This window comes from Paracoccus methylarcula (assembly GCF_003007735.2).
Taxonomy (GTDB): domain Bacteria; phylum Pseudomonadota; class Alphaproteobacteria; order Rhodobacterales; family Rhodobacteraceae; genus Paracoccus; species Paracoccus methylarcula.
Genome location: NZ_PXNQ02000001.1, coordinates 516688 through 573307, shown reverse-complemented (window position 1 = coordinate 573307; position 56620 = coordinate 516688). Strand labels below are relative to the sequence as shown.

Below are 56620 nucleotides of genomic sequence, written 5' to 3'. Positions count from 1 at the left end.
ATATTCCGGCTGGTTCAGGCGGTGGTGGCCGTCTGCATGCTGGTGCCCCGCGCGGTGGTCCGCGACATGTATGACGGCGCACAGGCGGCCTCGATGATCGGCTATGTCACCATGGGGATGGCCGTCGTCCCGATGATCGCCCCGATCATCGGCGGGCTGCTGGACGAAGCCTATGGCTGGCGCGCGAATTTCGCCATGATGGGGCTCTTGGGCCTGGCCGTCGGCATCGCCGCATGGCGCGACCTGGGCGAAACCGTGCGCGATGGCGGGCTGCCGCTGCGGCAGCAGGTCCAGAACTATCCCGTCCTCGCGCGATCTGTCCGCTTCTGGGGTTACTGCCTTGCGGCGACGCTCTCTTCGGGCTGTTTCTTCGCCTATCTGGGCGGTGCGCCCTTCGTCGGCGAACATGTCTTCGGTCTCACCCCCGCAGAGGTCGGCTATTTCTTTGCCGCCCCCTCGGTCGGCTACCTGACCGGCAACTTCCTTTCGGGCCGCTTCACGGCAAGGTTCGGGCTGAACCGGATGATCCTGACCGGGTGCTGCATCTGTTTCGCCTCGCTCGCGTTTTCATTGGCGGTGCTCCTGTCCGGGATCGTGGACCCTTTCATATTCTTCGGCGCCATCGCGGGCATGGGGCTGGGCAACGGCCTGGTCATGCCGAATGCCAATGCCGGGATGATGAGCGTCAGGCCGGAACTCGCCGGCACCGCGAGCGGGCTTGGCGGCGCACTGGCAATCGCCGGAGGCGCCCTGCTTTCGGCGCTGGCGGGGGCGCTCCTGCAACCCGGCTCGGGAGCCATCCCGCTCCTTGTCATCATGAACCTGTCGGCCGCCGGGGCGCTGGCCGCGATCCTGTGGGTCCTGCGGCGCGAGGCTCAACTGGCCAGGACGGCTCAAATGGAGTCCTGTTGACGTTTTCTTAACTTTCCCGATGTAAAAGCGGCGCCATGTCTTCTGTTTCGCCCCTCCGGCGCGCGCATCCATGGCTTCCACCGATCGCCGCCCCTTCCATGCCCCTTGCAGCGAATGCTTTGCAAAGGCTAGAGCCTGCTTTGCAAAACAAGGGGGCGATAATGGCAACCCAAAAGATCTATGCCGGAACAGCATTGCGGGAAACCCGCGCCCGGGCGGGGCTTACGCAACGGCGATTCGCCGAGACCCTGGGGGTTTCGCTCCCCTACCTGTCGCAGATGGAGAACAATCACCGGCCGATTTCGGCAGGCGTGCTGCTGCGGCTGGCGCAGGAATTCGGCGTCGATCTGACCACGCTGGCGGCCGGCGATGCCGAACGCATGGTCATCGACATGCAGGAGGCGCTGGCCGATCCGCTTTTCGACACCACCCCGCCGCTGGCCGATCTGCGTCTCGCCGCGACCAATGCGCCGATCCTGGCCCGCGCCTTCCTGGACCTGTATCGCGCCCATCGCCAGGGGCAGGAACGGCTGGCCGCGCTGGACGAGGCCATCGGCGCCGCGGGTCAGAACGCCATCGTCACGCCTTGGGAAGAGGTGCGGGACTTCTTTCACTATTGCGACAATTACATCGATGCCGTCGACCGCGCAGCCGAACGTTTCGCCTGTCCCGACGGTGAACGCGGCGATCCGTGGCGGCTTGCCGTCGAGGCGCTGGCTGGCCGCGATATCCGCGTCTCGCTGGTCGAGATGCCCGCGAATTCGGTCTTTCGGCGTGAAGGGTCCGAATTGCTGGTCAACGCGGCCGCAGAGGCGCCGACACGCGTCTTCCAGCTGCTGCATCTGGTGGCACTGGAGACCCGCACCGACCTGCTGGAGGCGACGCTTGACCTGGCGCGTTTCCGCACCCCCGTCGCGCGCGAGATCGCGCGCGTGGGCATGGCCAACTACTTTGCCGGGGCGGCGCTGATGCCCTATCGCGCCTTTTTGGGTGCCGCGCAGGAAGAACGCCACGATCTTGAGCGTCTCTCGCATCTGTTCGGCGCCTCTCTGGAGCAGGTGGCGCATCGGCTTTCGACCCTGCAGCGTCCCGGCGCCAAGGGCGTGCCGTTCTTCTTCGTCCGCGTCGATCAGGCCGGCACGATCACCAAGCGCCACTCGGCCACCCGGCTGCAATTCGCCCGATTCGGCGGAGCCTGCCCGCTTTGGAACGTCCACCAGGCTTTCGAGCAACCGGGCCGTTTCCTGCGACAATTGGCTGAAACCCCGGACGGGGTGCGATACCTACTGCTGTCGCGCGACGTGTCGAAACATGCGGGCGCCTTCAATGCCCCGGTCCGCCGATTCGCCATTGGACTGGGATGCGAAATCGCCCATGCGGAAGGCATGGTCTATGCCGATGGCCTGGACCTGAGCAAACCGCCCGCCTTCGAACCCATTGGAATTTCCTGCCGAATCTGCCCCCGGCCCGATTGTCACCAGCGCTCTGTGCCCCCGATCGATCGGCCACTCAACATTCCACTCAACCGCAACGGTCCACTGCCATATGAGATCTCGTAACAATCCAGTAAGCCGCTCCGGCATTTCGGCGGTTTTTCGCCAGTCAAGGCGCATTATTGCCTATATCGGGCATGAAGGCGTCAGCAATGTTGCCTTAAGGGCACAGGGCATTATTACCCCATGGGAAACGGAATCACAGCATCTCGGCCATAACAGGGATGCGACGTCGAGGGACATACATTGTCAAAGCGCCTTATAAGCAGCCTGAACTCTTCCCTGGAACGCTGGCTGCCCGAAAAACGCCTGTTTCTGCGCTCCGACGATGCGACCCGATTCCTGCGGCTGCGACCTCTGACCCAGTTGATGGGACTCGGTGGCGGGGCCCTGATCTTCGGCTGGACCCTGGTCGCAAGTTCCATTCTGGTCATCGACGCCGTCAGCTCGGGTTCCTCCGATGAGCAGATGGGCCGGACCCAGACCGCGTTCGAAGAGCGGCTGGAACAGCTTTCCGCCGAACGCGATGCCCGGGCCGCAGAGGCCGTGGCGGCGCAGAACCGCTTTGCCGTCGCGCTCGAACAGGTTTCCGAGATGCAGTCGCAATTGCTGGAATCCGAGGAACAACGGCGTGAGCTGGAAACCGGTCTCAAGGTCGTCCAGTCCAACCTGCGCGACGCCATCAGCGAGCGCAACAGCGCGAAAGAGCAGGTTCAGGTCGCGAATGGCGATGAGGTGAACGATCAGGAGCGCAGCGGAGAGATCTCTGTTGCGCTGGACATCCTGTCCGGCGAATTGCGCAACACCGCCGATGCCCGGAGCGAGGCGCAACGCCGGGCCGACGAAGCCCAGCTTGCGGCAGAGCAGCTACGCGTCGAGCGCGACCAGATCGTTGCACAAAACGATGCGATCCTGACCCAACTGGAAGATGCGGTGACCATTTCGGTTGAGCCGCTGGACAAGGTCTTCCGCTCGGTCGGAATGGATCCGGAGGAAGTGCTGAGCACGATCCGCAAGGGTTATTCCGGGCAAGGGGGACCGCTGAACCCGATTTCCTACTCGACCAGCGGCAACGCCTCGTTGAGCAAGGGCGAGACCAAGGCGAAACAGGTCGTCGTCACGTTGGACGAGATGAACACCTACCGTATCGCCATCGAGAAGCTTCCCCTGGCAATGCCGGTCAAATCCTCGTTCCGCTACACCTCGGGCTTCGGGCGCCGTTGGGGCCGAATGCATGAGGGCGTCGACATGGCCGGCCCCTCGGGCACCCCGGTCTACGCGACCGGCGACGGGGTGGTTTCCTTTGCCGGACGGCAAAGCGGCTATGGCAACCTGATCAAGGTCACCCATGAGCTCGGCACCGAAACCCGCTACGCGCATCTGTCCAGAATTCGCGTGAAGCAGGGGCAAAGAGTGTCGCAAGGCGAGTTGATCGGTGATATGGGAAATACCGGGCGCTCGACCGGGCCACATCTTCACTATGAGGTACATATGAACGGCCGGGCCGTAGATCCGATGCGTTTTATCAAGGCAGCAAGCAATGTTTTCTAAAACTCGTGTGACCGAAAATACCCCCCCGCAAACCCCTGCCGCGCCGCAGCAAGCCGAGACGGCAGGAAACACGCCGCCCAAGCCGGAGCGTTCGGGCGAAAACGCCCCCGTCGCGCCCCGGCAACGGACGACTCCCTCGGTGCTGTCGGCCGATCTGACCGTCGTTGGCAATATCAGGACCGAGGGCGATATCCAGATCGAGGGCAATATCGAAGGCGATGTCCGCGCCCATCAACTGACCATCGGCGATTCGGCCGTGATCAAGGGCGAGATCGTCGGCGATGACGTCATCGTCAATGGCCGTGTCGTCGGCCGTGTCCGGGGCCTGCGCGTCCGCCTGTCTGCCAGTGCGCGCGTCGAAGGCGACATCATCCACAAGACGATCGCCATCGAATCCGGCGCTCACTTCGAGGGCTCGGTTCAGCGGCAGGACGATCCGCTTGCGAATGGCGGCGGAACGAAGAAGCTGGCGCCGCCCGCAGGCGCATGATCCTCTGATCAGCCCTGCCCGGCGACCACGGCAGGCTGACGACGACAGGGGCCCGCCTTTGGCGGGCCTTGCCATTTCCGGCCCCGTCACGGATTTCCGTAATCTGCGCCGCTTGCAGCCATCGGCATCGATGCATTCGCCAACCGGGTCCGCCAAGGCTCGGACGGGTTGCGGACGAACCAGGGCGGATCATGGGGAGAATGTCATCATTCCGGGATGGGCAGCACCCTGCCCGGCTCCATCGCTTATACTGTATCAAGACAAGCGAAGCCCATCACCGATGTCGAAACCGCAGCCGATGTTGCGCTGATCATGGCCCGCCTGCCCGGGGACGTGAGTGCCCAGCTCATCACGATCATGGCCACGAACATGCCCTATATCGGGCGTGGCCGAGCCCGCTGCGTGATCAGCCCAGCTTGCCCGTCAACGCGATCCGCACATCCGGGGTGACGAATTTCGACACGTCGCCGCCAAGCCGGGCGATTTCCTTGACCAGTTTCGAGGCAATGGCCTGCCGGCGCGCATCGGCCATCAGGAACACGGTCTCGATGCTGGCATCCAGCGCCCGGTTCATGCCAACCATCTGGAATTCATATTCGAAATCGGCCACGGCACGCAGCCCTCGCACGATGACCGTCGCGCCGACATCGCGGGCGCAATCGATCAGCAGGTTCTCGAACGGATGGACGAGGATCTCGCCCCCGGTCTTGGCCGCGATCGGGGCGCATTCCGCCTGCACCATCGCGACCCGCTCCTCCAGATCGAAAAGCGGCCCCTTGTCACGGTTGATCGCCACCCCGATCACCAGCCGGTCGACCAGCGCCATGGCGCGCTGGATGATATCGGTATGTCCCAGGGTGATCGGATCGAAGGTCCCGGGATAGAGGCCAATGCGCATGGTCAGACATCCTTATGCGTTTCGCGCCCCTAGGAAAACCCGATCTCCTCGCGATCTGCAAGGTTTCGGCGGAAATTCGGGTCGTTCAGCTGCCCATGATCATGCCGGTCAGCGCGTCCTTTTCGTCGGCCAGTTCCTTCAGCCGCCCGCTCACCGCGTCCCCGATCGAGATCACGCCCAGCATGTTCCCGTCACCATCCACGACCGGCAGGTGGCGAAAACGCCCCTGCGTCATCCGTTCGAGGATGGTCAAGGCATCCTCTCCGGTGGTGCAGGTCTGAACGGATGTCGTCATGACATCGCGGATGGTCACGCCCAGAGCCTCGGTGCCCTTTTCGCCAAGCTGGCGGACGATATCGCGCTCCGACAGGATCCCTTCGGGCTTGCGCCCATCCGAGGATACGACGATCGCACCGATGCGCCGCTCGGCCAGCAGCCTTGCCGCATCCTGCAAGGTGGCATCCGGCTTGATCGTGATGATGGTAGCGGCTTCGACCCCCGGCTTGCCGGACAGGCCCTTCATCGACAGCAGTTGATTGACAAGCATGGATATTCCTCCGTCCGGGTCATCACCTTCATCATTTTCCCACAACGGCCCCGCGTCAAGCCCGTCCTGTCATGCGGGCGAATTATGGCCCTTTGGTCTGATACAGCCCCTCCAGCCGTGCGACCTCCTGCCGGATCCCCTGGGCCAGTTCCTCGGCCAGCAGGGTCAGTCGCCGCGACGCCCGGTCATCGGCATGGCGCAGCAACCAGAAACTGCGGGTGAGCGAGATCAGATCGGGCAGCACCTTCCGGACACCGGGCGCGAAGGGGATGGCGAAATCATGCACGATCCCCAGCCCCGCCGCCGCCCGGATCGCCTGCATCTGGACCGAGACGGAATTCGAAGTGATCGCCGCAGTCTCGACCCCGGTCTCCGACAGGTAATCCAGCTCGCGGTCAAAGATCATGTCGGGGATATATCCGATCATCCGGTGACCATGCAGATCGGCCAATCCGGAGATCGGCGGATGCGCATGCAGGTAATCCTCATGCGCGGCCAGATGCAGGTGATATTCGGTCAACCGCTGCACCGTCAGCCGTCCCGTGTCCGGTGGCGAGACGGCAATGGCCATATCGGCCTCGCGTTTCGACAGGTTGACCACGCGGGGCAGCGCGACGATCTGGATTTCCAGCCCCGGATGCGCCTCGCACATCCGCCGCGCCACCTGCGGCAGCAGGTAATTCGCGCAACCATCCGGCGCCCCGATCCGCAATTGCCCGCTGATCCCCGTCTCGCGCCTTGTCGCCTCGCCCGCCGCCACCGCCGCCTTTTCCGCCGCCTCGGCGGGCGCGACCAGCCGCCCGCCTTCGGCGGTCAGCACATATCCCTGCGGGGTCTTGGCGAACAGTGTCGCGCCCACGGCCTGCTCGAGCCGGGCAACCCGGCGGCCCACGGTCGAGGCGTCCAGCCCCAGCCTCCGCCCTGCCCCCGACAGGCTCTCCATCCGCGCCACGGCCAGAAAGATGCGTAAATCATCCCAATCCATCGCCCCACCTTTGCGAATTTGCAAAACGCTTTTGTTACCCTGCCTCTTTCACGGGTATTTCCGCAAGGCTATGCTGGTCCCAACAAGCTCAGGAGGATGCGATGAAAGAGATTCACCACTGGATCGACGGCAAAGAGGTCAAGGGCACGTCCGGCCGGTTTGCCGATGTCTTCAACCCCGCCACGGGCGAGGTGCAGGCCAGGCTGTCGCTGGCCACCAGGGCGGAACTGGATGCCGCAGTGGACAGTGCCGCCAGAGCGCAGGTGAAATGGGGCGGCACCAACCCGCAACGCCGCGCCCGGGTGATGATGAAATTCGTCGACCTGCTGAACCGCGACATGGACAAGCTGGCCGAGGCGCTGTCATCCGAGCATGGCAAGACCTTTCCCGACGCCAAGGGCGATGTGCAGCGCGGGCTGGAAGTGATCGAGTTCTGCATCGGCGCGCCGCATCTGCTGAAAGGCGATTATACCGATAGCGCCGGGACCGGCATCGACATGTATTCGATGCGCCAGCCCCTGGGAGTCGTGGCGGGCATCACGCCGTTCAACTTCCCTGCCATGATCCCGCTGTGGAAAATGGGTCCGGCGCTGGCTGCCGGCAACGCGATGATCCTGAAGCCCTCCGAGCGCGATCCTTCGGTGCCGCTGATGCTGGCGCAGCTGCTGCAAGAGGCGGGGCTGCCCGATGGCGTGCTGCAGGTCGTCAATGGCGACAAGGAAAGCGTCGATGCGATCCTCGACAACCCGGTGATCCAGGCGGTCGGCTTCGTCGGCTCGACCCCCATCGCGCAATATATCTATGAGCGCGCGGCGGCGACCGGCAAGCGGGCGCAATGTTTCGGCGGCGCCAAGAACCACATGATCATCATGCCCGACGCCGATCTGGACCAGGCCGCCGATGCGCTGGTGGGCGCGGGCTATGGCGCGGCGGGGGAACGCTGCATGGCGATCTCGGTCGCGGTGCCGGTGGGCGAAAAGACCGCCGACGCGCTGATCGAGAAACTGGTGCCGCGTATCGAGAAACTGAAGGTCGGCCCCTGGACGGCTGGCGACGATGTCGATTACGGCCCGGTCGTGACCCGTGCGGCAAAGGAGAACATCCATCGCCTCGTCCAATCCGGCATCGACCAGGGCGCAGAACTGGTCGTCGATGGCCGCGACTTCAGCCTGCAGGGCTACGAGGACGGTTTCTTCGTCGGCCCGCATCTCTTCGACCGCGTGACCCCCGAGATGGACATCTACAGGACCGAGATCTTCGGCCCGGTCCTCTCCACCGTCCGCGCGGGCAGCTATGAAGAGGCGATCGGCCTTGCGATGAACCACGAATATGGCAATGGCACGGCGATCTTCACCCGCGACGGCGATGCCGCCCGCGACTTCGCCAACCGGATCAATATCGGCATGGTCGGCATCAACGTGCCCATCCCGGTGCCGCTGGCTATCACACCTTTGGCGGCTGGAAGAAATCCGGCTTCGGCGACCTGAACCAGCATGGCCCCGACGCCTTCCGCTTCTATACCCGCACCAAGACGGTCACGGCCCGCTGGCCCTCGGGGATCAAGGAAGGCGGCGAGTTCAACTTCAAGGCCATGGACTGAGCCCAGCCAGCCCGCGTCATGGAAAGGCCCGCAATCGCGGGCCTTTTTCCGTCACGTTTCCCATGTCACCATGAATGCAAAGCATCTTGCCCTCGGGCAAACGGGCATATCCCTTCTTCTTTGGGCAAATACCTCGGGGGGCATGGGGGGCTGGCCCCCCACCGTCGCGGGACGCAATCACACCGACAGGATGGCGGGACCGTCTGGCGTATCGATACGGCGGATGGTGATACCGAAGGCGCGATGGATCGCCTTGTCGCGCAGCACCTCATCGGGATTGCCATCGGCCAGCACCCGCCCCTCGGCCAGCAGCACCAACCGGCTGCAGAACCGCGCCGCCAGCCCAAGATCGTGGATCGAGACAAGAAGCCCGTGACCTTCGCCGGCCAGTTCCCGGAACAGCCGCAGACAGGCCAGTTGCTGCGCCGGATCCAGCCCCGCGACGGGTTCATCTGCGATCAGGAGCGGGGTTTCCTGCGCCAAAGCCCGGGCGATCAGGGCGCGGGCCTGCTCTCCGCCCGACAGGCGCAGGGCGGTGCGGTGGCGGAAGGGCTCTAGCCCCATGCGGGCGATGGCGGCCTCGATGGCCTGGCGATCCCCGGTGCCGCGCCCACCGCCGGGCCAGGGGATGCGCCCCAGGGCGATCAGGTCCTCGACGCTGACCGGCCAGGCGATCTCGCGCGATTGCGGCAGATAAGCGGCCTGGCGGGCGCGGTCATTCGGCGTCATCGCGGCGAGGCTGGACATTCCCTCGAAGGGGATCAGCCCAAGCGCCGCCTCCATCAAGGTCGATTTTCCCGCGCCGTTGGGGCCGATCAGCCCGACCAGTTCCCCCTTGGCGACAGACAGATCCAGCTTGTCGAGAACCGGGCGCCCACGGCGCGTGACGGACAGGTTGCGCAGTTCCAGCAGCATCACATCCGCCCCCCGCTGCGCGTCTTCCAGATCAGGTGCAGGAATAGCGGCGCCCCGACGATCGCGGTCAGCACGCCCAGCTTGAGATCGCGCCCGGGCAGGATCAGCCGCACCGCGATATCGGCCGCCAACACCAGCGCCGCGCCCCCCAGGGCCGAAGCCGGCACCAACGCCGAGGGCCGCGCACCCACCCAGGGCCGCAGGATATGCGGCACCACCAATCCGACGAACCCGATGACTCCGGCCACCGCGGTCGCCGGTCCGACGATCAGCGCCACCCCCACGACCAGCCGCCAGCGCAGGGTGGCGGGCGAGACGCCCATTGCCGCCGCCGCGCTCTCTCCCAATGTCAGCGCATCCAGATCGCGGCAGGTGCCCTGGATCAGCATCGCCCCCAATGCCATCGGCGGCAGGGCGAGCCCGACATGCAGCATCGAGCGGTCGGCAAGCGATCCCATCAACCAGAAGACAATCTCATTCGCGGCATAGGGATTCGGCGACAGGTTGAGAACCAGCGCGGTCCCGGCATTGGCCAGTGCGGAAATCGCGATCCCCGCGAGGATCAGCGTGACCGAGCCTCCGCGCGGCCCCGCCAGCGCGACCAGCAGCGCCGCCCCCATGGCCGCCCCGATCAGCGCCGAGAATGGCAACGCCAGGGCAGAGCCCAGCGACAGCCCGGTCTGGATCGCAAGGACCGCCCCAAGGGCAGCCATGCAGGAGACGCCGATCAGCCCCGGCTCGGCCAGCGGATTGCGCAGATATCCCTGCATCGCCGCTCCGGTCAGCCCCAGCCCGGCACCAACGGCCAGCCCCAGAAGCGCGCGCGGCAGGCGAATTTCACGCATGACGATGGGCATCGGCCCCTCGCCGCCGAGGACCAGCGCCCGCAGACCATCGAACAGGCCGAACCCTGCCGGGCCGGTCAGGAGGGACATCGCGAACAGCACCGCCACCAGCATCGTCAGCATGGCGAAAAGCGCCCTCATTGCAGCGCCTCGATCGCCCGCAGGATGAAGGGCGTGCCGCAGACCCAATCGCGGTCGGCAACCTCGGCGGTCTCGGGGGTAAGCTTCTTCAGCGCCGGATGGTCGAGTATCGCCTCGGAGCGCGATTGCCCGGGCCATTTCGCGCCGGTGATCAGCCGGTCGGGCTGCGCCATGACCACCAGTTCCAGCGGCAGTCCGGCTGTCATGGCGATGCCGTAATCTCCGGCGATATTCTCGTAGCCCGCCGCATCCAGGATCGTTCCGGCCAGGGTATTGCGCCCCGAGGTCATGCCATTCGCATAATAAAGCGCCGCACGTCCCCGGCGGCGATCGCGGCCGAGGCTTGCCAATCCGCGATCGAACTCGGCGATCAGGTCAGCCGCCGCCTCTTCGCGCCCCAGCAGGCCCCCCATGCGGGTGATCTCTTGCCGAATTGCCGCGATGCTTTCGGCGGGGGGCAGGATCTCGACCCGGATGCCCAACCGCCGCAGCATCTGCACCGCCGGTCCCGAGGTGAACTGCCCGGCGATGACCAGATCGGGCCGCAGCAGATAGATCTCTTCTGCCCGCCCGTGATTGACCGGGTAACCGGCGGCGGTTTCGGCCATGGCGGAGATGCGCGGATCCTGCGCCAGATCGCTGACCGAGATCAACTGACCATCGCCCGCCAGCAGCATGGCAAGCTGATCGGCGCAGAGATTCATCGACACCACCCTTTGCGGAGCGGCGGCAAGCGGGGTGGCGACGGCGAGCGACAGCGCAGCCAGCCAGCCCAAAATATGCCTAGAAGGACGCACGGATCCCCGCATAGACGGACCGGTCCGGGGTGCCGTAGCCCTCATCAATCTGGTATTGCTCATTGAAGATGTTTTCCACGCGCAGATAGGCCTCGGCCCTGTCCTGCAGAGGATGGCTCAACAATAAATCAACCGTGGTGAAATCATCCTTGTCCCCTGGCCGGTCGGCGACATGTTGCAATAGGATAGCTGCCGTGGTGCCTGTCGTGAAGCTCGTCTCGAGCCCGAGACTCAGGTTATGGACCGGAACCTCGGCCCATTCCGAAGAAATGTCATTATCGGTATAGGTATAAGCGGCCGTCAACGCGTGGTCCACGCCGAACGCATAACGACCGTCAAGCTCCACCCCCTTGCGGCGGGCCTTTCCTTGGACTTGCGCGTAGCCGTCATCGTCCCAACTCGGCGTATCCCGATCATCCCAGCCTATCAGGTGATCCGCCTCCATCCAGAATGCCGTTACCCTCAGATAGTTGTCATTCTCCCAACGTTTCTCGACGCCGATCTCTGCGGTTCGGCTTTGTTCGCGTTCCAGGCCGGTATCACCAAAGGGGCCAAACAATTCATAGAGCGATGGTGCGCGAAAACCATTCCCAATGGCCGCACGAAACAACAAGTCATCAGCTACACGGTAAACGGCAGCGACGCGGCCTGACGTGAAACCTCCAAAGCGGGAATGATCATCGCGACGCATTGATGCGCTGACATCAACGCGATCACCAAGTGACGCGGTGATTTCGGCAAATACGCCCGACAGCCGGGTATTACCGTTACCCTTCGCTTTCTCCTTCTCGGTATCGGCTCCGAAAATCACGCGCGCATCTGACTCACCCAGATTCGCGGCCCCCTGCCATGACAATTTCGTGCGAGTGCCGATGAAAGACTCCCCCCAGCCATTGGACCAATTCGTCCTGTCCATATGATAGCGGGTCAACGCCAATTCATGATCCACCGCACCAGTCGAGAAGGTCACAAAACTCCGCAAACCGTAAGACTCGCGTTCGTTGTAATCATCGCCGGGGGTGCCTTGAACATCCCCGACAAAATCGTCGAATTCGCCCTCGCTTCTTTCCCAGAAACCATTGATGCCCACGGTTGCGCCGTTCTGCATCTCATGCGCGGTATAAAAGCTTAGCCTTGTGGCATCGAAACCGTCTTTCTCGAAATTGCCGTCATTCTCGTCTGCGGCAGAAAATCCGTCGCTGTGGATACGGCTGGCAGAGAAAGCCAGATCGGTGCCATCCTGTCTGAACGTCACCCCATAATTGGCCAGAACCGTGTTGTAGCTGCCCGCCTCGATAGCAAATCGATGCTGAACCCCAACTTCGGTCGGACGCAGCGATTGCAGGCTGAGAACTCCTGCAATCGCACGCGAACCATAAAGAGCCGATTGCGCACCACGCAAAAGCTCTACCCGTCCAATGCCCGCGCCAGTCATCCCGCCGATATCGAAATATGGCTGTCCCGCTGCCGGATCGGAAATGTCTATCCCGTCCATGACGACAGGCAGATATTGCGCGGGCGCACCCCGCAACTGCAATGAGCCGGTGGTTCCAAGCGGCCCCTTTTGATGAAAGGATATTCCCGGTAGACGACTTAGGCTCTGCGCAATGGGCTGAGCCGCACGGGCTTTCATCCCTTCATCGGTCAATATTGAAACCGAACTTCCCGACCGGCTGAGTTCGGTTTCCTCGCGGTTGGCCGTCAGGGTGATTTCAGGCAGGACGATGATCTCCTGCGCCACGGCTGGCAAGGCCGTGGCGGTTGCGGCGAGGATGGCGAGTTGTCGCATCGGATATATTCCTTCCGGGCACCCGTGGGGTGCGGGATTCGGTCTGTCCGGAAGGACCTTCCTTGCGGACGGTGAATGCCACCACGACGGAAGAACCGTTTCGCGCATGCCCCTCGCATGCACTCAGGGTGATCGCTTCGGCAGGTCTCCTGACTTTGCGGGTCCTGGCTTGGCCGGGCCTTCCCATCCGCGCATCAGGCAAGACAGTGGCATTCTCCGGCCTCGCTCGCCGCTCACAGTTGCGGGGGCAGTCACGGATTCACACCGCGTTCCCTTTTCACCGGGTGGTTTTCCCGGAACCGAGGCAGGCCAGAATTAATCCATCAGTCCGCGCCGGGCAAGTGATATTCCCCAAAGACCCATCGGATATCATGAGATGATGGACAAGCGGCCATGCAAGACCCGATCATCCGCAAAGTCACGCTGAATCATCTAAACAATTGAGTCTAACGGTTTCCGGCATTACCTTGGGCTGCTATGGTTCAGGGATAGTTTGGAAACCAGTACGCATGAACACGAAAAACATACCTCGTTCTGCCCGCCTCACGAGATCATCGCTTTCGGAACGCGCGGCCACCTCGCTGCGCAAGCTGATCCTGCGCAACGCCCTGCCGCCGGGCAGCCCGGTTACCGAGCGCGAGATCTCCGAGCAGCTCGGCATCTCGCGCACCCCTGCGCGCGAGGCGATCCGGACATTGATTGGCGAGGGCCTGATCGTCGTCAGCGATACCGGGCGGCTGTCGATCGCCAACCCGGATCTGGAGGCGGTCGTCAATCTCGTACAGGTGTTGCGTGTTCTGGAAGGGCTGGGAAGCGAACTGGCCGCGCAGAATGCCAGCGATGCCGAATTGAACGCTATCGAACAAAGCCATCTGAAGATGGCCGAGGCCGTCGCCGATTCCAGCGATTTCAAATATTTCGATGCCAATATCGCCTTTCACCGCGCCATCGTCGCCGCCAGCCATAATCCGGCGCTGGTGCAGGCGCATAAATTCATCGACGACCAATTGTACCAGGCCCGCTTCCGCTCGTCGCGCAAACAGGGCCGGCGGGAAATCGCGATCGAGGAACATGACCGGATCACCAGGGCCCTGCGCGCACGGGACGGGGAAGAGGCGCGGCTCGCCATGACCGATCACCACGCGTCGACGATCCGCAATCTCCGCGCCATAGAAGAAGAGTCGAAATCCGAGAACTGACGCCGCGCCCGGGGCCGGGCAGCGGCGGCGGTTCAGTTCCCGCGCCAGATCTTTCGATAGGCTTCGCGATAACCATTCTCCGGATCGAAACGATTCTCGGGTCCGCCATCGCGGTCCAGGTTCCCGGTCGTGACGATATGCAGCGGAGAGGTGTAGCCCGACCATTCCTCGCCCGCCAGGGCGCGGTTCATCTCGTCCACGAGTTGCCAGCCCTGAAGGTTCAGCGGCTCGGCCACGGTCACGGCCTGGAACCGTGCGTTGCGGATGCGCTGATATGCCGCCTCGGAGCCGTCCCCGGCCGCCACATTCCTGGGCGCTGCATCCCCGGCGATTCCGGCCGCTTCCAGCGAAGGCCCCATGAAATCGAAGTAAAGATCGTTGATGGCAAGTGAATGGGTCCAGCGTGCACCGTGACGCTGAAGCAGCGTCGTGGTCAGTTGCGGCATGCGGGTCGAGGTCTCGTCCAGCGGCGTATCCACATATTCCAGCACCTCGCCGCCCAGTTCCTCGATCGTCTCCTTCATCCAATCGGCCTTGTCGATGGCGATCTGATAGGTCGAGTCGGTGAAGATCACCACGGCTGGCTCTTCCCCCGCGTCGATATGGGCCCAATAGGCCGCAGCGCGCGCGACATCCCGCGCATCGGTGGTGATATTGGCGAAAATGCCGTGCTCATCACCGGGACCGTTCTCCGAGAGCGAATGCCATGTCACCATCGGAATACCGGCGTCGCGCAACCGCTCCATGCCGGTCTGCTGCTCGGCCGGATTGTAACCGAGAATGATCACCCCGTCCGGTTTCAGCGCGAGCGCCTGCCCGAATGATGAACTGCGCCCCGAGACGGTGCCGCCGCCCTCGATGGTGGTCACCTCCCACCCGATGGCCCCGGCGGCCTCTTCGACACCATTTGCCGCGCCCAGGACCCCGCCATTGGTCATATCCGCCGCCAGCATGACGATGGTCTTGCCGCCGACCGCTTCGGGACCCTCGGTCGGGCCGGTCCATTCGCTGACCGGTGACGTGTATCTATCGATGAACGCCTTGGCTTCATCGGCGGTTTGCGCCTGTGCAGGCATCCCCAGCCCCGAACCAAGTACCAGGCATGTGACAAGATACTTCATTCAACCTCCTTTATCCGTACGGGTCGATGTGACCGGCTTGTTCCCCGTTCCGCGCCTTCGCCGAGCATAGCCCGCGATCCCGATCGCGGTCAGCAGGGTCATGCCGTTGAACATCGGTTCGACCCAGAACGAGCCGCCAAATTGCTGAATGCCCGAGATCCCGACGGCCAGGATCGCGACGCCGATCATCGTGCCCCAGACATTCACCCGCCCCGGCCTGATCGTCGTCGAACCGAGAAAGGCCCCGACCAATGCGGGCAGCAGGTATTCCAGCCCGACACTGGCCTGACCGATGCGCAGCTTTGCGGCCAGCAGGATGCCGGCAAAGCCGGACAGGATGCCCGAAATGACGAAAGCGGCAATCGTATAGCGCGCGACCGGAATACCGTTGAGCATCGCGGCGCGGGGATTGGCGCCGATGGCGTAGAGAAAACGCCCGGTCGGCGTGTATTCCAGCATGATCCACAGCAACACGGCCAGGATCAGCACGTAATAGGTGGTGACGGGCAATCCGAAGACGAATGTCGCATTGATCGCGTGGAATGCGGGCGAGAGTTCCGCCACGATCTGCCGCCCCCCGGTATGCCACAGAGCCACCGCGTAGAGCACGGTTCCCGTTCCGAGCGTGGCGATGAAACTGTCGATCCTGGCGATCTCGATCAGGACACCATTGAGCAGGCCGACCAACCCGCCCATGATCACCACCAGCAGGCATGCCGCCGGCCAGGGCAGCCCGGCCTCTTGCAGGCTGATGACCAGGATATGCCACAGCACGATGCCATAGCCCACGGTCAGGTCGAGCTTGCCGGTCACCATGGGGATCATCGCCGCCAGGGAAAGAATGGCGATGATCGATTTGTCCGCCAGGATCGAGCGCAGGTTGAGCATGGTCGGAAAGGTCTGCGGCAAGAGCAGGCTGAACAGCAGGATAAGCAGCACGGTCAGGATCGGAAGGCCGTAGACCGGCAATCGGCTCATCAGCCTCGCCCGGGCCGGGAGCCGCGCCAGTTCGGGACGGGTCGGTTCCAATGCGTCGGATTTCAGAGACTGCATCTTCACGCTCCTCGCGTCACGGGTTGGCGGGCGGATGCGGCGGCGATCAGCGCCTCGACGGTCAGGGTCTTTCCCGCGATCTCATCGACGATCCGACCACCGGAAAAAACCAACACTCTATGACAGATAGCGGCGATTTCCTCGAAATCACCCGAAACGATCAGAATGCCGCTCCCCTTGGCTGCGGTTTCGTTCAGCAGATCGTGGATGCCTACCCTCGCTCCGATATCGACTCCGACGGTCGGATCCTCGCATAGCAGCAGGCGACGGCCGCTTTCCAGCCAACGCCCCAATGCCAGTTTCTGCTGGTTGCCCCCCGACAATGCCTCGACCGGGAATTCCGGGTCATTGGGGGTCAGCGCGACACGCCCGCCAACGATCCGGGCCTTGGCAGCTTCATCGGATCTTGTCATGGGTCTCCACCAGTTTCGCCCATGGATTTGGGGATTTAGAAAAATATTCTCAGATATGTTCAACCCCGGCGCGATGGCCTCCCTCAGGCGATCACGGGCGATCAGGCCGATGCCCGCCTCGATCGCATGGCCCGGATGGGAATGATCGAGCCTGATGCCGTCAATCGTGATCTCGCCCGAGCAAGGCTCCGCTCCAAAGATCGCCCGCGCCACATCCTCATGCCCGGCACCGCGAAGCCCGGTCAGGCCCAACAGCTCGCCCGCTTCTATATCGAAGGAGAGCGGACCGGTCTTTGCCCCGCGAAAATTGCGGATCGTGGCGAGGACTTGCCCTTTCGGCGCCGGTCGTTTGCCTAGGTTCTGCGTGGAACGCCCCACGATTTCCCGCACCAGCCGATCCGGATCGGTCCCGGCGAGCGGGCGGTCCGACACCAGCCGGCCATCGCGCAGGACAACGGCCCGATCGGCGATCTCGAACACATCGGGCAAGCGATGCGAGATGTAGATCATGCCGACCCTCCGCGCCTTCAACCGCTTGAGCCGCGACAGCAACTGTTCGACCTCTTCCGCGGGCAGGGAGGCGGTCGGCTCGTCCAGCACCAGAAAGCGGCAATCGACGGCCAATGCGCGGGCAATGGCGACCAGGGATTTCTCGGCATGGCCAAGGTCGTGGACCCGGCTGTCGGGATCGATATCGCAATGCAGCCTGTCCAGGGCCTCGACGGCCAGTTTCCTGACCTTGCGCCAATGAATCAGCCCTCCGCGCCGGGCGAATCCCGGGGCAAGCGCAATGTTCTCGGCCACGCTCATCCAGTCGATCAGGCCCAGATCCTGGTGGATGAAGGCCACGGGCTGCTTCCTGCCAAAGCGCGGGGCCTGATGATGATAGGGCATGCCATCAAGGGTGATCCCGCCGGAATCGGCATGATGGATACCGCCGAGGATCTTGATCAGCGTCGATTTCCCGGCCCCGTTCTCCCCCAGAAGCGCGACGATCTCACCCGCCTCGATCGTGATCGAAACATCGTCAAGCGCCTGCGTTCCGCCAAAGCTCTTGGCGATATGGTGAAAGCACAGCCGGGAAGCCTGCGCCCCCGGATGGCCGGCATTCGCTTGCGGATGGGCGGTTTCCTCCATGGCTTCCCCGGGATCCCGATCTATGGCCGCTGCGCGCCCGAGCGGTTGAGCGTGATGGCATAAAGCGATGTCGTGGCGCAGATATAAAGCCGCGACTTGCCCCGCCCTCCGAAACAGATATTGGCGACGGTTTCGGGGATCATGATCTTGCCCAGAAGCTCTCCCTCGGGCGACAGGCAATGCACACCGTCCCGGGCCGAGCTCCACAGATTGCCGTCACTGTCGAGCCGGATGCCGTCGGCAGCGCCGGGGCTGACCCCATGAAACACCTCTCCGCCCTTCAGGCTGCACCCATCCGCCCCGACATCGAAGACACGAATATGGCGCGTGGCGTCGGCATCGAACATCAGGCCGGTTTCGGCGATGTAGAGGCGGCTTTCATCCGGCGAGAACGCCAGCCCGTTGGGACAGGCGAAATCGTCGCAGACGACCTGCAATTCGCCGCTCTGCCCATCGATGCGATAGACATGGCAAGGCAGTTCCTGCGGTGCCTGCCAGCCTTCGTAATTGGTCATGATGCCGTAATGCGGATCGGTGAACCAGATCGAGCCATCGGACTTCACCACCACGTCATTGGGCGAATTCAACCGCTTGCCCCGATAATGCGAGGCCAATGTGGTGATGCTTCCATCATGCTCGGTCCGGGTGACGCTGCGCGAGCCGTGTTCGCAGCTGATCAGGCGCCCCTGCAGGTCGCGGGTATGGCCATTGGCGAAATTCGACGGGTAGCGATAGACCGAGACCTGCCCCTCTCCCGGTCCGAGCGGCGGGGTGTATCGCATGATCGCGTTGGCGGGAATGTCGGAAAACAGCAGGCATCCCGCATCGCCGAACCAGACCGGCCCCTCCAGCCAGCGGAACCCGCCTGCCAGACGTTCCGGCGGCGCGTTGTTCAGCACGAAGCGATCAAAACGCGTATCAAAGGATTGGTGCCATTCCGTCATCTGCCGATCACTCCGAGATCAATCGAATACCACGTGGTCCAATGCCAGCCCGGAACCCGTTTCGGCACCGGGCGCTCCGGTCAACGCATGACTGAACAGATTTGTTGCTTCTTCACCATATGCAAGCGCAGATAATCGAAACGAAGCCAGGATTTTTGGGCGGGCATTCGCGATCACGGAAAGCGGCATCCTCCTGGCGCGAAATCATGCCGCGGGGCTCCCCCCGGCAACCGCCTCTGCCTGCTCATCCAGCGTGACGATCACCGAGACATCGGGTTCCCGGAAGGTCGCGAATCGCTGCGTGACCGTCAGCGCGTCCAGGTCGAGGACATGGATCTCATCGCTGTCCATACTGACGAAGGCCCGCCGCATGCCATGATCGAAGCTCATCGAGATCGGCCGGGAATCGAGCGCCACCCGCCTGGATATCTTCAGGCTTCGATCATCGAGCAGCGAGATCGTCTTTCCCAGATAGTCGATCGTCATCAGCCGCCCGCGCCCGGGATCGTGAAAGATCCTCACCGGATCCCCGGATACGCTTTCGCGGGCCAGGATCTCGAATGTCGCGGTATCGATGGCGACGACGGTTTCGCTGATGCGATTGGTGACGAAGAGCATCTTCTCATCGGCCCGCAGAAGCCGGCCCTCGGGCTTGTCGCCGGTCCGGATCGATACCGGCGTCACCCCGGGATCCCGCGGGTCGAAAACCGTCACGTCATTGCTGCCGAGATTGGTCGAATAGCAGCGCCGTCCATCCGCTGTCACGGCGAAGAGATGCGGTTTCTCTCCCCCGACGGGCACCGTGCGATCCGGCGCGCCCCCCCTGCCCGGATCGTCCCAAACCGCGATTCGCCCCGCCCCTTCGGACAGGGCGTAAAGCCGGCCCCGCCCATCCATGCCGACTCCATGCGGGCGGTTCAGCCCCTTGCCCAGACTCAGCCGGCCGGTGATCCGTCCGCCCGCGATATCCAGCGCCAGCACCTCATGCCCGCCCCGGTCGGCACTGCCCGAATTCGCCACGCCGTAATGCCCGATCCAGGCCATCGCGCGCCTGTCGTCCAGCGTGAACTCATGCGGGTAATCCGGCAGCGGCACGCTATGCAGTCTCGTGCCGCTGCCAGTGTCGTAATAGGACAGGCAATGCGCGCTTTTCTCGATCAGGAGAAGGATCTGGCGAGCCATCGATGCAATTCCTGGTTTACGGGCCATCGGAACCGTCGCGCTCCCCATGGCTGCACAACGTATGCGTCACGATGGAACCATAACATCGCCTTTGCGGCCTTGACGAGAGCCCCGCAACGGATCGGCCATCCTCATCTCGCTGCCGTCTCGGACGCTGCCCCGTCTTCCGGCGATCATGTCGGATGCGTTGCGTATGGGCGCCAGTCCAGCCTTACCCTGCCCGGCGACACCGGGAGCATGCAGATCGGGATGCAGCAGCAGCCTGCCGCCCCATCAATGGCCGGCAAGAGAGGAGATCTTACGCCGCTTTCAGCATCTTGCGGTCGGAATTCTCGATCAGCGCATGGTGCAGCGCCTTGATCGCGGGCTTCATCACCTCGCGCTCGACGATGAATTGCACATCGACCGGGCGTGGCCCCTGCGTCGCGCCAATCGCCTCCAGCCCATGATCGGCCAGCGCGTTCAGCCCGCGGCTCAGCACCGCCAGCCCGTTCAGGTCGCGCCCCACCGCGGCAACCATCGAGATCGCGCGCGATGTTACCCGCGCCGAAGGGTAGCGCGTGATCAGGTCCTTCTCGACCCGGCGCAGCACCTTGAGCGAGCTGTCAACGTAATGCGTGACTGTATTGGCGTTCGAGACCTTGGAGACGATGCGGACGTTATGCCGGGTCAGGATATCCAGCACGGCGCTGTCATAGCCCTTGGCGCCGACCATGTCCTGTTCGAACAGTTCCAGCGCGAACAGATCGAGGCCGGTCACGATCTCGACATTCGGCCCGTCGGCGGGCTGATCGTCGATCAGCGTGCCGGGGTCCTCGGGCTCAAAGGCGTTGGTCACGCGCAGCGGCACGCCCGATTGGCGCAGCGTCTTGGCGGCCTTGGGATGGATCGCCTCCATGCCCAGGTTGGAAAGCTGATCGGCGACATCGTAATTCGTCCGGCCAAGCTTGCGCACGGCATCCTGCCCGACAAGTTTCGGATCGGCCGAGGACAGGTGGAACTCCTTGTGGATGATCGCCTCGCGCGCGCCGGTCAGCGATGCCAGCCGCGAGAAGGTCACCTCGGAATAGCCACGGTCGAATTCGCGCATCAGCCCCTCGGCACATTGCGCATAGCCGGTGACAATGGGCATCTCGGTTGCCGGATCGACATCCTTCATCGCGCCCTTGATACGCTCGTCCAGGCTGACATCGCCCTCGTCACGCCAACCCGACAGGTCGACGAAACGGGCATTCACGCCTGCGCGTTGCAGCATCAGCGTGGTGACGAAAGCCGAATGCGCCTCGCCCAGTCCCGACAGCAATTCGCGGGTCTGCAGCATATGCTCGGACAGGCGGAAATGGCCGTAAGTGCACAGGCGCTGCAGATCGATCAGGCAATTGCGGGCGCCAAGGATGCGATCATGCACGAAGGCATCCGCGCGCTCGATATCGCCGGGATGATCCAGCACCGCCTTATGCGCCGCGACCATCGCATCCGAGACGCGGTCCAGAGCCTCGTGCCAGCCATGATCGGAATCCGAACTGGCGAAGGCCGCATAGACCCCGGCCTTGCCGGATTTCTTGTGTTCCAGCAGCAGATCGGTGATCCCGCCGAAGGCCGAGACGACCAGAATCCGTCCGTAAAGATCGGCCCCCTTGCGGTCACCGATGATCAGCGTGTCGCACAATTCATTCACGCGCGACATCGAAGTGCCGCCGATTTTCTCGACAGTATGGGTCATGTTCAGTCCGTGAGTTCTTCCACCGGGGCGTAAGAGCCGTCTTCGCGGTGGACTTCCTTGCCCGTTACCGGCGGGTTGAAGCAGCAAGCCATGACCAGCTCTTCCTCGGCCCGCAGGGTATGCTTGTCATGCAGGTTCAGCGCATACATGACACCGGGCTTGATTTCATGCGTCTCGCCGGTCGCCAGATCGGTGATCGAGCCCTTGCCCGACATGCAATAGACGCTTTCGAAGTGATGCTTGTAGTGGAAAGTATGCTCGGATCCCGCCTCGAGCGTGGTGATGTGGAACGAGAACCCCATCCCGTCATCGGCCAGCAGCATCCGCACCGAGTTCCAGCGCGCATCCGAAACGGAACGGTCAGTGTCTTTCAACTTGTTGAAGTCGCGAACGATCATCTCTGTCTTACTCCGCTGCAATCCTGGTCATGTCGAGAATTTCCCGGGCCGCATCCAGCAGGATGTCAAAACCCTTTTCGAATGTCTCCACCGGGGTGGTCAGCGGGGCCAGGACCTTCACGACCTGATCTTCGCTGCCCGAAGTCTCGATCACAAGCCCCTTCTCATAGGCGCGTGCGCAGATTTTCCCGGCCAGATCCCCGGATCCGACATCGACGCCGCGCATCAGCCCACGGCCCTTCAGGAAGGCTCCGGGAACCAGAGCGGCCAGCTCGGTCAGCCGCTTTTCGATCAGCGCGGCCTTTCCGGCCAGCTCGGTCTCGAAGCTCTTGGCGGCCCAGAATTTCTCGATCGCGACACGGGCGGTGACGAAGGCATGGGTATTGCCCCGGAAAGTGCCGTTATGCTCGGCCGGACCAAAGACGTCATGCTCGGGCCGCACCAGGACCAGTGCCAGCGGCAGGCCGAAGCCCGAGATGGATTTCGCCATGGTGACGATATCGGGTGTGACGCCCATCTCCTCGAAGGAGAAGAAGGTGCCGGTCCGGCCGCAACCGGCCTGGATATCATCAATGATCAGCAGCGCGCCATGCTTCCTGGCGACCCCGGCGATTTTCCGGACGAACCCGCCCGACGCGGCGTTCAGCCCGCCCTCGCCCTGCACGGTCTCCAGCATGATGGCGGCGGGTGCGTCGATCCCGCCCGAGGCGTCGGACAGCATCTGGTCCAGCAGCGCGGCCCCGTCGACACCATCGGCATAGCGTCATAGGGCATCCGGGTGACGCCCTGCTTGTCCATGCCCGCGCCGCCACGGTGATAGCCGTTGCCGGTCGCCGCCAGCGCCCCCATGGTCACACCATGGAAGCCATTGGTGAAGGCGACGATATTCGTGCGGCCAGTCGATTTGCGTGCGATCTTCATCGCCGCCTCGACGGCATTCGCGCCGGTCGGGCCGGTAAACATCACCCGGTGATCCATCCCGCGCGGCACAAGGATATGACGTTCGAATGCCGACAGGAATCCGGCTTTCGTATCGGTGTGCAGATCCAGCCCATGGGCCAGCCCGTCAGCGGTGATATGCTCGACCAGCGCGGCCTTCATATCCGCATCGTTATGGCCGTAATTCAGCGAGGAACAACCGGCCAGGAAATCGATATATTCCGATCCGTCCTGAGCCGTCAGGATCGAGCGCGCGCGGCAGTGAAAACAGCCGGAATACCCCGGCAATAGGAACGCGCCGCGCTTTCGCGGCGCTCGAAAATACCGATATCGGTACCGTTGGTCATGTCCTTGGGCATAAGAAGTCCTTTCGCACCTTGTGCGTCTTGATGGGGTCGGCCTGTTGGGCGCAGATCAGGCTGCGGCCGAAGTCGCGCCCGCCTCCTCCGGCAGGGTGATCGTCACCATATGCTCGGTGGCGTGCTGGCCGTCGAAATGAAGATCGCGCTTGTAATGCGCCTTGTCGGAAAGCTCCCCACCCACCTCGCGGGCAAAGCTGCGGAACAGCGCCCAGGAGGCCTCGTTATCCTTGGTGATGGTGGTATTGAGCTGCTGCGCCTCGGCACAGGCATCGCGGCCGATCAGATGCTCCAGCATCTTGCGGCCAAGTCCCAGCCCACGGGCACGCGGGCTGACAGCCACCTGCCAGACGAACAGCGCATCCTCGTTCGGGATCATGTGACCCGAAATCCAGCCGACGATATCGCCATTCATTTCCGCCACCACGCAGGTGTCGCGGAAATGCTCGGCCTGAACGATATTGCAATACATCGAGTTCTCGTCCAGCGGCTTGCACGCGCGCACCAGATCCCAGATGGCGGAGCCGTCGGTGCTGCGCGGCTTGCGCAGGACAATCGTCCGGTTGCGGTGCTTTTCGATCTCGTTCACGTCTTTGGGCATGGAATCCGATCTCTGTTTTGCTTTGTCCTACTAACTAATGAAGCCGCCCCATGGTTGCAACCGTTATGGCAAAATTCAGCCAATATCAGTTAAATGGCTGGCATTACGAAGCTTTTGACGGAATTTCCTTCGAAGAGCCCCCAAAAACAGCTTAGTCAAGCAAAATATTTTCCCGATGGTTTGCAGATTGAACGGCCCGGGCATTTCATGTGATGATCGCATCATGAGCAAACCGCCGACAACCGCCTGGACGAAGCCCTGATCGCGTTGCGTCGCATCCTGCGGGCGACCGAACTTTACGAGCGCGAACTGGCGCAAGCCGCCCGGCTCACACCGGCCAAGCTGCGCGTGCTGCAAATCCTGGCCAGCCGCGAAGGCGGCAGCGCCACCCCAACGGCGCTGGCCAATCAGATGGGTGTCAGCCAGGCGACGGTGACCGCCCTGGTCGACCAGTTGCAAAGGCGCGAGATGGTCAGCCGCCAGCGGTCCAGCATGGATCGCAGGCAGACCAACGTGGTCATCGCGCAAGCGGGCACCGAAGCGTTGAAAAACGCCCCGAACGCCCTGCAGCAGCATTTCGTCAAGAATTTCGAGAAGCTCGAAACCTGGGAACAGCAAATGGTCCTTGCCGTTCTGGACCGGGTGGCGGGAATGCTGAATGCCGGTGAGATCGAGGCCTCCCCGGTGCTGGCCATCGGCGATATCCGCAAGGATCGCGACCGCCTGTGATCCCGGACGATACCGGAAGACAGGTTCACAGCCGCAACCCCTTCGCACCGCCCCACGCCGGGCGATGCGTTCAGACCATCATCTCCTTGGTCGCGGTCAGCTTCAGATCGGGATGGTCGCGCTCGATGCGGTCGATATCCCATTGCAGCCGGGTCAGATAGACAAGATCGCCGTCATGGTCATGGGCCATATGCCCCTTGTTGGCATTGGCAAAGGTATCGACCTTGTCCTTCGGCCCCTGCACCCATCGGGCAGAGGTGAATTGCGAGCCCTCGAACCGCACCGGGATGCCGTATTCCAGCTCGATCCGGCTGGCCAGAACCTCGAATTGCAGCGCGCCGACCACGCCGACGATGAAGCCCGAGCCGATCGCTGGCTTGAACACCTTCGCCGCGCCCTCTTCGGCGAATTGCATCAGCGCCTTTTCCAGGTGCTTGGCCTTCATCGGGTCCGTGGCACGCACCGATTGCAGCAGTTCCGGCGCGAATGACGGAATGCCGGTGAAACGCAGCGCCTCGCCCTCGGTCAACGCGTCGCCGATGCGCAACTGCCCATGGTTCGGGATGCCGATGATATCGCCCGCCCAAGCCTCTTCGGCCAGTTCCCGGTCGGCGGCAAGGAACAGCACCGGGTTCGACACCGCCATCGGCTTTTTCGTGCGCACATGGGTCAGCTTCATCCCGCGCTGGAAATGCCCCGAGGCCATGCGGACGAAGGCAACCCGGTCGCGATGCTTGGGATCCATATTGGCCTGAACCTTGAAGACAAAACCGGTGACGGTCTTTTCCTCGGGCGCGATCTCGCGGCTGGCAGAGTTCTGCGGCTGCGGCGCCGGGCCGTATTCGCTGATCCCCATCATCAGCTCGCGCACGCCGAAACTGTTGATCGCGCTGCCGAACCAGATCGGGGTCAGGTGGCCTTCAAGGAAGGATTGACGGCTGAATTCGGGCAAGAGCCCGCGCGCCATCTCGACCTCTTCGCGCAGCTTTTCCAGCAGGTTCTCCGGCACATGCCCGGCCAGTTTCGGATCGTCCAGCCCGTCGATCTTCACCGATTCCGCCACCCGGTTGCGGTCGGCCCGGTCCATCAGCTCCAACCGGTCGTTCAGCATGTCGTAACAGCCGATGAACTCGCGCCCCACGCCGATGGGCCAGCTTGCCGGGGCGACATCGATGGCCAGGTTTTCCTGGATCTCGTCGATGATCTCGAACGTGTCGCGGCTTTCACGGTCCATCTTGTTGCAGAAGGTCAGGATCGGCAGGTCGCGCAACCGGCAGACCTCGAACAGCTTGCGGGTCTGGCTTTCGACCCCCTTGGCCCCGTCGATCACCATGATCGCCGCGTCCACCGCTGTCAGGGTGCGATAGGTATCCTCGGAAAAATCGCTGTGACCCGGCGTATCGACAAGGTTGAAACGATGCCCGTCGAAATCGAAGCTCATCGCCGAGGCCGAGACCGAGATGCCGCGATCCTGCTCCATCTTCATGAAGTCCGACCGCGTCCGCCGCGCCTCGCCCTTGGCCCGCACCTGCCCGGCCATCTGGATGGCGCCGCCGTAAAGCAGGAATTTCTCGGTCAGCGTGGTCTTGCCCGCGTCGGGATGCGAGATGATCGCAAAGGTCCGGCGGCGGGCGATTTCGGGCGGGAGTTCGGGGCGGTTGCTCATGATCTGGCCATGTAGCGCGCGGGGCTGTGCGGTGCAATCACCCTTCAACCGCGTCCCCCTTCGGCCAGTCGTTTCGCCCCTTCTTCTTCATGCAAATATCTCGGGGTTCGGGGCAGAGCCCCGGAATCAAATGAAGACGCAGCCCTGCAGATGGCAGGATCCTACTCCGCCGCCTCGTTAAGCGCCGTTTCCGAACCGGGCTTCATGCGGAAACCCCGCTCCAACTGATCGAAGGGTGCGACCGGGTAATCGCCCGAGAAGCAGGCATCGCAATATTGCGGGCATTTGGCGTTGCGCCCGCCTGCCTCGCCCACGGCGCGGTAAAGCCCGTCCAGCGACACGAAGGACAGTGAATCGACGCCGATCCATTCGCGCATCTCCTCGGGTGTCATCTGCGCGGCCAGCAGCTTGTCGCGGTCCGGCGTGTCGACGCCGTAGAAACAGGGCCATGCGGTCGGCGGGCTGGCGATGCGGAAATGCACTTCGGCGGCACCGGCATCCATGATCATGTCCTTGATCTTGCGGCTGGTGGTGCCGCGCACCACGCTGTCATCGACCAGCACGACCCGCTTGCCGCGAATCAGGGCGCGGTTCACGTTCAGCTTCAGCCGCACGCCCATGTTGCGGATCTGGTCGGTGGGCTCAATGAAGGTGCGGCCCATATACTGGTTGCGGATGATCCCCATCCCGTAGGGAATCCCCGATTCCTGCGCGAATCCGATGGCCGCCGGGGTGCCGCTGTCGGGCACCGGGCAGACCAGGTCGGCCTCGATCGGTGCCTCGCGAGCCAGTTCCACCCCGATCTGGCGGCGTGTCTCGTAAACGGAGCGGCCGCTGATGATAGAATCGGGGCGCGAGAAATAGACATGCTCGAAAATGCAGAAACGCCCCTGCGAGGGACCGAAGGGGCGCGAGGTCTGGACCTTGCCCTTGGAGATGACGACCATCTCGCCCGGTTCCACCTCGCGCACGAACTCGGCGCCGATGATGTCCAGCGCGCAGGTTTCCGAGGCCAGAACGAAACCGTCATCCCCGACGCGGCCCAGCACCAGCGGGCGCACGCCAAGCGGGTCCCGCACGCCGATCAGCTTGGTCCTGGTCATGGCGATGACCGAGAACGCACCCTCGATCCGCCGCAGCGCGTCCTTCATCCGCTCGGGGATGTTGCGCTGGATCGAGCGGGCCATCAGGTGGATGATGCATTCGCTGTCCGAGGAGGACTGGAAGATCGAGCCGCGCTCGATCAGTTCGCGGCGCAGGGCGGCGGCATTGGTGATATTGCCGTTATGGGCGATGGCGCAGCCGCCCATGTGAAACTCGCCGAAGAATGGCTGCACGTCGCGGATGGCGGTATTGGCCTTCGATCCGGCGGTGGAATAGCGCACATGACCGATGGCCAGCGGCCCCGGCAGGGTCGCCATCACATCGGCCTTGGTGAAATTGTCGCGGACATAGCCGAAGCGATGCGCGCTGTTGAAACCCTGATCGGCATCATGCGAAACGATGCCGCCCGCCTCCTGCCCCCGGTGCTGAAGGGCGTGAAGCCCCAATGCGACGAAGTTGGAAGCGTCGGCTACACCGATCGCTCCGAAAATTCCGCATTCCTCGTGCAGGCGGTCCGAATCGAACGGATGGGCCAGGAATGGTTGCATGGGCGATCCTGAATAGCGTCTGGCTGTCATTGGTTATGTAGTGCCATGAACTTCAAAAGTCACGCCCCCGCATGGCCGCGGGGGCGGTTTTCCTTCATCAATTCGTCATGAAGCTCACTGAACCGCTATCCGGATCAATTCGCGGCGGGCGGTGTTTGCTCGGCATCCACCGCTTCGCCGGTCGCAATGCAGCCATCGACCAGCTGCTCATAACGGCGCACGATCCAGCCGGGCGCGTCGTCGGGGATCTGTTCGTCCATCTCTCCGCGCAGCCGCTCGAACACCTGGGCCGAGCGGGAATTATCGACCATGGCGACCTGCGAGCTTGTCATTACGCGGTCATAGACGATGAAGGCGATGGCAACGATCAGGATGCCGCGGGCGGCGCCGAACAAAAAGCCCATGCCCTGATCGATCCCCCCGAGGGCCGAGCGCTGCACGACCGAGGAAAACAGCGGCGTGACGATCGAGAACACCACCAGCGCCAGCGCGAAGACCACCGCGAAACCGGCAATCGTTGCCAGTTCGCAACTATCGCCCAGAAAACGTTCCAGCACCGGGAGCTGAGCGATCATCGGGCGCGCGGTCGCGGCAAAGACGAAGGCCAGCACCGCCGCCGCGATCCAGCCGAGGATGGCAAGCGATTCGCGCACGAATCCCCGCGACCATGCCAGAATCGCAGAGAGGATGATGACCACGGCCACCACCGCATCGATAATCGTGAAACCGTCCATAGCATTGCCCCTGCGCCGGATATCGTTGCATTTCAGGCGGTTCAGCCGGCGCCGAAAACCTCGCCCACAAATCCTGTCAAATCGGCGATGCGCGTGACGCCCATGCCGCCCAAGCCCTCGACCTTCTGGCCTTCGGGTAAAATCGCTTGTGAAAAACCAAGTTTTTGCGCCTCTTTCAACCTGTTTTCCGCTTGAGCGACAGGTCGAAGCGCCCCGGAGAGGCTGATTTCGCCGAAAAGCACGGCCTCTGGCGGAAGTGCGCTGTCCTCTCTGGCCGACAGGAGCGCGCCCGCGATGGCGAGATCGGCGGCAGGTTCGTTGACGCGCATTCCGCCCGCCACGTTCAAGAAGACATCCAGCCCCGCGAAGGGGATGCCGCAGCGCGCCTCGAGCACGGCGATGATGGTCGAGACGCGCCCCGAATCGAGCCCGACCACGGTGCGGCGCGGCGAGGCCAGTGTCGAGGGGGCGACCAGCGCCTGCACCTCGGTCAGCACCGGGCGGGTGCCCTCGATCCCGGCAAAGACGGCGCTGCCGGGCACCGGTTGACCGCGTTCGGACAAAAACAGGGCGGAGGGGTTGGCGACCTCGGCCAGCCCGGCGCCGGTCATCTCGAACACGCCGATCTCGTCGGCGGGACCGAAACGGTTCTTGACGCTGCGCAGGATGCGGAACTGGTGACCACGTTCGCCTTCGAAATACAGGACGGTATCGACCATATGTTCGACAACACGGGGGCCGGCGATCTGGCCATCCTTGGTGACATGGCCGACGATAACGATGGCCACGCCACTGCGCTTGGCGAAGGTGACCAGTTCATGCGCGGCGGCGCGGACCTGCGCCACGCTGCCCGGTGCCGCCTCGACATGATCGGCCCAGAGCGTCTGAACCGAATCGATGATCGCCAGGTCGGGTTTTTCGCGATCCAGCGTGGTGAGGATATTGCGCAGATTGGTCTCGGCCCCCAAGCGCACCGGCGAGTCGGTCAGGCCAAGACGCCCGGCACGCATCCGCACCTGCGCGCTGGCCTCTTCGCCGCTGATATACACGGCGCTGAGCCCGGCCCGCGCGAAGGCGGCGGCACCTTGCAGCAGAAGCGTCGATTTGCCGATGCCCGGATCGCCGCCGACCAGCACCGCCGATCCCGGCACCAGCCCGCCGCCCAGCACGCGATCCAGTTCGGCCAGCCCCGAATGACTGCGCGGCGGCGGCGGCTCCTCGGTGGCGAGTCCCGACAGGGGAACCGCACGCCCCTTGGCCGCCCCGAGACTTCGGCCCGGCCCTTGCGACAGCGGAGCCTCTTCGGTGATGGTGTTCCATGCTCCGCAGGCATCGCAGCGCCCGGCCCATTTCTTGTGGGTGGCGCCGCAGGCGGTGCAGGTGAAGGTGGAAACGGATTTTGCCATGCGTCGCTTGTCGCACCGGATGCCGGGTGCCGCAATACAGGTATTTGAGCAAAGAAGAAGACCTCACGGCATTGTCGGCTTGATCTTTCCGGGCTCTGCGGTCAGGGTCTGCGCCCAAAATCAGAGGCTTCACGCATGTCCAGCCCCGCGCCATTTTCACGGTACGAATTCATGATCGCCTGGCGATACCTGCGCGCGCGTCGCGCCGAGGGCGGTGTCAGCGTCATGACATGGATCAGCCTGATCGGCATCGCCCTTGGCGTCATGGCGCTGATCGCCACGCTGGCGGTGCGGGCCGGGTTCCGGGCCGAGTTCGTGGACACGATCCTTGGCGCGAATGCACATACCACCGTCTACATGGCACCGCAGCGGGTCGAGAACGAGTTCACCGATGACGTCTATGTCGTTCCCGGCCGGATTCAGGATTACGATGCGATGGCCGCGAAACTGGCCGAGTTGCCCGGCGTCGAGCGGACTACCCCGATCGTGCGTGGTCAGGTCATGGCGACGGCGAATGATTCCTCGAACGTGGCCGAGATCTTCGGCGTGTCGCTGGACGCGCTCAAGGCGATGCCAAGGATCGTCGATCCCCAGACCTCGCAGGGCAGTGTCGAGGATTTCGACAAGGGCGTTGCCATCGGCGCGGGAATCCAGCGCGAGCTCAACCTCAATATCGGCGACAAGATCAAGCTGATCGCGCCCGAGGGGGCCAAGACTCCGGTCGGCACGACCCCACGGGTAAAATCCTACGAGGTGGTCTATGTCTTCAGCGCCGGCCGCTATGACATCGACCGCACCCGGATCTACATGCCGCTGGCCGAGGCGCAGGATTATTTCAACCGCGAGAACGTGGCCGACGAGATAGAGGTCTTCGTCACCGACCCCGAGAAGGTCGATGACTGGACGCTGCCGCTTCTGGAGGCGGCGGGTGACGGCGCGCAGGTGTGGAACTGGCGCGACGCCTCGGGCAGTTTCCTGTCGGCGCTCGACATGGAGGATGACGTGATGTTCGTGATCCTCTCGGTGCTGGTGCTGATCGCCTCGATGAACATCACCTCGGGGCTGATCATGCTGGTCAAGAACAAGGGCGGCGATATCGGCATCCTGCGGACCATGGGCCTGACCGAGGGGGCGGTGCTGCGGGTGTTCTTTCTTTGCGGGGCCTTTACCGGCATCATCGGGACGATCGCCGGGGTGATCCTTGGCGTATTGCTGGCGCTGAACGTGGACGGCATCATGGCAGCGCTGAACGCGCTGACGAATGGCGGGGCATGGCAGCCGGAGGTGCGCGGCATCTATCGCCTGCCGGCCGAGTTGCGGGCATGGGACATCTTCCGGGCCATCGGCCTGTCGCTGGCGCTGTCCTTCATCGTCACGATCTTCCCGGCGCGCCGGGCCGCGCGGATGAACCCGGTGGAGGCATTGCGTTATGAGTGAGGTTTTGCGGCTGGAAGGCGTTTCCAAGACCTATGGCAAGGACGGCCCCGCCCCGGTCGAGGTACTGCACGGGCTGGACCTGAGCGTCGCCCGAGGCGAGGTGGTGGCCCTTGTCGCGCCTTCGGGGGCCGGCAAATCGACCTTGCTGCATATCGCCGGATTGCTGGATACGCCGGATTCGGGGCGGGTCGTGCTGAACGGGCGCGACCTGACCGGGTTGGGCGACCGCGCCCGAACGGAAGCGCGGCGGCAGGAACTGGGCTTCATCTACCAGTTCCACCATCTGCTGCCCGAGTTCAGCGCCGCCGAGAACATCATCCTGCCGCAGCTTGCCAATGCCACCGGCCAGCGGGCGGCGGCGGAACGGGCCGCCGATCTGCTGGACCGGGTGGGGCTTGCCCATCGCGCCGATCACCGGCCCGCGCAATTATCCGGCGGCGAACAGCAACGGGTGGCCTTTTGCCGGGCGCTTGCGAATGCCCCTGCCCTGCTGCTCGCGGATGAGCCGACGGGGAACCTGGATCCCGAAACTTCCGACCGCGTTTTCAAGGTGCTGATGGCGTTGGTGCGCGAAACCGGGCTGTCGGCCCTGATCGCCACGCATAACCATGCGCTGGCCGAGCGGATGGACCGGGTGATCGGACTGGCCGGGACGGCTCTTTGAGCGGCGCGATGCAAGGGGCGTGGCAATGAAAGCGATTGTTCTGGCGGGGCTTTGCGGAATAGCGGCACTTCCCGCCGCGGCCGACCCGTTCGAGGATTTCGGCACTGCGATGAAATACGGCCTGCCTGCCGCTGCGGCAATCTGCGCCGCGCGCGACGACCGGCTGGAGGATTTCGCGGTGCGCGGCCTGATGCAGGCGGCGGTGGTCCTGGCGCTGAAATCATGGACCGACGGCACCCCCATCGCGCGCCGCCCCTCGGGCGAGGGCAAGGGATTCCCCTCGGGCCACTCGGCGGCGGCAGCATTCGGCGCGGCGGATCTGGCCGGGAAATGCTTTGATGACGAACCGCTTGCCGGGGCCGCCGCCTATGGCGCCGCCGGGCTGGCGGCGGCGAGCCGGGTCCATGCCGGGGAACATACGTCGCGGCAGGTGATGACAGGCGCGCTGATCGGCTTCAGCTTCGGCGCCGCAAGCTTCGGGATCGGCAGCGAAGGCGCCGAGTTCAGCATCGGCATGCGCTTCTGACATCCCCATAACCGCGCTCCGGCCTTTTCAGTGAGATCTTTGGTCGAACCTGTGGCGCTCGGAGCCGCCGATTATTCCCATTTCCTCGCGCGAAACCATTAGTTGAGTTCCCTCATGGGCGCTATTCCCGCCATTCGGCACATGATCGCTGCCGGTCGGAGCTTCACATGAAAATGCCGCCCGGAGGCGGCATCTCGTCACATATGCGGCGCAATCACCGGCTACCAACCGCCGCCGCCGCCGCCTCCACCACCGCCGCCGGAAAAGCCCCCGCCGCCGCCACTGCTGGAGAACCCGGAAGACGAGCTTTTCGGCGTCGGCAGTGACGCAGTGAAGCTGTTCGACAGCGAACCCGCCATGGTGCCGAGGCCAGCACCGACATTGCTGGAGCTGAAATCCCTGCCGTGATACCAATGTGGCCCGGCATAGGCGGCGGTGCCCGCCGCAAGCGCCGTCGCCAGCCATGCGTCGAATGTCCGCGACCATGGTTTCTCGACCCCGAGCGCGACGGCATAGGGCAGCAATGTCTCGAAATGCTGCGGCGACATCTCGGGCGTGCCCTGCATGTTCATCCGGTCTTTTTCGGCAAAGGTCAGATATTGCTTGAGACCGGCGATCTCCGCCGAACGTTTCTGCCCGATTTGTGTCGGCGCGCCCATGATGCAGAAAAAGACGATATTGGTGATCACGAGTCCGGCGACAACCGCGAGCACGCGCAGATCAAACTCGATCTGCGTCAGCATCTTGAAGAATCCGCCTGCCATGTTCAGCCCCATGAAGCCGATGACAGCCGTCACGATCACCGCCCGAATCCGCGAACCAAGCGAATGCGCGCCACGGAACTGGCGCCCTATGCTGACGGCGAAGATGGCAATGACGATGGAAGGAAACATCGCGGCGAAAACGGTCGCGATCACTTGCGGCGCAAAGCCCCCCATCGCGATGACGAGCAGCAATACGATCACCGAAAGAAACCCGCCGAACGCAAGAAAGAGCGGGTTGGAGCGGTAGAACTGGTTTCGATGCTCCGATTCCACCGCCTGCCGGAACGCACGGCCGACCGACTGAACCTTGCTGCCATTCGACTTGTTGACGGTAAGCGTATCGCCATCGGCAGGCAGCGCATTCAGAATAGCGCGCTGCCCGATGCCGATCCCCTCGGGAATACCGTCGCCCTTGCGGCGGATCGTCATGGTCCGTTTCGGCCGGTCGAGTTCCAGATGTCCCTTGACGGCAAGATCGATCACCGAGGCCGAGAACGCTTCCCATCCGCTTCCACGGAAGCCGCGCTTCTCGATGTAATTCGCCAGCGCCGGAGAGACCCCGTCCGGCGCTGTCCAGCGCGGCACGACGATGTCCTTGGGCGGGTCGCGCCCTACCCTGCTCCAGGCCAACAGGTAGAAGGCGAATATGATCGCCAAGCCGCCGGCGCCGATGATCCAGCCCAGATTGTCATGCCGCCAGTCGGCGTTCAGTTCCTCCTCTGAGACCGGTGCGACCACCTCCTTCGGAAAGGCAACGACCGCGGTCAGCCCCTCTCGCCGGCCGAGCCCTCGCGTCGCCTCGACAAGAACACGGTTTCCGTTATCCAGGCGTTCGGCCCGGGCGGCCTGCTCGGTCGATCCGTAGGGGCCGGTGAAATAGGTCACATCGGTCGCGTGGCCACCGGGCGGCAGCCTGATCTCGGCGCTCGCTTCCAGGATCGGGAAGTCCCAGCCATTGCCGGTGACGTTCCAGTAGAGCTCGTCATGATTGTCGAAATAGCGGATCTGCCGTGTCGTGTCATAGGTGATCTCGTAACTATGCACGCCATGGGGCAGGAGCACATCCGCATCGCCGATCCGGATACGCAATACGCCCGAGTTGCGTTCGGTCCTGTAGGGCTCGTCCTTGCCGTCGCGCCTCACCGATCGCACATCCAGCCGCACCTCCCGGATGCGGCCATTCGCATCCTCGTAGCGCAGCGGAATGTCCCGGAAGATACCGCGCGAGATCTGCTCGCCCTCGACATTGACGGTGATGGTTTCGGTTACCTTCAGCGTGGCGTCCGCACCGACATCTATCAGCGCGTGGAAATTCCGGATCTCTTCATCCGCGAGAGCACTCCCTGCAAGTCCGAGGACGAACAGGAAGGCGGTGAGAATACGTGTCACGGTTTTCATCTGCCCGCCGTCAGTTGAACGAAACTTTCGGAACCGCGCGGTCCTCGGCATTTTCGATCTCGAAGAACTCCTCCTGGCTGAAGCCGAACCTTCTGGCGATCAGGTTGGAGGGAAAGCTTTCGACCTTGACGTTCAGGTTGCGCGTCGCGCCGTTATAGTAGCGGCGCGACATCTGGATTTCGCCTTCCAGCGCTTCGAGCGAGCCCTGCAACTGCACGAAATTCTCATTTGCCCTGAGTTCCGGATAGCTTCCGCCACCGCGAAGAGCCTGCCGAGCGCCTGCCCGAGCATGCCCTCCACCTGCGCGCGGCCGGCGACGTCATCGCGCGGCATGCCCTGCGCGCGGGTGCGCAACTCGGTCACTTCCTCCAGCGCCGCGCGCTCGTGCTGGGCATAGCCCTTCACGGTCTCGATCAGGTTGGGGATCAGATCGGCGCGGCGCTTGAGCTGCACATCGATGCCCGACCAGGCCTCCCGCACCATCTGGCGAGCCCGCACCAACCCGTTATAGGCAATGATGACATAGCCGACGATGGCCAGAAGGATAATGAGCAAGATAGTCCCGAAACCAAAATCCATGATCCAATTCCCATTCAACAACGTTCAGAGCGGCAAAATCCCGAAACCGCGCCGCATGCCCGTATAGTTGTGGCTGTAATGAGTGAAACAGGCAACCATCTCTTGGGAAACCTGACCAGTGAAGCGGGATGACGGCAAAGCGGGCCACGAAGCCGCAGGCAAGAAGCCCTTCCGCAAGCATCTTTTTCAACGCATGATCCATCCGGAAACCAAAGCCAGGATTCTCGCATGACGTTGTTTACCGGTCTCTCCGCCTTTCCACTGACGCCTGTGGACATGCAGGGCTGCTTGATGCCTGACATGCTGGTGCGTCACCTTGATCGCCTCCGGGCAGCCGGGGTGGATTCCATCGGCCTTCTGGGAAGCACGGGAAGTTACGCCTATCTGTCGCATGAAGAACGGAAACGCACGGTGCGGGTCGCAGCGGATTTCCTGCGTGGCAGGACGCCCCTGATCGTGGGCGTGGGATCGCTTCGCACGGATCAGGCGGCGGAACTCGCGAAAGATGCTGCGGCGGCTGGTGCGGACGGCTTGCTGCTTGCGCCGATGTCATATCAGCCGCTTACCGAGGAAGAGGTCTATCTGCATTTCAGGACAGTTGCAGAATCAGGTGGGCTGCCGCTCTGCATATACAACAACCCCGGCACGACGAAATTTACCTTCAGTCACAACCTGATCGCCCGGCTGTCCCAGCTACCCAATGTGGCGGCCATAAAGATGCCGCTTCCTGCCGATGGTGACTTTGCAGGCGAACTTGCCGCCTTGCGCTCAACCACATCTGAGGGCTTCTCGATCGGCTATAGCGGGGATTGGGGGGCACGCGAGGCTTTGCTATCAGGTGCGGATTGCTGGTTCAGCGTGATCGCCGGGCTGCTTCCAGGGCCAGCCCTTGCGCTCACCCGTGCGGCATGTGCCGGGGACGGTGATCGCGCTGCGCATATTGACCAGGGCTTCGCGAAACTCTGGGGGCTCTTCAGAAAGCATGGCAGCTTCCGTGTCATGTTCGTCATTGCGAACCTGCTCGATCAAGATACTCTCATGCCCTTGCCCCCTGTCATGCCGCTTTCGGGACGGGCAATCAACGAGGTGCAGGAAGCACTCGACCAGCTTTGTGATGCATGACGAACCTCTTCGCCATCATCCAGCCACGCTCCGCGAATCTTCGCCCGGACCCACCTCGGTTCCGGGAAATCCCCTCAGCCACAGCCCATCACACCGGATCCGGCAGAACACACGCAGTAACTTCCTGTAATTGCTGGTGACCCCGGCAGGATTCGAACCTGCAACCTGCCCCTTAGGAGGGGGCTGCTCTATCCAGTTGAGCCACGGGGCCACTCAGGGCTGTTTTGGCCGGATTGAGAGGAATTGGCAAGCTTGTGGCTGAGATTGATGTCCGCTAACATCGGATTGTTATCCCATTTCATCGGCCGCACATGAATAATCCCCGTCCCCGCCGCCCGCTTACCCTGCGAGATGTCTCCGAGGCGTCCGGCGTGTCCGAGATGACGGTCAGCCGGGTCCTGCGCAATCGTGGCGATGTATCCGCGGCGACGCGGGAGAAGGTTCTGACCGCCGCCAAGACCCTGGGATATGTGCCCAACAAGATCGCGGGCGGGTTAGCGAGCCAGCGGGTCAACCTGATCGCCGTGGTGATCCCGTCGCTGTCCAACCTTGTCTTTCCGGATGTGCTGGGCGGAATCTCGGCCGAGTTGGACGATACCGGGCTACAGCCGGTGATCGGGGTCACCAATTATTCCCCCGCGCGCGAGGAAATGGTGCTTTACGATATGCTCTCATGGCGGCCATCGGGCGTCATCCTTGCGGGGGTGGAGCATAGCAAGGCGGCGCGGGCGATGCTGGCGAATGCGGGCATCCCCGTGGTCGAGATCATGGATACCGATGGCGAAGGCATTGATACGCTTGTCGGAATCTCGCATATCCGGGCCGGTCGCGAAATGGCGGAACGTATCCTGAAAGCGGGATACCGTCGGATCGGTTTCGTCGGCACCCATATGCCCGAGGATCATCGCGCCCGCAAAAGGATGGACGGGTTCGAGCAGGGGCTGGCCGCTGCGGGGATACAGCTTGAAGGTCGCGAATATTACCAGGGCGGCTCGTCCCTGCTGAAGGGGCGCGAATTGACGGAGCGCATCCTGACCCGCGCCCCGGATCTCGATTTCCTTTATTTTTCCAATGACATGATCGGGGCGGGCGGGCTGCTTCACTGCCTGGACAAGGGCTATGACATTCCGAACAGGCTTGGGCTTGCGGGATTCAACGGGGTCGATCTGCTGGACGGGTTACCGGTGCGGCTGACCACCACCGATGCCCGGCGGGTGGAGATCGGGCGGCGGGCCGCAAGGCTGGTTGCAGGCAAGGAGATGCCACCGGAAAGCCGGGTGATCCAGATGACGCCGACCTTCATGCCCGGCGACACGATCCGCGAAACCGGCGCCTGACGACCCGCGAAGATCGTGCCGGGTTGATGAGGGGATTGTCCCGGGATCTCAAACGCATCGGTGGTGATCCACCGTCACGATGACATCCTGCCTCCCCGCCGGTATGCGTTCTGCGGCGACAGCTATGCGGCCGCCTTACCAGGCCCCGAGAGTAAAGTGCCTCTCCCGTTCCAGGTCGAGCGCCGTCCCGTCCCTGTCCTCGTCCCGGAGAATAAGACCTGCCCCGCAGATATTCCCCTGCCTGGAAAAACCTTCCAGGCCGGTGCGGCTAAGAAAACCCTCGGTTGTGAACCGGCATTCCCCGCCGGAGAACCGGGCAAGCAGCGCCCCGTCTTCCTTGCCGATAAAGCTGACCTTCGGAATCCGTTCGATAAAGGTCGCCAGGATGTCGCCGCTATCGGCGGTGCCCAGATAGACCTCTTCCGGACAGGTGGCATCGACATTGATCTGCTTGTACGCGTTCATCCGGCGCATGCAGTCCGGATCCAGGATGGTGATCTCGCCATTCCATCCGAAGGCCACCGTGCGGGGGCGCGTCCCATAGGCCACGTCATTGTCGAGGAATTCGAAATGCACTTTCGGATGCTCCTTGCTCACCCAGGTGAGAAAGAGTTCCGGCATGCCCGTATAGGCCTCGACATTATGAAAGAGCAGATCGTCCACCGCCTTGTAGCGGCCTGTTTCCTGCCCCCTTGTCCATGCGCGTTCGACGGTCTCGGTCGGTGGCGTGATGATGAAGAATATGAAGACGGTGTGGCCAAAGCGGCTGAGCAGCCGCCCATCCGTCTGTTGGTTGGTCGACAGCCTGAAGCTGTCAAAGCGGAAACGGTCGATCAGCAGATGCGGCATTTTCGCATCGGCGGCCTTTTCCTCCATATAGGCGTCCAGCTTCTTGTCGATGATTTCCAGCTCATGCCCGGTCAACATGGCGGCATATTTGAAATTCTCTCCCAGGCTGTCGTAATCCAGCAGGAACTTGCGCCAGTAATCGGGACTGACAAGGGCGAAATCCGTCCAGTCCACGCCCAGTCTTTCGGCCAGTTCCAGTTGCAGCGGGCGGATCGTGCTCTTGCCGGCGGCCGAGGCGCCCTTGACATTCATGACGAAGGGGCGCGACTGACAGGGCAAGAGGCGGTAGCCTTCGCTCTCCACCGCCCGCTGGAATATCGGCTCGATCAGCGAACTGACCAGGCGGCTGCCGAACGAGTTGCAGACCAGGTTCGACGCGTGAGAGACGACAAGATCCTTGTCGGCCATGAGGCGGCCGCGTTGCCCGACGATTCCGCCGACGACCATCAGTAATGCCTGGATGCAGGCATGCTCGAACGGGTCCTCGATCGCGTCGAGCCCATCCCGCCATTCCGAAAGAGCAACGAGTTCCGGAAAGAACGGTTCCTTCGAGCTTTGCGGCTGTTTCTGTCCGAAAAGCCTTTCCCAGATGCCGGTCTTTCCGGCGGTATCCTCCGGCGCGCGCCGCTGGAATATATCGGCATCGAGACGCTCTGCGAGAGTCTGCTTCACCCTGGCGCGGAGCCGGGAGAACTCGGCTTCCAGTTCCGGCAATGCAGGGCGGACCCAGCCTTCGAGAATGCGGCTGGCCATGTTGCGAAGATTGATCCCGAGATCCTCGTAATTCGGACCGTCCGGCACGAAGAGCTCCGTCGTCACGCGGATCAGGACGTCATGCATCGCCAGCCGTTCGAGTTTGAAGGCAACCATCTCCTCGGGTCTCAGGCCGCAGAACTCGGCGGCCTGTTTCGCCTCCCTGTATCTGGTTTCAGAGTTTTCCGGGCGATAGAGCGTAATCTCGGGCAGAAGTTCCACGGGCAGTTCTGAACTCAGGCCGGGGTTCCAGGCATCGAAGCGAATCTCAGGTTTCGACATCCTCCGCCACCTTTCGTTGCGGCTGTTGCCGGGTGATCCTTGCCGGGAAACTTGCGCCCCCTTCGGCAAGAGGGCGGGCCACGAGATGATGCGGCCCGCCCGAATAGAACGGCAGCGGTACCCCTATTCCGCCGCCAACTTGGCGGGATCGCCAAGCGCACCGCTGTTCTGCAATTCCCGGACCGTCTGGTCGTCCAGGGCCAGGACGTCGCGCAGGATGGTATCCGTATGCTCTCCCAGCAGGGGGGAGCGGGTGACCTCGGTGGGGCTGTCCGACAGCTTGATCGGGTTGCCGACCGACAGGTAGGAGCCCCGCACCGGGTGATCGACCTCGACAATCGTGCCGGTCGCCCGCAAAGACTGGTCAGCAGCCAGTTCCTTCATCGACAGGATCGGCCCGCAAGGGATGTCGCGCGCGTTCAGGATCTCCATCACCTCGAACTTGTCGCGGGTCTGGGTCCAGTCCTCGATGCGGCCAAACACCTGGTTGAGACGTGGCAGGCGGGCATCGGGCGTCGCGTAATCGGGATCGGTCTTCCATTCGGGGGCGCCGATCACGTCACAGATCGCCTGCCATACCGGGGCCTGGGTGATGAAGTAGATATAGGCGTTCGGATCATTCTCCCAGCCCTTGCATTTCAGGATGCGACCGGGCTGCCCGCCACCGGAATCATTGCCGCGCGCGGGACGGAATCGCCGAATTCGATCCCTTCGCCGAACTGGCTGTATTCCTTCAACGGGCCATGCTCCAGGCGTTGCTGATCGCGCAGCTTGACGCGGCAGAGGTTCAGAACGCCGTCCTGCATCGCCGCCGAGACCTTCTGGCCCTTTCCGGTGCGCGTGCGCTGGTACAATGCCGTCACGATGCCGAGGCAAAGATGCAGCCCGGTTCCGGAATCACCGATCTGCGCGCCTGTCACCAGCGGCAGACCGTCGCGGAACCCGGTGGTCGAGGCCGCGCCGCCCGTGCATTGCGCGACATTCTCGTAGACCTTGCAATCCTGATACGGCCCCGGACCGAAGCCCTTGATCGAGGCCACGATCATGGCGGGATTGATTTCCTGTATCCGCTCCCAGGTAAAGCCCATGCGATCCAATGCGCCCGGCGCGAAATTCTCGACCATCACGTCGCATTTCCGGATCAGCTCTTCGAGGACCTTCTTGCCGCTCTCGTTCTTGGTATTCAGCGTGATCGAGCGCTTGTTGTGGTTGAGCATGGTGAAATACAGGCTGTCGGCATCGGGAATGTCGCGCAACTGACCGCGCGTGATGTCCCCGATGCCGGGGCGCTCCACCTTGATCACATCGGCGCCGAACCATGCCAGCAACTGCGTGCATGTCGGGCCCGACTGGACATGGGTGAAATCGAGAATACGGACTCCTTCGAGGGCTTTCATTTCTTGCCTCCTGCCTTCTTGCCAACCGTGCTTTGCGGATTGAGATTGCCGATGCGGCCACTTTCGGTGCCTGCCGCCGGGTCGATGACCGCGTTGACGAGCGTGGGCTTGCCGGAGGTCATGGCCTCGGATACCGCGCTGTAAAGCTCGTCTGGGGTCGTCACGTTCACCCCGGTGCCGCCGAAGGCCTCCATCATGCGGTCATAGCGTGCGTTCTGGACGAAGACCGTCGTGGCGACATCCGAACTGCCCGAGGGATTGGTGTCGGTTCCGCGATAGATGCCGTTATTGTTGAAGATCACCACGCAGACCGGCAGGTTGTAGCGGCAGATGGTTTCCACCTCCATGCCGCAGAACCCGAAGGCGGAGTCGCCCTCGACCGCCAGCACCGGCTTGCCGGTCTCGACCGCCGCCGCGATGGCCGAGCCCATGCCGATCCCCATCACCCCCCAGGTGCCGACATCAAGCCGTTTGCGCGGCTGATACATGTCGATGATGCCGCGGGCGAGATCCAGCGTATTCGCCCCCTCGTTCACCAGCATGGCATCGGGCCGTTCCTTGATCACCCTGCGCAAGGCACCAAGCGCGCCATGGAAATCCATCGGGGTCGAGTTCTTCTTCAACCGCCCGGCCATCTTGCCGATATTCTCTTCCTTCTTGGCGTTGATGGTATTCGTCCAGTCATCGGGCGGCTTTTTCCAGTTGTCGCCCAGCCCGCCGAGCATCGCGGACATGCAGGAGCCGATATCGCCCACGACCGGCGCGACGATCTCGATATTCGAATCCATCTCCTTGGGTTCGATGTCGATCTGGATGAATTTCTTCGATCCCGGCTCGCCCCAGCTCTTGCCCTTGCCATGCGACAGCAGCCAGTTGAGCCGTGCGCCGACCAGCATCACCACATCCGCGTTCTTCAGCACAGTGGAGCGCGCGGCACCGGCTGATTGCGGATGCGTGTCGGGCAACAGGCCCTTGGCCATGCTCATCTGCAGGAAGGGCAGGCCGCTCTTCTCGACGAAACTGCGAATATCCTCGTCGGCCTGAGCATAGGCCGCGCCCTTGCCGAAGATCACCAGCGGGCGCTCGGCCTTCTTGAGAACATCCAGCGCGCGCTCGATCGCCGAGGGCGCGGGAATTTGCGCCGGGGCCGGATCGATGACCTTGACCAGCGATTTCCGTCCCGCTTCCATTTCCATGACCTGCGGGAACAGCTTTGCCGGCAGATCGAGATAGACCCCGCCGGGGCGCCCCGAGACGGCGGCGCGGATCGCCCGCGCGATCCCGATCCCGATATCCTCGGCATGCAGGATCCGGAACGCGGCCTTGCAAAGCGGCTTGGCGATGGCAAGCTGGTCCATCTCTTCGTAATCGCCCTGCTGCAGATCGACGATTTCGCGCTCGGAAGAGCCGGAGATCAGGATCATCGGAAAGCAGTTCGTGGTGGCGTTGGCCAGGGCCGTCAACCCGTTGAGGAAACCGGGCGCAGAGACTGTCAGGCAGATCCCGGGCTTCTTCGTCAGGAAGCCTGCGGCCGAGGCCGCATAACCGGCATGCTGTTCATGCCGGAACGAGATGACGCGCATGCCTTCCGTCTGCGCCATCCGTCCGAAATCCGTGATCGGGATGCCCGGCACGCCATAGATCGTGGTAAGACCGTTGAGCTTGAGTGCATCGATAACGAGATGAAAACCATCCGTCAATTCCGGCTCCACCTCGGCCCTGGACGGTTCTAGCTTTGTGACGACAGTCATGTGGTGTTGCTCCTCCTGTTCAACGCGTCATGTCCTCTGCCCCTTCGCCGCCGAATTGCTCCGGTTCCGCAGTGTCAGGCGGTTGCCGTGGCCGGAATCCGATTCGGCAATGGCCGTGGGGCCTCCCTCGGCAAATTGTGGCATAATCAATACCAACAATCAACCGCAACTTGCCTCGGGCCGACTGACGGGCATTGCCAGGGCATTTCTGGAAAACCTGGCGTCAAGGCGTGACCTCCCCCCTTTCCTTGTTTTCAGGCCATATGAACGAGTTCGGCGATGCCGAGGGGTGAGAGACGGTTCATGAGCGGTGCAGGACCGATCTCGATTCCGGCAGCCTGGCGGTCAGGATCCTTGACGGTGATACGCTCGCAGACGGTCTCAAGGTATCGCACCCACGTTTCGTTCCGACTGCTCAGATGGTATCAATTGCAGCGCTTCCGGGGTGCCTTGCCACGCTGTCTCGTGGCTCGCGGAATGTGGTTTCGGGCTGTCGCTGCCGGACGGTCTTCCCTCAGGCTCGTCCGCCCTCGCGGATCATCATGATAACGATCCCTGGCGATCGGTGTTGGTGGCATCGGGGAACATGGCGGACGCCCCGCTTCGTCCTCGCGGGACACATGCCGGGTCGTCTTTCTATCCAGCCGGATCAGCAGGGAGCCACGCCTCCAAGACAGAGCACCATCTCCGGATCGGCTCGTGCCCTAGCAGCAATCGGGCGAGGATTTCAGCATACAGCAGCTTCAAGCCCATGGATTTACGTTACAAACCCTTTCAATCTCGCGCTCGGAAACCACGCCGATTGACTGGGCACTCCACAAAGAGCCCACATCCCGGGGTGATTCCTAGAGCATTTTTGCGCTCAATCCGATCCACCCGAATACTCTTGTTCTTCATAAAAAGATCCACGGAGGTCGTCGGGTGATGCGCCACTGGTTCGAGAACCACCCGGCGGCGAGGCCGTCAGCCTCGGCGTCGCAGGACACAACCCGCTACTGAACCCGATATACTGCAAACTGCGCAAAATCGTATCAAACGATTCCAGAGGACAGCCCTGCGCTGCGAGGGCCCGGATCCGACCATAGGAAAGGAGTGTTACGGTTGCCTTCAGCTAGCAGCCACTTCACCCCGATTCACACAGGCCTAATGCGTCCAGGGCGCCCGGCGGTCGGTGGCGAAATTCTCGCCATAGCCACGGGGGCGCACATTCACGCCGCGCTTGTGCGGCTCCTGCACGATATAATCCAGCCCGCGCTCCTTGGCGTAATCCTCGGCCTGCTTGCGAGTCTCGAAGCGCAGGCGCACCTGGCTTTGCGTGTCGTCGCTGCTTGTCCAGCCCATCAGCGGATCGATCTCGCGCGGGTCAGCCGGCGGAAATTCCAGCACCCATCCCTTCATGCGCGCGGTGCCGGATTGCATGGCGTTGCGGGCGGGCTGATAGATGCGGATTCGCATGACGGGCTTCCTTCGGTTCGAACCGTGCAAGTTATCGCCAAAACGGGACATCGGATCAAGCCCTGTTCACCCCGCAAGAGCGACCTTATTCCATCGTGGATAACGGGGTGAAAGGTGCCGACAGTTCGGCCTTGCCGATCGCCTTGTCCATCACGCAGATCATCCGGTCATGCGCGTCGCCGGGATAAGCCACCGTTACCATCGCAAGCCCATAGCTTTCCGACCCGAACGGGTTGACCTCGATCGTCACCTCGCCACCTTCCGGGGCCTCGGCCAACTCCGCGCAGCTATCGCGGACCTGTTCGCGAAACTCCTCCCAGGCCTCGTCGGAAGAGGCAAAGGCCGCGCCCGCAATCATCCCGCCTGCCAGCAATATGGCCGCAATCCTGATTATCATGCCCGCCCCACCCCGCATATGTCTCGATAATTCCCGGATACGGAACCTGTATCCCGCCCCTGCCGGAAACGCATCAGGGAACGCATGACCGGTTTCGCGGGTTCTGTCACAAACAGAAGAGGAGAGAGTGATGTTTCCCCGCATGCTCCCGCTGCTCGTCGCGGCATCCGTGCTTGCCGCATGCGAGTCGGACGAAACCGTGTCGAAACCCGTCTGCGATCCACAGGCGCATCAGGCGCTGGTCGGCAAGAATATCGGCGAGGTGACATTGCCGCGCGAATTGCCGCAGCGGGTCATCAGCCCCGGCGACATGGTAACGCAGGACTTCAACCCGGTACGGCTGAATATCTTCGTCGATGCCAAGGGCTGGATCGGGCGGATCAGTTGCGGCTAGGGCTCAGCGCCGTTTGCGCCGCTTGTTCCCGCCACGCTGCCCGGCCCTGCCCGCCGTGGACCGGCCCGACGCGTTGACCGCCGCCTCCGCCGCCGCCTCGACGGCGGATTGCCGGGCCAGCGGGTCGTCGGCCACGGCCAGATCGACCGCCTCAAGCCGCTTGATCTCGTCGCGCAGCCGGGCAGCTTCCTCGAATTCCAGGTTCTCGGCCGCCTTGCGCATATCGCCCCGCAAGGCGTCCAGATGGGCGGCAAGATTGGCCCCGACCATCGGCTTGTCAATCTGGGAGGTGATCCGCGACTGGTCGGTGTCGCCCTGCCACAGCCCGGCCAGCACATCCTCGACATTCTTGCGGACGGTCTGCGGCGTGATGCCGTGCTCCTCGTTATAGGCCATCTGCTTGGCACGGCGCCGCTCGGTCTCCGATATCGCACGTTCCATGCTGCCGGTAATGCGGTCGGCATACATGATCACCCGGCCCTCGACATTCCGGGCCGCCCGGCCCGTGGTCTGGATCAGCGAAGTCTCCGAACGCAGGAAACCTTCCTTGTCGGCATCCAGGATGGCGACAAGACCGCATTCGGGAATATCCAGCCCCTCGCGCAGCAAGTTGATCCCGATCAGCACGTCGAAAGCCCCAAGACGTAGGTCGCGCAGGATCTCGATCCGCTCGATCGTGTCGATATCGCTATGCATGTAGCGGACCTTGATTCCCTGCTCGTGCAGATATTCGGTCAGGTCCTCGGCCATGCGCTTGGTCAGGGTCGTGCAGAGCGTGCGAAAACCCTTGGCGGTGACCTTGCGTACCTCGTCCAGCAGGTCGTCCACCTGCATCTCGACCGGCCGGATCTCGATCTGCGGATCCAGAAGCCCGGTCGGACGGATGATCTGCTCGGTAAAGACACCGCCGGTCTGGTCCATCTCCCATCTTTGCGGCGTGGCGCTGACGAAAACCGATTGCGGCCGCATCGCATCCCATTCCTCGAATTTCAGCGGCCGGTTATCCATGCAGGAGGGCAACCGGAAACCATGCTCGGCCAGCACCGATTTGCGCCGGAAGTCGCCACGATACATGCCGCCGATCTGCGGCACGCTGACATGGGATTCATCTGCGAAGACGATGGCATTATCGGGGATGAACTCGAACAGCGTGGGAGGAGGCTCGCCCGGCGCGCGCCCGGTCAGGTAGCGGGAATAATTCTCGATGCCGTTGCAAACACCGGTCGCCTCCAGCATCTCCAGGTCGAAATTCGTCCGCTGCTCCAGCCGCTGCGCTTCCAGAAGCTTGCCCTCGTCCTGGAACTGTTTCAGGCGCTGCTGCAACTCGGCCCGGATGCCCTTGATCGCCTGCTGCATGGTCGGGCGCGGGGTGACGTAATGGCTGTTCGCATAGATGCGGATCTGGCGGAAATTGTCGGTCTTTGAACCGGTCAGCGGATCGAACTCGGTAATCGCCTCCAACTCGTTGCCGAAAAAATCAAAGCGCCACGCCCGATCCTCAAGGTGGGCGGGCCAGACCTCGACCAGATCGCCGCGCACCCGGAAGCCGCCGCGCTGGAACGACCCGTCGAGGCGACGATATTGCTGCGCCACCAACTGCCCAAGGAACTCGCGCTGGTCATAGCTGTCGCCCACCACCATGTCCTGCGTCATTGCCGAATAGGTCTCGACCGAGCCGATGCCGTAGATGCAGGACACCGAGGCCACGATGATCACGTCATCGCGTTCCAGCAGCGCACGGGTGGCCGAGTGGCGCATCCGGTCGATGGCCTCGTTGATCTGGCTTTCCTTCTCGATATAGGTATCGGACCGCGCCACATAGGCCTCGGGCTGGTAGTAATCGTAATAGCTGACGAAATACTCGACGGCGTTTTCGGGAAAGAAACCCTTGAACTCGCCGTAAAGCTGCGCCGCCAGCGTCTTGTTGGGTGCAAGGATGATCGCCGGGCGCTGCGTCTCTTCGATCACCTTGGCCATGGTATAGGTCTTGCCCGTCCCCGTCGCCCCCAGCAGCACCTGGTCGCGCTCGCCATCCCGCACGCCCTGCGCCAGTTCAGCGATCGCCGTCGGCTGGTCGCCTGCGGGCCGGAACTCGCTATGCATGACGAAACGCTTGCCGCCTTCCAGCTTGGGGCGGGTCACTTCGGGAAAGCGCGTCGTGGGAGCGTTGGTGTTGTTATGGGCCATGAGCCTGATCCTGTCCGGGACGCCTCACAAGGTGAGCGCTCCGCATCGAAAGTCAACCGCCCCTGCTGACAAAACAGGTCAACAGGAACGGCGCGGCCCTTTCTTCTTCATGCAAATATCCTGGGTCGCCGGCGGATCGCGCCATTGGTTCGAGAGACCTGCCGGCGACGGGCAAAGCCCCGGTCAGCGCTTCAGCCTGTCCGGCTGCAACTCTGCCCAGCCTTCCCCGCCATCCAGTTCATCGGCCAATATCTCAGCCGTCACCGGGCCAAGGGTAAAGCCCTGATGCCCATGCCCGAAATGCGCCCAGAGATTAGGCTGCTCCGGCACCCGGCCCACGACCGGCAGCATGTCGGGCATGCAGGGTCGCCGCCCGGTCCAGGGCTCGGCCTCGACCGGCTCGCCGAGATCGAACAATTCCCGAGCCCCCTCCTCGGCATGTTTCAGTTGCGGCGGCGCAAGGCGCGGATGGCGGGTCAGTTCGGCGGCGGTGGCGATCCGCAGGCCACGGCGCATGGGCGAAGTCACCATCGAATTGGCGAAATCCGCGATCGGATGATGCGGCGGCGTCTCCATGTGAAAATGCCGGTGATAGCCGCGCTTGTAGACCATCGGCACCTTCAGCCCGTAACGCGCCAGCATCATCGGAGACCAAGGCCCAAGGGCGATCACGGCATGCTCCGCCTCGGCCTCATCGGCGATCCAGCCTGCGCCCTTGCGATGCAGATCGCCAGCATCGCCATTGATGATCCGCCCGCCGCGCTTTTGGAACAGCGCCGCGTAAGCCGCCACGAGCCCACCGGGATCAGAGCAGTTCCAACTGTCAGACCAATGTGTTGCCCCGGCAATCTCGATCTTGATCGACGGTTCGAGTGCGCGCAATTCCTTGCCGTCCAGAAGTGTCGCCGCGACCCCGAACTCGGTCAGGAAGCGTGCGGCCGAAGCCCGCGCCTTGTCCATCTGCGCCGGGGTCCGGTGCAACTCGATATAGCCATTGCGGCGGATGATATTGTCGGCCCCCGCCGCCTCGACCAGCGGGCCATGCCGTTCGGTCGATCGCCGGATTAGCTTGCCCCAGACCTTCGAGGCCCGCTTATGCGCGGCGGGCAGGGAATTCCGCGCATAGGCCAGCACCGCCCATGCCTGGTCGAGCAGGCCGGGAATGTTCCATTTCACGTCATAGCCGCGCCCCAACGCGATCTGCAGAAGCGCGCCGGGGGCCAAAGGCATGGCATAGGGTTCGACCGCCTCGGTCTGGATCAGCCCGGCATTGCCATAGCTGGTCTCGCGCCCCGGAGCGTTGCGGTCGACAATGGTGACGTCATGCCCGCGGGCCTGCAATGCCAACGCCGAACTGACGCCGACCATGCCCGCGCCCAGAACCAGAATCTCGGCCATGCCTGCCTCCTTGAACAACTTGTTTCACGGATGCAGATTTCCACCGCGAGCGGCAAGAAATATCGGCCAATCTTCGGCATCTGCCCAAAAATTTGCAAGATTCAGGCGAAAAGCTCGCGACAAAAGCTCAAAGCTTCGACAAGCGCATCCACTTCCTCGACGGAATTATACATCCCGAAAGAGGCGCGGGCGCTGGCGGTGATTCCATAATGCTCCATCAGCGGCATGGCGCAATGGGTGCCCGCGCGCACCGCGATGCCGCGCTTGTCGAGAATGGTCGAGAGGTCATGCGCATGCGCGCCTTCCATGGTCATGGAGAAGATCGCCCCCTTGTCCGGCGCGTCGCCCTGCACGCTCAGCCAGTTCAATTCACGCAGCCGGGCGCGGGCATGGTCGCGCAGCACGCGCTCATGCGCGGCGATATTCTCCATCCCGATATCCATCATGTATTCCAGCGCCGCGCCCAGCCCGATCTGGTTGACGATGCCGGGGGTCCCCGCCTCGAAGCGCAGGGGCGGATCGGCATAACTCACCTCGTCGCGGGCAACGGTGCGGATCATGTCGCCGCCGCCCATGAAGGGGCGCATCTCGGCCTGCCGGTCGGCCCGGATCCAGATCGCGCCCGAGCCCGAGGGACCGTAAAGCTTGTGCCCGGTGATGCAGTAGAAATCGACGCCAAGCGCCGACAGATCGACGGGCATATGTACCGCCGCCTGCGATCCATCGGCCAGCACCGGCACATCGGTCCCCTGCGCGATCGCGCCGACATCGACGATGGTGCCGGTCACGTTCGACATATGGGTGACGGCGATCAGCCTGGTCCTCGGGCCCACGGCCTCCAGCACCTTGGCGGGCGGCAGGCTGCCATCGGGTTCCGGTTCGACCCATTTCAACACCACGCCCTGGCGCTCGCGCAGGAAATGCCAGGGCACGATATTGGCGTGATGCTCCAGCACCGACAGCACGATCTCGTCGCCCGGCTGCAGGCGCGGAGCGGCCCAGCCATAGCTGACCAGGTTGATGCCCTCGGTCCCGCCCGAGGTAAAGATCACCTCGTCCTCGCGCGGGGCGTTCAGAAAGCGGGCGATGGTAGCGCGCACGCGCTCGTAATTATCGGTGGCGAGATTGGACAGGAAATGCAGCCCGCGATGGACATTGGCATATTCGTCCTCATAGGCGCGGGTGATCGCCTCGATCACCTGCCGGGGTTTCTGGGCGCTGGCGCCATTGTCCAGATAGACCAGCGGCTTGCCATTCACCTGCCGCGACAGGATCGGGAAATCGGCGCGGATTTTCGCGAGATCAAAGCTCATTGCGGCACCTCGGGGAAAAGGCCGAAACTGGCGGCCAACAGGGAGAGGATGAAGCCCACGGCGAAAGCGGTGCCGATCACGCCCAGGAAAACCTTGGGGCCGCTGGTGAACCCATGCAGCGCCTTGGCAAATTGCACGGTCAGCCAGAAGAACAGGGCAATGGCGAGGATGCCCAGGATGCCCGCTACTCCCGGCAGAATGAGCGTGGCAGCGATCTGCACCGCCTGCACCAGGAGCAGCACGACCTCGATCCAGACAGTCAGCAGCAGGGCATCCTCGAATGTGCCATGGCCGCCGAACATCCGGCCCACCCCGGCCAGCAACCCGGCAGCGAGCAGCACCGCCACCAGTTGCATCCCGGCCAGCACCATGGGTTGCGAGGTCAGGGTCAGGATCGGACTGCCGTCACCCGCGCCCTCCGGCAAGGGAAACAATTGCGAGGATAGCCAGGCCAGCAAGGCCGATACCGTCACCGCCAGCATCAACCCCATCCAGCGGGCCGAGACCGGCCAGCCGGCGCCGATCAGCGCCGTGGCGGCGGCTTCGGGATTGCGGAAGGTCAGGCCGACCAGCGCCTTGAAATCATCGAAACTCATGCTCGCCTCGCCAGCGCCGCGATCCCGGCGCCCCAGATAACCAGAAAACCGATCCCCGACAGCGCCTGTGCCAGGCTCAACGCAGAGCCCGGCCCGATCAACCCGGCGACCAGCCCCGCCAGCAGCACCGCCGGAGCTGCCGCCAGAAGTGCCCAGAACAGCGCCAGCCGCGAATCCTCATGCGTCAGCCGCCACGGCGTCAGCCGCGAAAGCAGCGACAGCAGACCGGCGACAGCATAGGCGATCAGCGGCATCAGGAACATGACCGCCAGAAGCGAGCCACCCATCCGCGCCTCGAAAGGCACCGACGGATCCAGTGCTGCCGCCCGCGCATGCATCGGGGTCTGCGCGATCAGGAAGATCAGCATCGCCGCCATCAGCACCACCAGTTTGACCCGCTCGGGCATCGCGGCAAGCCCGCGCACCACCCGGCGCGGAGCCCACCAGCTTTGCAGGATGCGCGGCAGCATGCCGCCCCCTGCACCAGAGCGGTGCGTCACTGGTTGCCGTGCCGGGTCAGCCACGCTTCCAGCCGATCGTTGATTTGCCCCCGCAGCACCTCGTCCTCGATCTCTTCCAGCGCGTCGGCAAGGAAGGACAGCACCAGGAAAACGACGGCGCGATCCTTGGGCACCCCGCGCGAACGCAGGTAGAACAGCGCGGTTTCGTCAAGGGCGCCGGTGGTCGAACCATGCGAGCATTGCACGTCGTCGGCATAGATCTCCAGTTCCGGCTTGGCCAGGAACTGGCTGCGTTCGTCCAGCAGCAATGCCTGGCTGATCTGGTAGCCATCGGTCTTCTGCGCGCCTGGCTTGACGAGGATCTTGCCCTGGAACACGCCCTCGGCGCCGTTCTTCAGCACCTTCTTGAAGACCTGCCGGCTTTCGCAGCGCTCCGCCCCGTGGGTCACGAAAACCGTGTCGTCATGGTGGAACGCACCGACATTGCCATCGCCCAGCACCGCCGCCGCGATATGGGCCACGGCATCGTCGCCGACGATATCGATGAAGGCCTCGTGCCGCATCAGCGTGCCGTTGACCGACAAGGCAAAGCTTTTCAGCTGCGCCTCGGCCGCGACCCGCGCAAACAGATGCGCATTGCCCAGCTTCTGATGGCCCGCACGCTTCGCAGCGATGTAATGCAGCCTGGCACCCTTGGCCAGATCAGCCTCGATCACGCCATTCGAGCGCGCCCCGGCCATGCCGGTCTCCAGCAGGGTCAGTTCCGCTCCCTCCTCAACGCGGATGACGTGGTGCCATGTCACATCGGCATCCTCGCGCGCGCGGCGGTGGATAATATGGACCGGGCGCGACGGCTTTCCGGTCACACGGATCAGGACACCGTCCTGCGCCGCCGCGGTGTTCAATGCGGCGAAGGGACGCTTGACCGGATTTTGCCCGGAAGCCTCAAGCACGCCGTAAAGCCCCTTGGCCCAATGATCCGCACCGGTATCGGCCTGCGCCAGCGTGTCGATCTCGATCCCTTCCAGCGACAGGTCATCCGACTCCGCCGCATCGAAGGCACCATCCACGAAAACCAGCGTCAGGCGCGGCAGATCCAGAAACAGCGGCGAATCCGGTTCCCGCGCTTCGATCGGGATGGGCTGCGGAACGGGCGCGTTGAAGGGCCGAGGATCGGTATAGCGCCAATATTCGTCGCGCGGGCCCGGCAGCCCCATCTCGCGCAGGCGCGCCAGCGCATCGGCGCGGGCGCTCGCGGTGAAGCCGCCCCCGGGAAGGGACAACGCATCCAGCCGCGCCTGAAGCGCATCGACCGCCTTGGGCGCACCGCTGACCTGCGGCGTCACGTCTTTGGTCTGAACTGCGGCTTCGGACATCAGCCGGCCTCCGCCAACAGGTCGCCATAGCCCTCGTCCTCGACCTGCAAGGCCAGGTCCGGGCCGCCGGTCTTCACGATCCGGCCATTCGACATGATATGCACGACATCCGGCTGAATATGGTTCAGCAGGCGCTGGTAATGGGTGATGACCAGGAAACTGCGGTCGGGCGAGCGCAGCGCGTTCACCCCATCGGCCACCAGCCGCATCGCGTCCACGTCAAGGCCCGAGTCGGTCTCGTCCATGATGCACATGCGCGGCTCCAGCATGGCCATCTGCAGGATCTCGTTGCGCTTCTTTTCGCCGCCAGAGAAGCCCACATTGACCGGGCGCTTGAGCATATCCGCGTCGATCTGCAACTCTGCTGCCTTCGCCCGGATCACCTTGAGAAATTCGCCCGAGGAGATTTCCTCCTGCCCGCGTGCCTTGCGCTGCGCGTTCACGGCGGTGCGCAGGAAGGTCATGTTGCCGACGCCGGGGATCTCGACCGGGTATTGGAAGGCAAGGAACAGGCCGGCGGCAGCCCGTTCCTCGGGCTCCATCTCCAGCAGGTCCTCGCCATCCATGGTCGCCCCACCCTCGGTCACCTCGTAGCCGTCGCGGCCCGAGAGCACATAGGAGAGCGTCGATTTGCCAGAGCCGTTCGGCCCCATGATCGCATGGACCTGACCGGCGGGCACCTCCAGCGAGAGACCCTTGAGGATTTGCTTGTCCTCTTCCTCGAGTTTCACATGGAGATTGTTGATCTTCAGCATTTTCTTACCTCAGTCGATGGTGACGGCGGTGCCGGAGGCCGACACCATCAGCATGTTGTTGATGACCTCGTAATCGAGATCGACCCCGACCACGGCATTGGCGCCCAGGGTTGTTGCGTAATCCTGCATCTCGGCAAGCGCCGTCAGTCGCGCCTCGGCCAGCGCGGTCTCGTAGGCGCCCGAGCGGCCACCGACGATATCGCGGATCCCGGCAAAGACATCGCGGAACACATTGGCCCCGATGATCGTCTCGCCGGTCACCACGCCATGATAGGCGGTGATCTTGTGGCCTTCGATATTCTGCGTGGTCGTGACGATCATCCGACGCTGCCCTCCAGCGAAATGGCCACCAGCGACTGCGCCTCCATGGCGAATTCCATCGGCAGCGCCTGCAGGACCTCGCGGCAGAAACCGTTGACCACCAGGGCGACGGCCTCTTCCTCGTCCATCCCGCGAGAGCGGCAATAGAACAACTGGTCGTCATCGACCTTGCTGGTCGTTGCCTCATGCTCCACGCGGCTGCTGGTGTTCTTGACTTCGATATAAGGCACCGTATGCGCGCCGCATTTATCGCCGATTAACAGGCTGTCGCATTGCGTATAGTTGCGGCTGTTCGTGGCGCGCGGATGCATGCTGACCAGACCCCGATAGGTATTCTGCGCCTGCCCCGCCGAAATCCCCTTGGAGACGATCCGCGAACGGGTATTCTTGCCCAGATGCACCATCTTGGTGCCGGTATCGGCCTGCTGGTAGTTGTTGGCGATGGCGATGGAATAGAACTCGCCCTGGCTCTCGTCGCCGCGCAGGATGCAGGACGGGTATTTCCAGGTGATCGCGGAGCCGGTCTCAACCTGCGTCCACATCACCTTGGCCCGTGCCTCGCGGCAATCGGCGCGCTTGGTGACGAAGTTGTAGACACCGCCGCGGCCTTCCTCGTCGCCGGGATACCAGTTCTGAACGGTGGAATATTTCACCTCGGCATCTTCCAGCACGACGATCTCGACCACCGCCGCGTGCAGCTGATGGGTGTCGCGCTTGGGCGCGGTGCAGCCTTCCAGGTAGCTGACATAAGAGCCCTTGTCGGCGATGATCAGCGTCCGCTCGAACTGGCCGGTATTCTCGGCATTGATGCGGAAATAGGTGCTCAGCTCCATCGGGCAGCGCACGCCGGGCGGCACATAGACGAAAGAGCCGTCGGAAAAGACCGCAGAATTCAGCGTGGCAAAGTAATTGTCCGATTGCGGCACGACCGAGCCGAGATATTTCTTCACCAGTTCGGGATGCTCGCGAATCGCCTCGGAGATCGAGCAGAAGATCACGCCGGCCCTTGCCAATTCGTCCTTGAAGGTGGTGCCCACGCTGACCGAATCGAAAACCGCGTCGACGGCGACCTTGCGGCCCTCGGCAGGCGCGTCGCCCGCGCCCTCGACACCGGCCAGGATCATCTGTTCCTTCAGCGGGATGCCCAGCTTTTCATAGGTGGCCAACAGCTTGGGATCGACCTCGTCCAGCGATTTGGGCTTTTGCTCCATGCTTTTCGGGCGGGCGTAGTAATACTGGTCCTGGTAGTCGATCTTGGGATAGTGCAGCATCGCCCATTCCGGTTCCTTCATGGTCAGCCAGCGGCGATAGGCTTCCAACCGCCACTCGGTCATCCATTCCGGTTCCTCGTTCTTTTCCGAGATCAGGCGGACGATATCCTCGTTCAGCCCCTTGGGAGCGTAGTCCATCTCGATCTCGGTATCCCAGCCATATTTGTAACTGCCCATGTTCTGGACAGTCTCGACCGTTTCGCGGTCTACCCCTTCGCGAACGTCAAGATCGGTGGTCTCGGTCATCTCTTGTCCTTCCTCGGAGCAAGCGGCAGCTACCCATTCCTGTCGCGCCAGCGTGAATACGCGGATTCCCACGCATCCGCAAATCGGTTCATCTGATCCTCGTCCAAAGCCGGACTTATCGAGATCCGGATCGCGGACTGCGCCTGCGCGTCGTCATAACCCATTGCCTGAAGCGTACCACTGGTCCGGATCTTGCCCGACGAGCAGGCCGAACCTGCCGACACGGCAAAGCCCGCAAGATCCATCTGCATGACCTGCGTTTCACCCTTCCACCCCGATGTAAGAAGGCAAATGGTGTTCGGCAAGCGTTTGCAGGCTTTTCCGACAAAAATGGTTTCCGGCGCCACAGCGGCCAATCGCGCCTCCAGCGCATCGCGGCGGGCGGCAACCTCTTCCCACAGCCCGGCTTCCAGATCGCTCTGCGCGGCCTCGGCGGCGGCGGCGAAACCCGCGATGCCGATCAGGTTCTCGGTTCCCGCGCGGCGGCCCTGTTCCTGTCCGCCGCCGCGAATCCGTGCGAGGATATCGGTGCCCTTCTTCAGGATCAGCGCCCCGATCCCCTTCGGGCCACCCAGTTTATGCGCACTGACGAATCCCGCTGTCACGCCCAGCCAGTTGAAGGCAAAGGGGATTTTTCCGAAACCCTGGGTCAGGTCGCTGACCGCCAGCCCCTCGGGCAGATCCTGGATCACGCCGGTTTCGCTATTGGCAAGCTGCAGGGCGGAACGGCCCGGATCGGCAATGGTCACGGCACCGTCGCGATCGACCGGCAGGGATGTCTCGCACCATGCCTTGACCGCATCATGCTCGACCGGAGCGCAGGCCATGCCGCACCCGGCCAGCACCATCGCCGCCGCCTCGGTCGCGCCAGAGGTGAACACGACATCCGCCCCCTCGGCCCCAAGGGCGGCGGCAATGCGTTCGCGGGCCCGCTCCATCGCCATCTTGGCCGCACGCCCCTCGGCATGAACCGAAGAGGGATTCCCCGCGACATCCATCGCCTCGACCATCGCCGCCCGCGCCTCGGGGCGCAGCGGTGTGGTGGCGTTCCAGTCAAGATAGACGCGGCTCATCAAAGTGCATCCGCGATGGCTTCGGCCAGCCGCCGGGCGACCTCGTCCTTGCCCATGCGCGGCCATGCCTCGACACCATCGGGGCGAATCAGGGTGACCGCGTTCTCCTGCCCGCCCATGATCCCGGTCGCAGGGCTGACATCATTGGCAACGATCCAGTCGCAGCCCTTGCGCTTGCGCTTGGCGGTGGCGTTCTCGACCACGTCATGGGTTTCCGCCGCGAACCCCACGACCAGCGCGGGCCGGCGCCGCTCCAACTGGCTGATCCAGGCCAGGATATCGGGGTTCTCGACCATCTC

50 protein-coding genes, 1 tRNA gene, 3 pseudogenes and 1 riboswitch (2 of these 55 running past the window's edge) are annotated in these 56620 nt (G+C 63.1%); of the genes and pseudogenes, 13 read left to right on the top strand and 41 right to left on the bottom strand.

What is annotated here, in order from left to right; all coding sequences use genetic code 11:
- The 4 genes from A7A09_RS02620 to A7A09_RS02605 all read left to right on the top strand — a co-directional run.
- On the top strand, window positions 1–912 hold the 3' portion of the coding sequence (locus A7A09_RS02620) for a multidrug effflux MFS transporter (RefSeq protein ID WP_106689910.1). Its footprint begins 300 nt before the window's first position; 912 of the gene's 1212 nt are visible here — the last part of the coding sequence; the start codon falls outside the window, past its left edge; the stop codon is at window positions 910–912.
- A gap of 161 nt (window positions 913–1073) precedes the next feature.
- Window positions 1074–2471, top strand: coding sequence for a helix-turn-helix domain-containing protein (locus A7A09_RS02615; protein ID WP_106689909.1), 1398 nt, complete (start codon window positions 1074–1076; stop codon window positions 2469–2471).
- Between the two features lie 180 nt (window positions 2472–2651).
- Window positions 2652–3956 (top strand): M23 family metallopeptidase, encoded by a 1305-nt coding sequence (locus A7A09_RS02610; RefSeq protein WP_106689908.1) that lies wholly within the window; start codon window positions 2652–2654, stop codon window positions 3954–3956.
- Window positions 3946–4446 carry a bactofilin family protein gene (locus A7A09_RS02605; RefSeq protein WP_106689907.1) on the top strand — a complete coding sequence of 167 codons (501 nt, stop codon included), beginning with the start codon at window positions 3946–3948 and terminating at the stop codon, window positions 4444–4446. Before A7A09_RS02610 ends, A7A09_RS02605 begins: the two co-directional genes overlap by 11 nt.
- Window positions 4447–4852: 406 nt before the next feature.
- Here A7A09_RS02605 and coaD read toward each other — a convergent pair whose 3' ends face one another.
- The 3 genes from coaD to A7A09_RS02590 all read right to left on the bottom strand — a co-directional run bounded on the left by coaD (window position 4853) and on the right by A7A09_RS02590 (window position 6876).
- Entirely contained in the window at window positions 4853–5344 is a 492-nt protein-coding gene (gene coaD, locus A7A09_RS02600) for a pantetheine-phosphate adenylyltransferase (RefSeq protein WP_106689906.1), read from the bottom strand.
- 85 nt (window positions 5345–5429) lie between these two features.
- Window positions 5430–5891 (bottom strand): CBS domain-containing protein, encoded by a 462-nt coding sequence (locus tag A7A09_RS02595; protein ID WP_106689905.1) that lies wholly within the window; start codon window positions 5889–5891, stop codon window positions 5430–5432.
- An 82-nt stretch (window positions 5892–5973) separates the two neighbouring features.
- On the bottom strand, window positions 5974–6876 hold the full coding sequence (locus A7A09_RS02590) for a LysR family transcriptional regulator (RefSeq protein ID WP_106689904.1): 903 nt from the start codon (window positions 6874–6876) through the stop codon (window positions 5974–5976).
- Between the two features lie 101 nt (window positions 6877–6977).
- Between A7A09_RS02590 and A7A09_RS02585 the strand changes: the two are divergent.
- Window positions 6978–8476: pseudogene (locus A7A09_RS02585) on the top strand (CoA-acylating methylmalonate-semialdehyde dehydrogenase).
- Between the two features lie 177 nt (window positions 8477–8653).
- On the opposite strand, the gene A7A09_RS02580 reads toward A7A09_RS02585, so the two are convergent.
- From A7A09_RS02580 to A7A09_RS02565, 4 genes are read right to left on the bottom strand one after another with little or no spacing between them, the layout of a single operon-like run.
- Window positions 8654–9394, bottom strand: coding sequence for an ABC transporter ATP-binding protein (locus A7A09_RS02580; RefSeq protein ID WP_106689903.1), 741 nt, complete (start codon window positions 9392–9394; stop codon window positions 8654–8656).
- Window positions 9391–10377, bottom strand: coding sequence for a FecCD family ABC transporter permease (locus A7A09_RS02575; RefSeq protein ID WP_106689902.1), 987 nt, complete (start codon window positions 10375–10377; stop codon window positions 9391–9393). The genes A7A09_RS02580 and A7A09_RS02575 overlap by 4 nt, the downstream gene beginning before the upstream one ends.
- A complete protein-coding gene (locus A7A09_RS02570; RefSeq protein WP_245999089.1) occupies window positions 10374–11174 on the bottom strand; it encodes an ABC transporter substrate-binding protein in 801 nt (266 codons plus the stop codon). The genes A7A09_RS02575 and A7A09_RS02570 overlap by 4 nt, the downstream gene beginning before the upstream one ends.
- A complete protein-coding gene (locus tag A7A09_RS02565) occupies window positions 11161–12963 on the bottom strand; it encodes a TonB-dependent receptor plug domain-containing protein (RefSeq protein WP_170166997.1) in 1803 nt (600 codons plus the stop codon). The genes A7A09_RS02570 and A7A09_RS02565 overlap by 14 nt, the downstream gene beginning before the upstream one ends.
- Before the next feature lie 122 nt (window positions 12964–13085).
- Window positions 13086–13282, bottom strand: a riboswitch (cobalamin riboswitch).
- A gap of 190 nt (window positions 13283–13472) precedes the next feature.
- Here A7A09_RS02565 and A7A09_RS02560 point away from each other — a divergent pair.
- Complete coding sequence (locus A7A09_RS02560) at window positions 13473–14162, top strand: GntR family transcriptional regulator (protein ID WP_106689899.1); 690 nt, start codon at window positions 13473–13475, stop codon at window positions 14160–14162.
- Between the two features lie 32 nt (window positions 14163–14194).
- Here the strand turns inward: A7A09_RS02560 and A7A09_RS02555 are convergent, their stop codons facing one another.
- From A7A09_RS02555 to ectA, 9 genes and pseudogenes are all read right to left on the bottom strand, one after another.
- Window positions 14195–15283, bottom strand: coding sequence for a substrate-binding domain-containing protein (locus A7A09_RS02555; protein ID WP_106689898.1), 1089 nt, complete (start codon window positions 15281–15283; stop codon window positions 14195–14197).
- Window positions 15284–16336 (bottom strand): ABC transporter permease, encoded by a 1053-nt coding sequence (locus A7A09_RS02550; protein WP_106689897.1) that lies wholly within the window; start codon window positions 16334–16336, stop codon window positions 15284–15286.
- Window positions 16337–16338: 2 nt separating this feature from the next.
- Window positions 16339–17886: a sugar ABC transporter ATP-binding protein gene (locus A7A09_RS02545; protein WP_106689896.1), complete on the bottom strand. Its 1548-nt coding sequence runs from the start codon at window positions 17884–17886 to the stop codon at window positions 16339–16341.
- 20 nt (window positions 17887–17906) lie between these two features.
- Window positions 17907–18830: an SMP-30/gluconolactonase/LRE family protein gene (locus A7A09_RS02540; RefSeq protein WP_106689895.1), complete on the bottom strand. Its 924-nt coding sequence runs from the start codon at window positions 18828–18830 to the stop codon at window positions 17907–17909.
- A gap of 204 nt (window positions 18831–19034) precedes the next feature.
- Window positions 19035–20012 carry a YncE family protein gene (locus tag A7A09_RS02535; protein ID WP_106689894.1) on the bottom strand — a complete coding sequence of 326 codons (978 nt, stop codon included), beginning with the start codon at window positions 20010–20012 and terminating at the stop codon, window positions 19035–19037.
- Between the two features lie 298 nt (window positions 20013–20310).
- Window positions 20311–21735 (bottom strand): aspartate kinase, encoded by a 1425-nt coding sequence (locus A7A09_RS02530; protein ID WP_106689893.1) that lies wholly within the window; start codon window positions 21733–21735, stop codon window positions 20311–20313.
- Window positions 21736–21737: 2 nt separating this feature from the next.
- Window positions 21738–22133 (bottom strand): ectoine synthase, encoded by a 396-nt coding sequence (locus tag A7A09_RS02525; protein WP_106689892.1) that lies wholly within the window; start codon window positions 22131–22133, stop codon window positions 21738–21740.
- 7 nt (window positions 22134–22140) lie between these two features.
- Window positions 22141–23431 (bottom strand): annotated as a pseudogene (ectB, locus tag A7A09_RS02520) (diaminobutyrate--2-oxoglutarate transaminase).
- Window positions 23432–23486: 55 nt separating this feature from the next.
- Window positions 23487–24032: a diaminobutyrate acetyltransferase gene (gene ectA, locus A7A09_RS02515; RefSeq protein ID WP_106689891.1), complete on the bottom strand. Its 546-nt coding sequence runs from the start codon at window positions 24030–24032 to the stop codon at window positions 23487–23489.
- 267 nt (window positions 24033–24299) lie between these two features.
- Between ectA and A7A09_RS02510 the strand changes: the two genes are divergently transcribed.
- Window positions 24300–24761: a MarR family winged helix-turn-helix transcriptional regulator gene (locus A7A09_RS02510; protein ID WP_245999087.1), complete on the top strand. Its 462-nt coding sequence runs from the start codon at window positions 24300–24302 to the stop codon at window positions 24759–24761.
- 70 nt (window positions 24762–24831) lie between these two features.
- Here A7A09_RS02510 and A7A09_RS02505 read toward each other — a convergent pair whose 3' ends face one another.
- The 4 genes from A7A09_RS02505 to radA all read right to left on the bottom strand — a co-directional run bounded on the left by A7A09_RS02505 (window position 24832) and on the right by radA (window position 30219).
- Window positions 24832–26427, bottom strand: coding sequence for a peptide chain release factor 3 (locus tag A7A09_RS02505; RefSeq protein ID WP_106689889.1), 1596 nt, complete (start codon window positions 26425–26427; stop codon window positions 24832–24834).
- A 161-nt stretch (window positions 26428–26588) separates the two neighbouring features.
- Window positions 26589–28079, bottom strand: a complete 1491-nt coding sequence (purF, locus tag A7A09_RS02500) for an amidophosphoribosyltransferase (protein WP_106689888.1) — start codon at window positions 28077–28079, stop codon at window positions 26589–26591.
- A gap of 134 nt (window positions 28080–28213) precedes the next feature.
- The gene (locus tag A7A09_RS02495; RefSeq protein WP_106689887.1) at window positions 28214–28813 is read right to left on the bottom strand and encodes a CvpA family protein; all 600 of its coding nucleotides are present in this window, start codon (window positions 28811–28813) and stop codon (window positions 28214–28216) included.
- A gap of 41 nt (window positions 28814–28854) precedes the next feature.
- Complete coding sequence (radA, locus tag A7A09_RS02490; RefSeq protein WP_106689886.1) at window positions 28855–30219, bottom strand: DNA repair protein RadA; 1365 nt, start codon at window positions 30217–30219, stop codon at window positions 28855–28857.
- Window positions 30220–30354: 135 nt separating this feature from the next.
- On the opposite strand from radA, the gene A7A09_RS02485 reads away from it, so the two are divergent.
- Genes A7A09_RS02485 through A7A09_RS02475 form a run of 3 tightly spaced genes read left to right on the top strand, consistent with a single transcriptional unit; the run spans window position 30355 to window position 32846 of the window.
- Complete coding sequence (locus A7A09_RS02485; RefSeq protein WP_106689885.1) at window positions 30355–31656, top strand: lipoprotein-releasing ABC transporter permease subunit; 1302 nt, start codon at window positions 30355–30357, stop codon at window positions 31654–31656.
- Window positions 31649–32320 (top strand): ABC transporter ATP-binding protein, encoded by a 672-nt coding sequence (locus A7A09_RS02480; RefSeq protein WP_106689884.1) that lies wholly within the window; start codon window positions 31649–31651, stop codon window positions 32318–32320. Before A7A09_RS02485 ends, A7A09_RS02480 begins: the two co-directional genes overlap by 8 nt.
- 25 nt (window positions 32321–32345) lie before the next feature.
- A complete protein-coding gene (locus A7A09_RS02475; protein WP_245999086.1) occupies window positions 32346–32846 on the top strand; it encodes a phosphatase PAP2 family protein in 501 nt (166 codons plus the stop codon).
- A gap of 221 nt (window positions 32847–33067) precedes the next feature.
- Here the strand turns inward: A7A09_RS02475 and A7A09_RS02470 are convergent, their stop codons facing one another.
- Together A7A09_RS02470 and A7A09_RS02465 are read right to left on the bottom strand one after the other, a co-directional pair.
- Complete coding sequence (locus tag A7A09_RS02470; RefSeq protein WP_106689883.1) at window positions 33068–35008, bottom strand: DUF2207 domain-containing protein; 1941 nt, start codon at window positions 35006–35008, stop codon at window positions 33068–33070.
- A 10-nt stretch (window positions 35009–35018) separates the two neighbouring features.
- Window positions 35019–35491: pseudogene (locus tag A7A09_RS02465) on the bottom strand (LemA family protein).
- A 324-nt stretch (window positions 35492–35815) separates the two neighbouring features.
- Here A7A09_RS02465 and A7A09_RS02460 point away from each other — a divergent pair.
- The gene (locus tag A7A09_RS02460) at window positions 35816–36709 is read left to right on the top strand and encodes a dihydrodipicolinate synthase family protein (protein ID WP_106689882.1); all 894 of its coding nucleotides are present in this window, start codon (window positions 35816–35818) and stop codon (window positions 36707–36709) included.
- A gap of 134 nt (window positions 36710–36843) precedes the next feature.
- Here A7A09_RS02460 and A7A09_RS02455 read toward each other — a convergent pair.
- A tRNA-Arg gene (locus A7A09_RS02455) sits at window positions 36844–36920 on the bottom strand.
- A gap of 100 nt (window positions 36921–37020) precedes the next feature.
- Between A7A09_RS02455 and A7A09_RS02450 the strand changes: the two genes are divergently transcribed.
- The gene (locus tag A7A09_RS02450) at window positions 37021–38046 is read left to right on the top strand and encodes a LacI family DNA-binding transcriptional regulator (RefSeq protein ID WP_106689881.1); all 1026 of its coding nucleotides are present in this window, start codon (window positions 37021–37023) and stop codon (window positions 38044–38046) included.
- A 135-nt stretch (window positions 38047–38181) separates the two neighbouring features.
- On the opposite strand, the gene A7A09_RS02445 is transcribed toward A7A09_RS02450, so the two are convergent.
- The 7 genes from A7A09_RS02445 to A7A09_RS02425 all read right to left on the bottom strand — a co-directional run bounded on the left by A7A09_RS02445 (window position 38182) and on the right by A7A09_RS02425 (window position 44930).
- On the bottom strand, window positions 38182–39930 hold the full coding sequence (locus tag A7A09_RS02445) for a DEAD/DEAH box helicase family protein (protein ID WP_106689880.1): 1749 nt from the start codon (window positions 39928–39930) through the stop codon (window positions 38182–38184).
- A 123-nt stretch (window positions 39931–40053) separates the two neighbouring features.
- Window positions 40054–40572, bottom strand: coding sequence for a CoA transferase (locus A7A09_RS21755; protein WP_281277357.1), 519 nt, complete (start codon window positions 40570–40572; stop codon window positions 40054–40056).
- Window positions 40569–41327, bottom strand: a complete 759-nt coding sequence (locus A7A09_RS21750; protein WP_281277336.1) for a formyl-CoA transferase — start codon at window positions 41325–41327, stop codon at window positions 40569–40571. Before A7A09_RS21750 ends, A7A09_RS21755 begins: the two co-directional genes overlap by 4 nt.
- Window positions 41324–43078: an oxalyl-CoA decarboxylase gene (oxc, locus tag A7A09_RS02435; protein WP_106689879.1), complete on the bottom strand. Its 1755-nt coding sequence runs from the start codon at window positions 43076–43078 to the stop codon at window positions 41324–41326. Before oxc ends, A7A09_RS21750 begins: the two co-directional genes overlap by 4 nt.
- A gap of 254 nt (window positions 43079–43332) precedes the next feature.
- A complete protein-coding gene (locus tag A7A09_RS20720; protein ID WP_170166996.1) occupies window positions 43333–43473 on the bottom strand; it encodes a hypothetical protein in 141 nt (46 codons plus the stop codon).
- Between the two features lie 748 nt (window positions 43474–44221).
- Window positions 44222–44533, bottom strand: a complete 312-nt coding sequence (locus tag A7A09_RS02430) for an ETC complex I subunit (protein WP_106689878.1) — start codon at window positions 44531–44533, stop codon at window positions 44222–44224.
- 85 nt (window positions 44534–44618) lie between these two features.
- Window positions 44619–44930, bottom strand: a complete 312-nt coding sequence (locus tag A7A09_RS02425; protein ID WP_106690049.1) for a hypothetical protein — start codon at window positions 44928–44930, stop codon at window positions 44619–44621.
- Window positions 44931–45060: 130 nt separating this feature from the next.
- Here A7A09_RS02425 and A7A09_RS02420 point away from each other — a divergent pair, with 130 nt between their 5' ends.
- Window positions 45061–45324 (top strand): I78 family peptidase inhibitor, encoded by a 264-nt coding sequence (locus tag A7A09_RS02420; protein WP_106689877.1) that lies wholly within the window; start codon window positions 45061–45063, stop codon window positions 45322–45324.
- 3 nt (window positions 45325–45327) lie between these two features.
- Here A7A09_RS02420 and uvrB read toward each other — a convergent pair whose 3' ends face one another.
- The 11 genes from uvrB to coaBC all read right to left on the bottom strand — a co-directional run.
- A complete protein-coding gene (gene uvrB, locus A7A09_RS02415; protein WP_106689876.1) occupies window positions 45328–47511 on the bottom strand; it encodes an excinuclease ABC subunit UvrB in 2184 nt (727 codons plus the stop codon).
- Window positions 47512–47694: 183 nt separating this feature from the next.
- A complete protein-coding gene (locus A7A09_RS02410) occupies window positions 47695–48909 on the bottom strand; it encodes an NAD(P)/FAD-dependent oxidoreductase (protein WP_106690048.1) in 1215 nt (404 codons plus the stop codon).
- Between the two features lie 101 nt (window positions 48910–49010).
- Window positions 49011–50222 (bottom strand): cysteine desulfurase, encoded by a 1212-nt coding sequence (locus A7A09_RS02405; protein WP_106689875.1) that lies wholly within the window; start codon window positions 50220–50222, stop codon window positions 49011–49013.
- Window positions 50219–50818, bottom strand: a complete 600-nt coding sequence (locus A7A09_RS02400) for a YIP1 family protein (RefSeq protein WP_106689874.1) — start codon at window positions 50816–50818, stop codon at window positions 50219–50221. Before A7A09_RS02400 ends, A7A09_RS02405 begins: the two co-directional genes overlap by 4 nt.
- Complete coding sequence (locus A7A09_RS02395) at window positions 50815–51288, bottom strand: hypothetical protein (RefSeq protein ID WP_106689873.1); 474 nt, start codon at window positions 51286–51288, stop codon at window positions 50815–50817. Before A7A09_RS02395 ends, A7A09_RS02400 begins: the two co-directional genes overlap by 4 nt.
- 26 nt (window positions 51289–51314) lie before the next feature.
- Window positions 51315–52655: a SufB/SufD family protein gene (locus A7A09_RS02390; protein WP_106689872.1), complete on the bottom strand. Its 1341-nt coding sequence runs from the start codon at window positions 52653–52655 to the stop codon at window positions 51315–51317.
- A complete protein-coding gene (gene sufC, locus A7A09_RS02385; protein ID WP_106689871.1) occupies window positions 52655–53410 on the bottom strand; it encodes a Fe-S cluster assembly ATPase SufC in 756 nt (251 codons plus the stop codon). Before sufC ends, A7A09_RS02390 begins: the two co-directional genes overlap by 1 nt.
- 9 nt (window positions 53411–53419) lie before the next feature.
- The gene (locus A7A09_RS02380) at window positions 53420–53731 is read right to left on the bottom strand and encodes a heavy metal-binding domain-containing protein (RefSeq protein ID WP_106689870.1); all 312 of its coding nucleotides are present in this window, start codon (window positions 53729–53731) and stop codon (window positions 53420–53422) included.
- Window positions 53728–55248, bottom strand: a complete 1521-nt coding sequence (gene sufB / locus A7A09_RS02375) for a Fe-S cluster assembly protein SufB (protein WP_106689869.1) — start codon at window positions 55246–55248, stop codon at window positions 53728–53730. Before sufB ends, A7A09_RS02380 begins: the two co-directional genes overlap by 4 nt.
- 29 nt (window positions 55249–55277) lie before the next feature.
- Window positions 55278–56321, bottom strand: coding sequence for a cysteine desulfurase family protein (locus A7A09_RS02370; RefSeq protein WP_106689868.1), 1044 nt, complete (start codon window positions 56319–56321; stop codon window positions 55278–55280).
- A protein-coding gene (coaBC, locus tag A7A09_RS02365) for a bifunctional phosphopantothenoylcysteine decarboxylase/phosphopantothenate--cysteine ligase CoaBC (RefSeq protein ID WP_106689867.1) crosses the window boundary here: on the bottom strand, window positions 56321–56620 show its final stretch. The gene runs 927 nt beyond the window's last position; only the last 300 of its 1227 coding nucleotides appear in the window; its start codon lies off the right edge, out of view; it ends in the stop codon at window positions 56321–56323. Before coaBC ends, A7A09_RS02370 begins: the two co-directional genes overlap by 1 nt.

What these genes read in the sequence shown, in the direction of transcription:
- A7A09_RS02380 (WP_106689870.1), bottom strand. Translation starts at nt 53,731, where the DNA reads ATGATCGTCACGACCACGCAGAATATCGAAGGCCACAAGATCACCGCC.
- A7A09_RS02390 (WP_106689872.1), bottom strand. Translation starts at nt 52,655, where the DNA reads ATGTCCGAAGCCGCAGTTCAGACCAAAGACGTGACGCCGCAGGTCAGC.
- A7A09_RS02555 (WP_106689898.1), bottom strand. Translation starts at nt 15,283, where the DNA reads ATGAAGTATCTTGTCACATGCCTGGTACTTGGTTCGGGGCTGGGGATG.
- purF (WP_106689888.1), bottom strand. Translation starts at nt 28,079, where the DNA reads ATGCAACCATTCCTGGCCCATCCGTTCGATTCGGACCGCCTGCACGAG.
- sufC (WP_106689871.1), bottom strand. Translation starts at nt 53,410, where the DNA reads ATGCTGAAGATCAACAATCTCCATGTGAAACTCGAGGAAGAGGACAAG.
- coaD (WP_106689906.1), bottom strand. Translation starts at nt 5,344, where the DNA reads ATGCGCATTGGCCTCTATCCCGGGACCTTCGATCCGATCACCCTGGGA.
- A7A09_RS02445 (WP_106689880.1), bottom strand. Translation starts at nt 39,930, where the DNA reads ATGTCGAAACCTGAGATTCGCTTCGATGCCTGGAACCCCGGCCTGAGT.
- A7A09_RS02495 (WP_106689887.1), bottom strand. Translation starts at nt 28,813, where the DNA reads ATGGACGGTTTCACGATTATCGATGCGGTGGTGGCCGTGGTCATCATC.
- ectA (WP_106689891.1), bottom strand. Translation starts at nt 24,032, where the DNA reads ATGCCCAAAGACGTGAACGAGATCGAAAAGCACCGCAACCGGACGATT.
- A7A09_RS02485 (WP_106689885.1), top strand. Translation starts at nt 30,355, where the DNA reads ATGTCCAGCCCCGCGCCATTTTCACGGTACGAATTCATGATCGCCTGG.
- A7A09_RS02565 (WP_170166997.1), bottom strand. Translation starts at nt 12,963, where the DNA reads ATGCGACAACTCGCCATCCTCGCCGCAACCGCCACGGCCTTGCCAGCC.
- A7A09_RS02595 (WP_106689905.1), bottom strand. Translation starts at nt 5,891, where the DNA reads ATGCTTGTCAATCAACTGCTGTCGATGAAGGGCCTGTCCGGCAAGCCG.
- A7A09_RS02450 (WP_106689881.1), top strand. Translation starts at nt 37,021, where the DNA reads ATGAATAATCCCCGTCCCCGCCGCCCGCTTACCCTGCGAGATGTCTCC.
- A7A09_RS02540 (WP_106689895.1), bottom strand. Translation starts at nt 18,830, where the DNA reads ATGACGGAATGGCACCAATCCTTTGATACGCGTTTTGATCGCTTCGTG.
- sufB (WP_106689869.1), bottom strand. Translation starts at nt 55,248, where the DNA reads ATGACCGAGACCACCGATCTTGACGTTCGCGAAGGGGTAGACCGCGAA.
- A7A09_RS02425 (WP_106690049.1), bottom strand. Translation starts at nt 44,930, where the DNA reads ATGATAATCAGGATTGCGGCCATATTGCTGGCAGGCGGGATGATTGCG.
- A7A09_RS02400 (WP_106689874.1), bottom strand. Translation starts at nt 50,818, where the DNA reads ATGAGTTTCGATGATTTCAAGGCGCTGGTCGGCCTGACCTTCCGCAAT.
- A7A09_RS02525 (WP_106689892.1), bottom strand. Translation starts at nt 22,133, where the DNA reads ATGATCGTTCGCGACTTCAACAAGTTGAAAGACACTGACCGTTCCGTT.
- uvrB (WP_106689876.1), bottom strand. Translation starts at nt 47,511, where the DNA reads ATGGCCCATAACAACACCAACGCTCCCACGACGCGCTTTCCCGAAGTG.
- A7A09_RS02560 (WP_106689899.1), top strand. Translation starts at nt 13,473, where the DNA reads ATGAACACGAAAAACATACCTCGTTCTGCCCGCCTCACGAGATCATCG.
- A7A09_RS02505 (WP_106689889.1), bottom strand. Translation starts at nt 26,427, where the DNA reads ATGAGCAACCGCCCCGAACTCCCGCCCGAAATCGCCCGCCGCCGGACC.
- A7A09_RS02470 (WP_106689883.1), bottom strand. Translation starts at nt 35,008, where the DNA reads ATGAAAACCGTGACACGTATTCTCACCGCCTTCCTGTTCGTCCTCGGA.
- A7A09_RS02370 (WP_106689868.1), bottom strand. Translation starts at nt 56,321, where the DNA reads ATGAGCCGCGTCTATCTTGACTGGAACGCCACCACACCGCTGCGCCCC.
- oxc (WP_106689879.1), bottom strand. Translation starts at nt 43,078, where the DNA reads ATGACTGTCGTCACAAAGCTAGAACCGTCCAGGGCCGAGGTGGAGCCG.
- A7A09_RS02575 (WP_106689902.1), bottom strand. Translation starts at nt 10,377, where the DNA reads ATGAGGGCGCTTTTCGCCATGCTGACGATGCTGGTGGCGGTGCTGTTC.
- A7A09_RS02545 (WP_106689896.1), bottom strand. Translation starts at nt 17,886, where the DNA reads ATGGAGGAAACCGCCCATCCGCAAGCGAATGCCGGCCATCCGGGGGCG.
- radA (WP_106689886.1), bottom strand. Translation starts at nt 30,219, where the DNA reads ATGGCAAAATCCGTTTCCACCTTCACCTGCACCGCCTGCGGCGCCACC.
- A7A09_RS02420 (WP_106689877.1), top strand. Translation starts at nt 45,061, where the DNA reads ATGTTTCCCCGCATGCTCCCGCTGCTCGTCGCGGCATCCGTGCTTGCC.
- A7A09_RS02460 (WP_106689882.1), top strand. Translation starts at nt 35,816, where the DNA reads ATGACGTTGTTTACCGGTCTCTCCGCCTTTCCACTGACGCCTGTGGAC.
- A7A09_RS02530 (WP_106689893.1), bottom strand. Translation starts at nt 21,735, where the DNA reads ATGACCCATACTGTCGAGAAAATCGGCGGCACTTCGATGTCGCGCGTG.
- A7A09_RS21750 (WP_281277336.1), bottom strand. Translation starts at nt 41,327, where the DNA reads ATGAAAGCCCTCGAAGGAGTCCGTATTCTCGATTTCACCCATGTCCAG.
- A7A09_RS02480 (WP_106689884.1), top strand. Translation starts at nt 31,649, where the DNA reads ATGAGTGAGGTTTTGCGGCTGGAAGGCGTTTCCAAGACCTATGGCAAG.
- A7A09_RS02615 (WP_106689909.1), top strand. Translation starts at nt 1,074, where the DNA reads ATGGCAACCCAAAAGATCTATGCCGGAACAGCATTGCGGGAAACCCGC.
- A7A09_RS02430 (WP_106689878.1), bottom strand. Translation starts at nt 44,533, where the DNA reads ATGCGAATCCGCATCTATCAGCCCGCCCGCAACGCCATGCAATCCGGC.
- A7A09_RS02410 (WP_106690048.1), bottom strand. Translation starts at nt 48,909, where the DNA reads ATGGCCGAGATTCTGGTTCTGGGCGCGGGCATGGTCGGCGTCAGTTCG.
- A7A09_RS02475 (WP_245999086.1), top strand. Translation starts at nt 32,346, where the DNA reads ATGAAAGCGATTGTTCTGGCGGGGCTTTGCGGAATAGCGGCACTTCCC.
- A7A09_RS02405 (WP_106689875.1), bottom strand. Translation starts at nt 50,222, where the DNA reads ATGAGCTTTGATCTCGCGAAAATCCGCGCCGATTTCCCGATCCTGTCG.
- A7A09_RS02605 (WP_106689907.1), top strand. Translation starts at nt 3,946, where the DNA reads ATGTTTTCTAAAACTCGTGTGACCGAAAATACCCCCCCGCAAACCCCT.
- A7A09_RS02550 (WP_106689897.1), bottom strand. Translation starts at nt 16,336, where the DNA reads ATGCAGTCTCTGAAATCCGACGCATTGGAACCGACCCGTCCCGAACTG.
- A7A09_RS02535 (WP_106689894.1), bottom strand. Translation starts at nt 20,012, where the DNA reads ATGGCTCGCCAGATCCTTCTCCTGATCGAGAAAAGCGCGCATTGCCTG.
- A7A09_RS02590 (WP_106689904.1), bottom strand. Translation starts at nt 6,876, where the DNA reads ATGGATTGGGATGATTTACGCATCTTTCTGGCCGTGGCGCGGATGGAG.
- A7A09_RS02395 (WP_106689873.1), bottom strand. Translation starts at nt 51,288, where the DNA reads ATGCTGCCGCGCATCCTGCAAAGCTGGTGGGCTCCGCGCCGGGTGGTG.